41 protein-coding genes are annotated in these 41,102 nt (G+C 68.9%); 25 read left to right on the top strand and 16 right to left on the bottom strand.

Features of this window, described 5'->3' with window-relative positions; all coding sequences use genetic code 11:
• Positions 1-42: 42 nt before the first annotated feature.
• From ACFTZB_RS10990 to ACFTZB_RS11000, 3 genes are read left to right on the top strand one after another with little or no spacing between them, the layout of a single operon-like run.
• Complete coding sequence (locus ACFTZB_RS10990) at positions 43-453, top strand: DUF1707 domain-containing protein (protein WP_378431569.1); 411 nt, start codon at positions 43-45, stop codon at positions 451-453.
• Position 454: 1 nt separating this feature from the next.
• On the top strand, positions 455-793 hold the full coding sequence (locus tag ACFTZB_RS10995; RefSeq protein WP_378431570.1) for a hypothetical protein: 339 nt from the start codon (positions 455-457) through the stop codon (positions 791-793).
• Between the two features lie 2 nt (positions 794-795).
• A complete protein-coding gene (locus ACFTZB_RS11000; protein ID WP_378431619.1) occupies positions 796-1,128 on the top strand; it encodes a VanZ family protein in 333 nt (110 codons plus the stop codon).
• Here ACFTZB_RS11000 and ACFTZB_RS11005 read toward each other — a convergent pair.
• The 3 genes from ACFTZB_RS11005 to ACFTZB_RS11015 all read right to left on the bottom strand — a co-directional run bounded on the left by ACFTZB_RS11005 (position 1,092) and on the right by ACFTZB_RS11015 (position 3,750).
• Complete coding sequence (locus ACFTZB_RS11005) at positions 1,092-1,880, bottom strand: tyrosine-protein phosphatase (protein WP_378431571.1); 789 nt, start codon at positions 1,878-1,880, stop codon at positions 1,092-1,094. The genes ACFTZB_RS11000 and ACFTZB_RS11005 overlap by 37 nt on opposite strands.
• Positions 1,877-3,220, bottom strand: coding sequence for an L-lysine 6-transaminase (gene lat / locus ACFTZB_RS11010; protein ID WP_378431572.1), 1,344 nt, complete (start codon positions 3,218-3,220; stop codon positions 1,877-1,879). Before lat ends, ACFTZB_RS11005 begins: the two co-directional genes overlap by 4 nt.
• 65 nt (positions 3,221-3,285) lie before the next feature.
• Entirely contained in the window at positions 3,286-3,750 is a 465-nt protein-coding gene (locus tag ACFTZB_RS11015; RefSeq protein ID WP_072949047.1) for an Lrp/AsnC family transcriptional regulator, read from the bottom strand.
• A gap of 30 nt (positions 3,751-3,780) precedes the next feature.
• Between ACFTZB_RS11015 and ACFTZB_RS11020 the strand changes: the two genes are divergently transcribed.
• The 5 genes from ACFTZB_RS11020 to ACFTZB_RS11040 all read left to right on the top strand — a co-directional run bounded on the left by ACFTZB_RS11020 (position 3,781) and on the right by ACFTZB_RS11040 (position 8,192).
• Positions 3,781-4,920: a 2-oxoadipate dioxygenase/decarboxylase family protein gene (locus tag ACFTZB_RS11020; RefSeq protein ID WP_378431573.1), complete on the top strand. Its 1,140-nt coding sequence runs from the start codon at positions 3,781-3,783 to the stop codon at positions 4,918-4,920.
• The gene (locus tag ACFTZB_RS11025; RefSeq protein WP_378431575.1) at positions 4,917-6,434 is read left to right on the top strand and encodes an aldehyde dehydrogenase family protein; all 1,518 of its coding nucleotides are present in this window, start codon (positions 4,917-4,919) and stop codon (positions 6,432-6,434) included. The genes ACFTZB_RS11020 and ACFTZB_RS11025 overlap by 4 nt, the downstream gene beginning before the upstream one ends.
• A 30-nt stretch (positions 6,435-6,464) precedes the next feature.
• A complete protein-coding gene (locus ACFTZB_RS11030) occupies positions 6,465-7,469 on the top strand; it encodes an acyl-CoA dehydrogenase family protein (protein WP_378431577.1) in 1,005 nt (334 codons plus the stop codon).
• A 52-nt stretch (positions 7,470-7,521) separates the two neighbouring features.
• On the top strand, positions 7,522-7,902 hold the full coding sequence (locus ACFTZB_RS11035; RefSeq protein ID WP_378431578.1) for a VOC family protein: 381 nt from the start codon (positions 7,522-7,524) through the stop codon (positions 7,900-7,902).
• Between the two features lie 149 nt (positions 7,903-8,051).
• Positions 8,052-8,192: a hypothetical protein gene (locus ACFTZB_RS11040; RefSeq protein ID WP_378431580.1), complete on the top strand. Its 141-nt coding sequence runs from the start codon at positions 8,052-8,054 to the stop codon at positions 8,190-8,192.
• A 13-nt stretch (positions 8,193-8,205) separates the two neighbouring features.
• Here ACFTZB_RS11040 and ACFTZB_RS11045 read toward each other — a convergent pair whose 3' ends face one another.
• Positions 8,206-9,669 (bottom strand): DUF222 domain-containing protein, encoded by a 1,464-nt coding sequence (locus tag ACFTZB_RS11045; protein WP_378431582.1) that lies wholly within the window; start codon positions 9,667-9,669, stop codon positions 8,206-8,208.
• A 365-nt stretch (positions 9,670-10,034) separates the two neighbouring features.
• Between ACFTZB_RS11045 and ACFTZB_RS11050 the strand changes: the two genes are divergently transcribed.
• Both ACFTZB_RS11050 and ACFTZB_RS11055 read left to right on the top strand, forming a co-directional pair.
• Entirely contained in the window at positions 10,035-14,543 is a 4,509-nt protein-coding gene (locus ACFTZB_RS11050) for an ATP-dependent helicase (protein WP_378431584.1), read from the top strand.
• A gap of 1 nt (position 14,544) precedes the next feature.
• A complete protein-coding gene (locus ACFTZB_RS11055) occupies positions 14,545-15,294 on the top strand; it encodes a DNA-formamidopyrimidine glycosylase family protein (protein ID WP_378431586.1) in 750 nt (249 codons plus the stop codon).
• Here ACFTZB_RS11055 and ACFTZB_RS11060 read toward each other — a convergent pair.
• Both ACFTZB_RS11060 and ACFTZB_RS11065 read right to left on the bottom strand, forming a co-directional pair.
• Positions 15,291-16,022, bottom strand: coding sequence for a DUF1353 domain-containing protein (locus ACFTZB_RS11060; RefSeq protein ID WP_378431587.1), 732 nt, complete (start codon positions 16,020-16,022; stop codon positions 15,291-15,293). The two genes, ACFTZB_RS11055 and ACFTZB_RS11060, sit on opposite strands and share 4 nt — an antisense overlap.
• 7 nt (positions 16,023-16,029) lie before the next feature.
• Complete coding sequence (locus ACFTZB_RS11065; protein ID WP_378431589.1) at positions 16,030-16,608, bottom strand: TetR/AcrR family transcriptional regulator; 579 nt, start codon at positions 16,606-16,608, stop codon at positions 16,030-16,032.
• Between the two features lie 53 nt (positions 16,609-16,661).
• Here ACFTZB_RS11065 and ACFTZB_RS11070 point away from each other — a divergent pair, with 53 nt between their 5' ends.
• On the top strand, positions 16,662-17,621 hold the full coding sequence (locus ACFTZB_RS11070) for an oxygenase MpaB family protein (RefSeq protein ID WP_378431591.1): 960 nt from the start codon (positions 16,662-16,664) through the stop codon (positions 17,619-17,621).
• Between the two features lie 184 nt (positions 17,622-17,805).
• Positions 17,806-18,342: a hypothetical protein gene (locus tag ACFTZB_RS11075; protein WP_378431593.1), complete on the top strand. Its 537-nt coding sequence runs from the start codon at positions 17,806-17,808 to the stop codon at positions 18,340-18,342.
• On the opposite strand, the gene glpD is transcribed toward ACFTZB_RS11075, so the two are convergent.
• Positions 18,320-20,062, bottom strand: coding sequence for a glycerol-3-phosphate dehydrogenase (glpD, locus tag ACFTZB_RS11080; RefSeq protein ID WP_378431595.1), 1,743 nt, complete (start codon positions 20,060-20,062; stop codon positions 18,320-18,322). The genes ACFTZB_RS11075 and glpD overlap by 23 nt on opposite strands.
• A gap of 50 nt (positions 20,063-20,112) precedes the next feature.
• Between glpD and glpK the strand changes: the two genes are divergently transcribed.
• Positions 20,113-21,606: a glycerol kinase GlpK gene (glpK, locus tag ACFTZB_RS11085; protein WP_378431597.1), complete on the top strand. Its 1,494-nt coding sequence runs from the start codon at positions 20,113-20,115 to the stop codon at positions 21,604-21,606.
• On the opposite strand, the gene ACFTZB_RS11090 is transcribed toward glpK, so the two are convergent.
• Both ACFTZB_RS11090 and ACFTZB_RS11095 read right to left on the bottom strand, forming a co-directional pair.
• Positions 21,591-22,775 carry a PLP-dependent aminotransferase family protein gene (locus tag ACFTZB_RS11090; RefSeq protein ID WP_378431598.1) on the bottom strand — a complete coding sequence of 395 codons (1,185 nt, stop codon included), beginning with the start codon at positions 22,773-22,775 and terminating at the stop codon, positions 21,591-21,593. The two genes, glpK and ACFTZB_RS11090, sit on opposite strands and share 16 nt — an antisense overlap.
• 169 nt (positions 22,776-22,944) lie before the next feature.
• The gene (locus tag ACFTZB_RS11095) at positions 22,945-24,348 is read right to left on the bottom strand and encodes an NAD(P)H-quinone dehydrogenase (RefSeq protein ID WP_378431600.1); all 1,404 of its coding nucleotides are present in this window, start codon (positions 24,346-24,348) and stop codon (positions 22,945-22,947) included.
• Positions 24,349-24,464: 116 nt separating this feature from the next.
• Here ACFTZB_RS11095 and ACFTZB_RS11100 point away from each other — a divergent pair, with 116 nt between their 5' ends.
• A complete protein-coding gene (locus tag ACFTZB_RS11100) occupies positions 24,465-24,926 on the top strand; it encodes a gamma-glutamylcyclotransferase (protein ID WP_015890025.1) in 462 nt (153 codons plus the stop codon).
• A 19-nt stretch (positions 24,927-24,945) separates the two neighbouring features.
• Here the strand turns inward: ACFTZB_RS11100 and ACFTZB_RS11105 are convergent, their stop codons facing one another.
• From ACFTZB_RS11105 to ACFTZB_RS11115, 3 genes are read right to left on the bottom strand one after another with little or no spacing between them, the layout of a single operon-like run.
• Positions 24,946-26,097: a M20 family metallopeptidase gene (locus ACFTZB_RS11105; protein WP_378431601.1), complete on the bottom strand. Its 1,152-nt coding sequence runs from the start codon at positions 26,095-26,097 to the stop codon at positions 24,946-24,948.
• Entirely contained in the window at positions 26,094-27,254 is a 1,161-nt protein-coding gene (locus ACFTZB_RS11110; RefSeq protein WP_378431603.1) for a M20 family metallopeptidase, read from the bottom strand. The genes ACFTZB_RS11105 and ACFTZB_RS11110 overlap by 4 nt, the downstream gene beginning before the upstream one ends.
• Positions 27,255-27,266: 12 nt before the next feature.
• On the bottom strand, positions 27,267-27,965 hold the full coding sequence (locus tag ACFTZB_RS11115; RefSeq protein ID WP_378431604.1) for an enoyl-CoA hydratase/isomerase family protein: 699 nt from the start codon (positions 27,963-27,965) through the stop codon (positions 27,267-27,269).
• A 20-nt stretch (positions 27,966-27,985) separates the two neighbouring features.
• Between ACFTZB_RS11115 and ACFTZB_RS11120 the strand changes: the two genes are divergently transcribed.
• Together ACFTZB_RS11120 and ACFTZB_RS11125 are read left to right on the top strand one after the other, a co-directional pair.
• Complete coding sequence (locus ACFTZB_RS11120; RefSeq protein ID WP_378431606.1) at positions 27,986-28,768, top strand: purine-nucleoside phosphorylase; 783 nt, start codon at positions 27,986-27,988, stop codon at positions 28,766-28,768.
• Entirely contained in the window at positions 28,765-30,354 is a 1,590-nt protein-coding gene (locus ACFTZB_RS11125) for a phospho-sugar mutase (RefSeq protein WP_378431608.1), read from the top strand. The genes ACFTZB_RS11120 and ACFTZB_RS11125 overlap by 4 nt, the downstream gene beginning before the upstream one ends.
• 8 nt (positions 30,355-30,362) lie before the next feature.
• On the opposite strand, the gene upp is transcribed toward ACFTZB_RS11125, so the two are convergent.
• Positions 30,363-30,986: a uracil phosphoribosyltransferase gene (upp, locus tag ACFTZB_RS11130; protein ID WP_378431610.1), complete on the bottom strand. Its 624-nt coding sequence runs from the start codon at positions 30,984-30,986 to the stop codon at positions 30,363-30,365.
• Between the two features lie 134 nt (positions 30,987-31,120).
• On the opposite strand from upp, the gene ACFTZB_RS11135 reads away from it, so the two are divergent.
• The 5 genes from ACFTZB_RS11135 to ACFTZB_RS11155 all read left to right on the top strand — a co-directional run bounded on the left by ACFTZB_RS11135 (position 31,121) and on the right by ACFTZB_RS11155 (position 34,617).
• Positions 31,121-31,444, top strand: coding sequence for a type VII secretion target (locus ACFTZB_RS11135; RefSeq protein WP_015890018.1), 324 nt, complete (start codon positions 31,121-31,123; stop codon positions 31,442-31,444).
• 2 nt (positions 31,445-31,446) lie between these two features.
• Positions 31,447-32,637, top strand: coding sequence for a C40 family peptidase (locus ACFTZB_RS11140; protein ID WP_378431611.1), 1,191 nt, complete (start codon positions 31,447-31,449; stop codon positions 32,635-32,637).
• Positions 32,638-32,645: 8 nt separating this feature from the next.
• Positions 32,646-32,990, top strand: coding sequence for a hypothetical protein (locus ACFTZB_RS11145; protein WP_378431620.1), 345 nt, complete (start codon positions 32,646-32,648; stop codon positions 32,988-32,990).
• Complete coding sequence (locus ACFTZB_RS11150) at positions 32,987-33,292, top strand: YbaB/EbfC family nucleoid-associated protein (protein WP_378431612.1); 306 nt, start codon at positions 32,987-32,989, stop codon at positions 33,290-33,292. Before ACFTZB_RS11145 ends, ACFTZB_RS11150 begins: the two co-directional genes overlap by 4 nt.
• Positions 33,293-33,372: 80 nt before the next feature.
• On the top strand, positions 33,373-34,617 hold the full coding sequence (locus ACFTZB_RS11155; RefSeq protein WP_378431613.1) for a primosomal protein: 1,245 nt from the start codon (positions 33,373-33,375) through the stop codon (positions 34,615-34,617).
• A gap of 19 nt (positions 34,618-34,636) precedes the next feature.
• Here the strand turns inward: ACFTZB_RS11155 and ACFTZB_RS11160 are convergent, their stop codons facing one another.
• The 3 genes from ACFTZB_RS11160 to ACFTZB_RS11170 are packed head-to-tail and all read right to left on the bottom strand — an operon-like array spanning position 34,637 to position 37,424.
• Positions 34,637-35,722 carry an adenosine deaminase gene (locus ACFTZB_RS11160; RefSeq protein ID WP_378431614.1) on the bottom strand — a complete coding sequence of 362 codons (1,086 nt, stop codon included), beginning with the start codon at positions 35,720-35,722 and terminating at the stop codon, positions 34,637-34,639.
• 9 nt (positions 35,723-35,731) lie between these two features.
• Positions 35,732-37,027, bottom strand: a complete 1,296-nt coding sequence (locus ACFTZB_RS11165) for a thymidine phosphorylase (protein WP_378431616.1) — start codon at positions 37,025-37,027, stop codon at positions 35,732-35,734.
• Positions 37,020-37,424 carry a cytidine deaminase gene (locus ACFTZB_RS11170; RefSeq protein WP_124394652.1) on the bottom strand — a complete coding sequence of 135 codons (405 nt, stop codon included), beginning with the start codon at positions 37,422-37,424 and terminating at the stop codon, positions 37,020-37,022. Before ACFTZB_RS11170 ends, ACFTZB_RS11165 begins: the two co-directional genes overlap by 8 nt.
• 255 nt (positions 37,425-37,679) lie before the next feature.
• Here ACFTZB_RS11170 and sdhC point away from each other — a divergent pair, with 255 nt between their 5' ends.
• Genes sdhC through ACFTZB_RS11190 form a run of 4 tightly spaced genes read left to right on the top strand, consistent with a single transcriptional unit; the run spans position 37,680 to position 41,075 of the window.
• Entirely contained in the window at positions 37,680-38,084 is a 405-nt protein-coding gene (gene sdhC / locus ACFTZB_RS11175) for a succinate dehydrogenase, cytochrome b556 subunit (RefSeq protein ID WP_005239889.1), read from the top strand.
• 1 nt (position 38,085) lies between these two features.
• Entirely contained in the window at positions 38,086-38,529 is a 444-nt protein-coding gene (locus ACFTZB_RS11180; RefSeq protein ID WP_005239887.1) for a succinate dehydrogenase hydrophobic membrane anchor subunit, read from the top strand.
• A 15-nt stretch (positions 38,530-38,544) separates the two neighbouring features.
• Positions 38,545-40,296 carry a succinate dehydrogenase flavoprotein subunit gene (gene sdhA / locus ACFTZB_RS11185; protein WP_095860879.1) on the top strand — a complete coding sequence of 584 codons (1,752 nt, stop codon included), beginning with the start codon at positions 38,545-38,547 and terminating at the stop codon, positions 40,294-40,296.
• Positions 40,296-41,075, top strand: coding sequence for a succinate dehydrogenase iron-sulfur subunit (locus tag ACFTZB_RS11190; protein WP_378431618.1), 780 nt, complete (start codon positions 40,296-40,298; stop codon positions 41,073-41,075). The genes sdhA and ACFTZB_RS11190 overlap by 1 nt, the downstream gene beginning before the upstream one ends.
• Positions 41,076-41,102 lie beyond the last annotated feature (27 nt).

The raw sequence follows: 41,102 nt of genomic DNA on the forward strand, positions 1-41,102 counted from the left end.
CGGTTAACAAGTACTCACGGGTGGCCGTGCCACACTGTACGCATGTCTGACGTTCCCGAGATCCGTATCGGCACAGCCGAACGCGAGCAGGCCCTGAACTCGTTGAGCGAACACTTCGCCGCGGGCCGGCTGACGGTCCCCGAGTTCGACGAGCGCAGTCTCGCGGTCACGAATGCCACCACCCGCGGCGAACTCGATCGAGTGTTCACCGACCTCCCCGCGACCACCGCGGCCGCGCCCGCCAAGGCCGTGGCAGCGGACACCGACCACGACCAGAACTGGCGCCGGATCGTGATGTCGGTGATCCCGCTCGTCGCCCTCGTGCTGTTCTTCGTCGTCCCCGTCGACAACAGCTGGCTGTTCTTCCTGATGATCCCTGCCGCCGGCGCCATCCTGTTCGGCACCCGCGACGACCGTCACGGTCGAGATCGTCGCCGCGACCGGGGCCGCTGACGTGGAACCGGTCGAGGTCAACGCAGGCGGCTGGTACCTGCGCGCGCTGCGCCAGGACGAGCGGGTCGACGACCGTCCGGCGCTCGCGGACGGTGGAATCACCGAACCCGGCTACATCGCCCGCCGCGCGGCGCAGTGGCTGAGCGACGAGCACTATTCCTGGGCGATCTGCCAGCCCAACACGGGCGAGCTGCTCGCCGAGGTGGGGCTCACTCCGTCCGGTGAATCCGCGACCCTCACCGGGTGGGCCCGCGCCGGTCACGAGGACGCGCTCGCGAGCGGATCGGATGCGGTGCAGCGGTTTGCGGAGGGCGCACTGGGGTTCACGGTTCAGCGGTGAGTATGCGATCCGTTCCGGTGACGGCGCTCACCGTGCTGGCGCTGGTCATGTTGCTGTCCCCCGCGTCCGCGACGCCGTCGGGTCCCGAACATGCCGACAAGGTGGTGCACGCGCTGCTGTTCGCAGCGCTGGCGGTTGCGTCCCGGTATGCCCTTCTGATGCCACGGATCACGGTGCTTTGGCTCGCGGCGTTCGCGGTGATCACCGAGATACTGCAGGGCGTACTGCCGATCGGCAGGCACGGTTCGGTCTGGGATCTCTGCGCGGACATGGTGGGTGTGGCGATCGGGCTGTCCGCTCAGTCCGCGATCATGCGCTCCCGCAGCAGAGTCTGAACTGCCGCGTCGAGGCCGAGTCCGTCCGAGAAGTACCGCTCGACCGTCCCGTACTGCTCGCGCATGGCGGCGAGTGACACCTGCAGATACTGCTCGCGGACCCCGAGGACGGGCTCGAGCAGCGCCGGATCTCCACCCGCGTCGACGAATTTCTCGAACACGCCCGCGAACGCCGGCAGCAGGAACTCGTTGGTCAGCAGGTAGTCGTGGAACACGTCGTCCTCGCCGACGCCGAGGAGCAACAGCAGCGCCGCCGTGGCCCACCCCGTCCGATCCTTCCCCGTGGTGCAGTGTACGAGGGCCGGCGTGTTGCCGTTCGACGCCAGACCGCCGAACAGTTCCCGGTACGAGGACACCGCACTGGGCATCGCGACGAAATCGCGGTAGCTGCCCTCGAAATACTCGATGGCGCGTCCACCGCCGAGTTCGCGTTCGGCGATCATCGGGTCGGCGATCACCTGCAGCATCTGCGCGGGGATCGAGCGGATCCCCTTGTCGGCGAGCACGTCCAACGCGACTGCGCGGGCCCCGTTCGGGAGTATGTCGGGGGCCGAGTCACGCTCGTCGGCGGTCCGCAGATCGTACACCGTCCGGATCCCGAGGCCGTCGAGCAGCGGCATGTCCGCGTCCGCGACCCGGCTGAGATCGGTCGAACGGTAGAACACACCGGTGCGCACCTTCGCGCCGTCCCCGGTTCGGTATCCGCCGACGTCTCGCAGATTGGGCACGGACGTGAGCGGAATCGGCGTCATGCGTCGACGGTACCGCCCAGCACCCGTGCCAGTGCATCCACGGCGGCGTCGAGTTCCGCGGTCGTCACCGTCAGCGGTGGACGGAACCTGATCCCGCACTTGCCGGTGGGCAGGATCAGCACCCGCTCCCGGTCCCTCAGGTCCGCGACGACCCGGTCCCGCCGCTGCGGGGTGGGAAGCGTGATCGCGCACATCAGGCCCCGCCCCCGCGGCTCGGTCACGTCGGCGTTCGCCCGCGCGAGTTCCCGGAGCCGTCCGAGAAGGTGCGCCCCCGTCATCCGGGCCCGGTCGACGAGCCTGTCCTCCTCGACGATCTCGAGGATCCGGCGGGACCGCACCATGTCGGTAAGGTTGCCGCCCCAGGTCGAGTTGATCCGCGAGCTGACGGCGAACACGTTGTCGGGGATCTCGTCCACCCTGCCGCCGGCCATGATTCCGCAGACCTGGGTCTTCTTGCCGAACGCGACGACGTCGGGGTGCACCCCCAGTTGCTGGTACGCCCAGGCGGTTCCGGTGAGACCGCAGCCGGTCTGCACCTCGTCGAAGACGAAGAGGGCGTCGTTCTCGCGGCAGAGTGCCTCCATCGCCTGGAAGAATTCCGGGCGGAAGTGGTGGTCTCCACCCTCACCCTGGATCGGCTCGGCGATGAAACAGGCCACGTCCGAGGGGTTCTCGGCGAACGCGCGACGCGCCTGATCCAGTGCGTGCCGTTCGGCTTCCTCGACGTCCCGCCCGTCCGCGAGGTACGGGGAGTCGATACGCGGCCAGTCGAACTTCGGGTACCGCGCCACCTTGCCGGGCTCGGTGTTGGTGAGCGACATGGTGTATCCGCTGCGCCCGTGGAAGGCCTCGGTCAGATGGAGCACCTTCGTGCCGAGTGCCGGGTCGAGGCCCCGGCTCTCGTTGAGCCTGCTCTTCCAGTCGAACGCCGCCTTCAGCGCGTTCTCGACGGCGAGCGCGCCACCGTCGATGAAGAAGAGGTGCGGTAGTGCGGGATCGCCCAGCACCCGGGCGAACGTCTCGACGAACCGTGCCATCGGGACGGTGTAGATGTCGGAGTTGCTCGGTTTGTTGATCGCCGCCGCCGCCAGTTCCCGGCGAAACGCGTCGTCGTCCGCCAGTGCGGGGTGGTTCATCCCGAGGGCCGACGACGCGAAGAATCCGAACATGTCCAGATAGCTGGTGCCGTCCCGCAGGTCGACGAGATGCGTGCCGCGTGAGCGGTCCAGGTCGAGCACCAGGTCGAACCCGTCGACCAGAATGCGCTCGCGCAGCACGCCGTGCACCTGGCTCGCCGGCAGCTCGCCCCCATCTCCGGTAAAACGAATCGCTGTGCTCATACCGAGAGATTACGTCAAAATTCCTGTCTGCCGGCGACGATTCGGCAACATATCCGGTGCGGGGCTCACTTGTCGTAAAATGTTTGCAAGATGATGGTGCTGCGCGTATGCACGTTGGCGGTGGCGCGGATCTCCTGCAGCAGGTGTTCCAGCTCCCGCGGCGAGGCGACGCGCACCAGCAGCACGTAGCTCTCCTCCCCCGCGACCGAGTGGCACGCCTCGATCGCGGGGAGGTTCCGCAATCGGGCGGGCGCGTCGTCGGGCTGCGACGGATCGAGAGGGGTGATCGCGACGAATGCGGACAGACCGTGCCCGAGCGCATCCGGATCGATCTTCGCGGTGTACCCGCGGATCACTTTGCGGGCCTCGAGCCTGCGTACCCTCGACTGCACCGCGGAGATCGACAGCCCGGCCTTCTCGGCGAGTGTCGCCAGGGTCGCCCGGCCGTCGGCCACCAGCTCCTGCATCAGTACCCGATCGATGTCGTCGAGAGGAGTATGGGGTGCGTCGCTACGGAAAGATTCCACCACCAGCGCAGGCTAGCCCAGCGGAGGTGCATCATGGTTGAAACGTGGGAGCTCCGCGCCCGCTTCGCCCGCGCACTGGGCGCGGCGTACAGCCGGACGGTGCCCGCCTACGACACGCTGGCCGAGGTGGCCGACGAGGTCAACGCGGACTTCTCGGCAAGAAACCCGGCCGACGCCGAACGCCGGGGTGGCCTCGCCCGGATCACCGTGGAGCGCCACGGCGCGATCCGCCTCGGTGGGCCGACGGAGCTTCGTCAGGCCGCCATCCTGTTCTCGGGTTTCGGGATGCACCCCGTCGGCTGCTACGACCGGCGCGGTGCACCCGAGCCGGAGCCCGTCGTCTCGACGGTCTTTCGTCCCGTCGACCCGATCGAACTGGCCCGCAACCCGTTCGGGATGTTCACCTCGATGCTCACTACCGCGGATCGCCGGTTCTTCGACGGCGAACTGCAGCACCGCCTCGAGAATGTCCTCGCCGCCCGCACCGTGTTTCCCACCGAACTGCTGCACCTGGCCGCGCTCGCGACCGAGGAGGGCGGGCTGACCGCACCGACGGCGGAACGGTTCGTCGCGCTCGCGGCCGCGGCGTTCGCGCCGTCGGACACCGCGGCCGACCGATCCTGGCTCTCCGCGCTCGAACGCGTCGCACCCGTCGCCGCCGACGTCGGCGGGCGCACGGGCGTGCGGGTCGTGCACCTCGCACCGCGAGTCTTCGACATCGACGAGCTGTGCCGTCGGTCGGCGCGGCACGGCCTGCGGAGGATCGACGGCACCGACCGTCCGCACGCCCCGGGTGGCCCGGACGTCCTCGTGCGGCGGGTGTCGTTCGGCGCCGCCGGCACACCCGGCGGCGTCCTCGTGGCGGAATCACGGGGCATCGCACTGACACCCGAGGGACAGGAACTGTACGACGACCCTTCCCGCGGCGAGGGCGAGTTCCCACTGACGGAAGCGGAACTGGAGGCCCGTGGGCTGGCGTACTTCACCCACCGCCGCACCGGTGACGGCGACGTCGCGGAGCCGATCCTCTACGAGGACTTCCCGCCGATGCCGGTCGACTCCGGCCCCGACCCCCTACCGTGGCTCTCCGAGACACTCGGCCGGGCCGTGCACGACCCGTTCACGCTCTACCGACAGCAGCAGGACCATTCCCGAGAGAGGACAGCATCGTGAACCTTCCCGCCCCCGAGGAATTGTGCCGACGCGCCGAGGACGCACTGATCAGATGCGGCGCCGAGATCACCGACGGCGGGGGACCGCTCGTCGCGCGCACACCGATCACCGGGACCGAACTGCGCACGGTGACGGCGAGCACCCCGGAGGACGTGGACCGGGCGATCGCTGCGGCCCACGAGACCTTCCTCGAATGGCGTTCCGTCCCCGCCCCCCAGCGCGGCGCCGTGGTGCGCCGTCTGGGTCAGCTCCTGACCGAACACAAGACCGATCTGGCGGAACTGGTCACCCTCGAGGCAGGCAAGATTCCGTCCGAGGCGCAGGGCGAAGTGCAGGAGATGATCGACATCTGCGAATTCGCGGTCGGTCTGTCCCGCCAGTTGCACGGCAAGACAATGGCGTCGGAACGTCCGGGACATCGGCTGATGGAGACATGGCATCCGCTGGGAGTCGTCGGGGTGATCTCGGCGTTCAACTTCCCGGTGGCCGTGTGGTCGTGGAACACCGCGGTCGCGCTGGTCTGCGGTGACACGGTGGTGTGGAAGCCGTCGGACCGGACGCCGCTGACGGCGATCGCCTGCGACGCCCTGCTGGCGCGCGCCGCCCGGGACGTCGGTGCACCCGCCGGGATCCACGCGCTGATCCAGGGCGCGGGGGACGTCGGCGAACGGCTCGTCGACGACGCACGTGTCGCGTTGGTCAGCGCCACCGGTTCGGTGCGGATGGGTCGCGCCGTGGGGCCGCGCGTCGCCGCGCGCTTCGGCAAGTGCCTGCTCGAACTGGGCGGCAACAATGCGGCGGTGGTGGCACCGTCCGCCGATCTCGATCTGACCGTGCGGGGCGTCGTGTTCTCCGCCGCGGGCACCGCGGGACAACGCTGCACGTCGCTGCGACGGCTGATCGTGCACTCGTCCGTCGCCGACGAACTGGTGGAGCGCATCTCTTCGGCGTACGGCCAGCTGAAGGTCGGGAACCCGTTCGACGACGGCGTCCTCGTCGGCCCGCTGGTGAACCGCTCCGCGTTCGACGCCATGCAGACCGCATTGGACAAGGCCCGCGCCGACGGCGGGACCGTCGTCTGCGGTGGCGAACGCAGCGGTGGCAGCGACTCCGCCTACTACGTCTCGCCCGCCCTCGTACGGATGCCCGCGCAGACGTCGGTGGTGCAGGAGGAGACGTTCGCACCGATCCTCTACGTGCTCACCTACGAAGACTTCGACCAGGCGATCGCATTGCACAACGAAGTGCCCCAGGGACTCTCGTCGTCGATCTTCACCACTGATCAGCGCGAGGCCGAGAGGTTCCTGGCGGCAGACGGTTCCGACTGCGGCATCGCGAACGTCAACATCGGCACTTCGGGGGCGGAGATCGGCGGGGCGTTCGGCGGCGAGAAGGAGACGGGTGGCGGACGCGAGTCCGGATCCGACGCGTGGAAGGCCTACATGCGCCGTGCGACGAACACCGTCAACTACTCCGATCGACTCCCGCTCGCGCAGGGGGTGGAGTTCACCTGACGGGCGGTGTCGACCGGCTACTCTCGGGGCGTGAGCAACTGGACCGAGATGGCGCGTGAGATCGCCGAGGACGTGCTGTTCCCGGTGGCCGACAGCGTCGATGCCGACGGCGAGATTCCCGACAGTCACTTCGAGACCCTCGCCGCCGACGGCTTCTACGGACTCGCGGCACCCGGCGAAGAGGGAGTGACGCCGTCGGTGCTGGTCGACGTGATGGAGACGTTGTGCGGCGGTTGCCTCGCGACGGCGTTCACGTGGATGCAGCATCACGGCGTCGTCGCCGGTCTCGCCGGTTCACCGAACACGACCCTGCAGGATCGGTACCTCGACGGACTCGTCGACGGCACGGTGCGGGCCGGCGTCGCTCTGGCCGGAGCGATTCCCGTCCCGCCCACCTTGTGGGCGCGCAGCGTCGACGACGGCTACGTGCTCGACGGGGTGTCGCCGTTCGTCACCGGCTGGGGCATCGTCGATCTGCTCCAGGTATCGGCTCGCGACGAATTCGACGACTCCATCGTGCACGTCATCATTCCCGCACAACCGCTGCGCGGACTCACCGCCGAGGAACTCCCGCTGATCGCGGCACGGGGGTCGAACACGGTCCGGCTGAAATTCGACGGGCTCGCCGTACCGCGGGATCTGGTGAGCGCCGTCGTCTCCCCCGAAGACTTCGCGAAGAGCCAACTGTTCGGGTCGTGGATCAACGGGTGCATGGCGATGGGAATCACCCGGCGGGCGATCAGCGAACTGCACGCCTTCGGCGTCGACACGGACCCGTTCGAGGAGCAGGCCGCCCGGGCACGTCTCGACCTGAACGCGGCACTCGAAGGCCGGGCGGAGATCGCCGAAGCGCGCGCCCGCGCTTCGGAACTCGCCATCCGTACCGCCACCGCCCTCGTCACCGCGAAGGGTAGTTCCGCCCTGCTCGCGGGAAACACGGCGGAACGACTGATGCGTGAAGCCACCTTCACACTCGTCGCAGCGGGACGTCCGGCGATCAAGTCCGCGTTGCTGCAGCGCCTCGGCCGCGACTAGCGCGTCGCTCGCTACACCCTGACAGTTCCGACGCCGAGAGTAGGTTTCGTCCATGGCATGCCGTATCAGTGAACTCGTGCTCGGTTGCCGCGACCCCGAGGTGCTGGCCCGATTCTGGTGCGAGGTCCTGGACTTCGTGGTGCTCGACCGCGAGGGCGACGGAAGCATCGAGATCGGGCCACGCGAAGGGTTCGGCGGCCCACAGCCGACGATCATCCTCAGCCGCCGAGACGTCCCGGAGCCCGGGAAACCCCGGCTGCACATCGACGTCAACGCCACCGACCGCGATCAGGACGCCGAACTCGAACGCCTGCTGGAACTCGGAGCACGCCCCGCCGACATCGGCCAGACCGGCGAAGAGCCCTGGCACGTCCTCGCCGATCCCGAAGGCAACGAATTCTGCCTGCTCCGGGCCCGCCTCGCTCCCCTCTGACATTCCTGGCCGGTGCGGGATCGTGCACCGGCGTCGAGTTCGTGGCCGCCGGAGTTTGGCGTGCGTATCTGTCGGTGCCGTCGTCTACTGTCTGACGGCTCCACTTGTGGCGCACCGCCCTTCGACCGAAGCGAGACAACGTGCTCAGGATGATCCGCGCAGTTGCGCTGGCGCTACTCGCTGTCGGCGCGTACGTGGTGTTCTCCGAGCACGAGCCGTCGACCGTCGAGGCGCCATTGCCGTCGTTCGCGCCGGCAGCAGTACCCGCCGCGGATCTCGCGACGGTGTGAGCACAGGCCTGGGCTAGGGCACTCGGTCCTCGGCGCGCACCCGGTCACGGATCCTCCGGCGAGCACGATCGATCAGCTCACCGGCGTGGTGCCGGTGATTGATTCGCGGTTTCCTCTCCGGGTCGATGTGCGGTGGCGGTATCCATTCGGTGCGTCCCGCGTACACGTCGCCGGGTGGCGCGCTGGTGGTCGCCCAGCCGGCAGGCCCGTCGTTGACCCGCGCATGGCAGGCGTCGCACACGAGCGTCAGCGAGTCGATGTCGGTGCGCCCGCCATTGCGCCACTCCTGCACGTGGTGGACGGCGCAGATACTGGCCGGTGCTGCGCAGCCCGCTCGTGTGCATCCACCTTCGGCGGCGATGAGAGCGAGCCGTTGGTCCGCGCTCGCCACGCGTCGAAGCCGTCCGAGATGCAGGGGCCTGCCGTCGTGGTCGAACAGGACGAGGACCGGGTGGGCGTTCTCCGCGAGTTTCAATGCGTCGTCGAGAGGAAGGAGACCGCCGGTCGCCGTGGTCGCCACACCGCCCGCCGCTTTCTCGAGTTGATCGAGCGTCATGGTGATGATCGCCGTGACGGGCAGACCCCGGTGCCGACCCAGGACCTGAGATTCGAGCACGACCCTGAATATCGCACCGAGGGCGTCGTGGTTGCGTTGCGCCGCGGTGCGCGTGTCCCGCGCCGCCGCCGCGACCAACGCTTCACGATCGATCGACGGATCCTCGGCGTCGCCGCGGGGAGACGCCGGGTCGTCCGGATTGTTCATGCCGGGGCGGGCCCATTTCGCGAGAATCGGGTCGAGGAGGGCGCGCGCGGTGGGGTCGAGTTCACCGGAGATCTTCGACATCAGTTCGGTGTCCTGACGACCGAGTGAGATGCCGCGCCGGCGAGCCCGATCACGATCGTCCGCGAGGCGCCCGTCGGGATCGAGGTAGGCGAGCAGTCGGTGACCGGCACTCTCGACGTCCTCCGGGGTGCCACCACGCGCGCACTCGGCCAGGATCGCTTCGGCTGCGGCGACGTCCGCATTCGACACGGCGTGTGGGATCTTGCGCATGATCTTCGAGACCGCCCGGGCGTGATCGGGGCCGATGACACCCTCGCGTTGCGCGGCGGCCGTTTCCGGCAGTGCAGCCGGCAGGTCGTCGCCCGATAGCGTGTGCCAGGCGCCGAGATTGCGGGCAGCCGACACCCGGGCCGACGCATCCGTCGCCGACACGCGCAGCACCTCGACCAGCAGTTTGTTCGGTGAGTTGTAGCCGAGCGTCGCGGGCAGCGAGCGTTCGACACTCTCGACGATCAGCCGATGCGAGACCGCGCCTGCGCGGCGGAGGGACTTCTCGAGTTGCTGCATCGTCAGCGTCACATCGGAATCCGACACATCCGTGAGGTCCGCGTCGAGCAGGCCCGTGACGGCAGCAGCCAGCGCAGTCAGGTGTTCCGTCACCTGATCCGCCGCCAACCCCCCGGTCGAACCCATGTTCGAATCATACTGCGACCCACCGACAAGTTCGCAGATCGATGCACACACGGCGGATCGAACGTTCGACCATCCGCCTACGCGGAGGTCTGCGATCACCTGCTCGCATTCGGGTACGGCGACTCCCACCTACTGGCGGAGTTCCTGGCATCCGAATTCGGTATCCGAATTCGTCCTTCGACAGCACGGACACGTCGACGAGCACGGCTGTGTTGCCGGGCGAACAGTTCCCCCGCGTGATACCTCACCAGCGAGCGTCCAGGTGGGAGCTCGACTCCGGTTCCGATCGCCCCCGGACGGAAGAATTCCGGAGACCACACATCATGTGCCCGCCGCCTGTCGGACCCCCGGTGCAGTATGGAACGGTGACCGACGTCCTGGGCAGGTTCTCCGCTGCCACCCGCGAGTGGTTCGGCGGCGCGTTTCCCGCGCCGACGGCCGCGCAGCTCGGTGCGTGGGAGGCGATCGCCAGCCGAGCGCACACGCTGGTCGTCGCCCCGACCGGTTCAGGCAAGACGCTGTCCGCGTTCCTGTGGTCCCTCGACCAACTCGCCGCAACGGACGGGAAGGACCGCAAGACCAAGGTTCTCTACATCTCCCCACTCAAGGCGCTCGGGGTCGACGTCGAACGCAACCTGCGGGCCCCGCTCGTCGGGATCACGCAGACGGCCAAGCGGCTCGGACTCACGCCGCCGGAGATCTCGGTGGGTGTCCGCTCCGGCGACACACCGGCCGGCGACCGGCGCGCGTTGATCAAGAATCCGCCCGACATCCTCATCACCACCCCCGAGTCGCTGTTCCTCATGCTCACGTCCGCCGCGCGCGAGACGCTGACGCAGGTCGACACGATCATCGTCGACGAGGTCCACGCGGTGGCGGGCACGAAGCGCGGCGCGCACCTGGCGTTGTCGCTCGAACGCCTCGACCGGCTCCTCGACACTCCGGCGCAGCGCATCGGACTGTCGGCGACGGTGCGGCCCCACGAGGAGGTGGGCCGCTTCCTGTCCGGTTCGGCGCCGATCCGGATCGTGGCACCGCCGTCACCGAAGACGTTCGACCTCACCGTGCAGGTCCCGGTGGAGGACATGACCGAACTCGGTCTCGCCGAACCCGCCGAAGGCTCGGCCTCGGCGACCCCGCAGGCGGGGTCGATCTGGCCGCACGTCGAGGAGCAGATCGTCGATCTCGTCCTGGCGCATCGATCGTCCATCGTGTTCGCGAACTCGCGGCGGCTCGCCGAGCGCCTGACCGCACGACTCAACGAGATCTACGCCGAACGCGCCGGGACCGCGGTCGACAAGAACCCGAAACCGGCCTCGCAGATCGGCACCCCGTCCGAGGTCAACTTCGGTGCGGACCCGCTGCTCGCCCGCGCCCACCACGGGTCGGTCAGCAAGGACCAGCGGGCTTTGATCGAGGACGACCTGAAGTCGGGGCGGCTGCGGTGCGTGGTCGCGACGAGCAGCCTCGAACTCGGAATCGACATGGGTGCCGTCGATCTGGTGATCCAGGTGGAGGCGCCCCCGTCCGTGGCGAACGGTCTGCAGCGCGTCGGCCGTGCCGGACACCAGGTCGGGGAGATCTCCCGGGGTGTGGTGTTCCCGAAGCACCGCACCGATCTCGTGCACTGCGCCGTCACCGTCGAGCGGATGGTCACCGGCAAGATCGAGGCACTCGCCGTACCCGCCAACCCGCTCGACATCCTCGCCCAGCACACGGTGGCGGCCACCGCCCTCGAACCGCTCGACGTGGACGACTGGTTCGAGACCGTCCGGCGCAGTGGCTCGTTCGCGACGCTGCCGCGCTCGGCGTACGAATCCACCCTCGACCTTCTCGCGGGCCTCTACCCCTCCGACGAGTTCGCCGAACTCCGGCCCCGCCTCGTCTGGGACCGCGAGGCCAACACGCTCACCGGACGCCCCGGCGCGCAGCGGCTGGCCGTCACGTCGGGCGGCGCCATCCCCGACCGCGGTCTGTTCACGGTCTACATGGTTGGTGAGAAGGCGTCCCGCGTCGGCGAACTCGACGAGGAGATGGTGTACGAGTCGCGGGTCGGCGACGTATTCGCGCTCGGCGCCACCAGCTGGCGGATCGAGGAGATCACCTTCGACCGGGTGCTGGTCAGCCCCGCCTACGGACAGCCGGGGCGGTTGCCGTTCTGGCACGGCGACGGTCTGGGCAGGCCTGCGGAGCTGGGCGAGGCGCTGGGCCAGTTCCTGCGGGAGATCTCGCTCGGGCACGAGACCGAGGTGCAGGAGCGCTGCCGGACCGGTGGGCTCGACGAGAACGCCGCGAACAATCTCGTGCAACTCGTCACCGAGCAGAAGGCAGCCACCGGGCAGGTCCCCACCGACCGCACCCTGGTGGTCGAACGGTTCCGCGACGAACTCGGCGACTGGCGCCTCATCCTGCACTCGCCGTACGGCCAGCGCGTTCACGCGCCGTGGGCGCTGGCGGTCAGTGCCCGGTTGAGCGAGCGTCACGGCCTCGACTCGAACGCCACGGCATCCGACGACGGCATCATCGTGCGCCTCCCCGACACCGAGGACACCCCTCCCGGAGCCGACCTCTTCGTCTTCGACACCGACGAGATCGAGGACATCGTCACCGAACAGGTCGGCGGGTCGGCGCTGTTCGCGTCCCGGTTCCGTGAGTGTGCGGCCCGGGCGCTGCTGCTGCCCCGACGAACCCCGGGAAAGCGCGCACCGCTGTGGCAGCAGCGGCAGCGGTCCGCCCAGTTGCTCGACGTGGCCCGCCGGTATCCGACGTTCCCGGTCCTGCTCGAGACCGTCCGCGAGTGTCTGCAGGACGTGTACGACCTGCCGGCGCTGAAAGACCTGCTGCGCAGGCTCGCACGACGGCAGATCCGGATCGTCGAGGTGGAGACGCAGTCGCCGTCACCGTTCGCCGGCGCCCTGCTGTTCAACTACGTCGGCGAATTCATGTACGAGGGCGACAGCCCGCTCGCCGAACGCCGGGCCGCTGCCCTGTCCCTGGATTCGACGCTGCTGGCGGAACTGCTCGGCCGGGTGGAACTGCGGGAACTGCTCGACGCCGACGTCATCGCCCGCGCCGAACTCGAACTCCAGCGACTGCTCCCCGACCGCAAAGCGAAGGACCTCGAGGGCGTCGCCGACCTCCTGCGCTTGCTGGGGCCGCTGACCTCCGACGAGGTCGCCGCACGGGCGACCGCCGATCCGGCCCCCTGGCTCGACGAACTCGTGCGTGCGAAGCGGGCGCTCGGCGTGTCGTTCGCCGGTCGCGAATGGTGGACGGCCATCGAGGATGCGGCACGCCTGCGTGACGGGCTCGGGGTGCCGCTGCCCATCGGTGTTCCCGCCGCGTTCATCGAACCCGTCGACGATCCGCTGGCCGACCTGATCAGCCGGTACGCCCGCACCCACGGCCCGTTCACGATCACCGACGCCGCGGCCCGTTTCGGTCTCGGTTCGGCGGTGGCCCGCGACGTCCTGCAGCGGCTCGCGCAGGCCAAGCGGGTGGTCGAGGGCGAGTTCCGCCCCGGCGCGACGGGCAGCGAATGGTGCGATGCCGAGGTCCTGCGCCGTCTGCGCAGGCGCTCGCTGGCCGCGGCGCGTCAGGAGGTCGAGCCGGTCAGCACGGCGACGCTCGGCCGCTTTCTCCCGGCCTGGCAGCACGTCGGGGGCACACTGCGCGGTATCGACGGTGTCGCGACCGTCGTGGAACAGCTTGCGGGCGTTCCGGTTCCCGCGTCGGCACTCGAATCACTGATCCTGCCGTCCCGGGTGGCCGGCTACTCCCCCGCCATGCTCGACGAACTGACGTCCACCGGTGAGGTGTTGTGGTCGGGCGCGGGCAGCATCTCCGGCAAGGACGGGTGGGTGTGCCTGCACCCCGCCGATACCGCACCGCTCACGCTGACCACGCCCACCGAATCGGACCTGACCGACGTGCAGGGCCGGGTACTCGACACGCTGTCCGGCGGCGGCGCGTACTTCTTCCGGCAACTCGCGGACACCCTCGAGATGTCCGACGACACCGCGCTGGCCACCGCTCTGTGGGATCTGGTGTGGCTGGGCCACATCGGCAACGACACCCTCGCCCCGGTGCGCGCCCTGCTGTCGGACACGTCCAGGACCACCACGAGCCACCGGTCGCCGCGGCGTCCCCCGCGCGCCCGGGCGTACCGCAGCCTGACGGTGCCGGTGCGCACCGCACCGCCGACGGTCGGGGGACGATGGTCGATTCTGCCCGCCGCCGAATCCGATGCCACGCTGCGGGCCAGCGCGACCGCCGAATTGTTGCTGGAGCGGTACGGGGTGGTGACCCGCGGGTCCGTGATGACCGAGAACGTCCCGGGCGGTTTCGCGCTGATGTACAAGGTGCTGGGCACGTTCGAGGACAACGGCCGCTGCCGGCGGGGACACTTCGTCGAGTCGCTCGGCGGTGCGCAGTTCTCCACTCCCCCCGTGGTGGACCGGCTCCGGAGCTACGGCGATTCACTCGAGGGCAGGCACACCACGCTGCCTGCCGTGACGCTCGCCGCCAGCGATCCCGCCAACCCGTACGGTGCGGCCCTGCCGTGGCCGCGGCGCGGCGACGACGCGCCCGCGCACCGGCCGGGACGCAAGGCCGGTGGACTGGTGGTGCTGGTGGAGGGTGAGCTGATCCTGTTCGTCGAACGCGGCGGGCGCACCGTCCTCACGTTCACCGACGACCCCGGTGTGCTCCGCACCGCGGCCGTCACGCTCGCCGGGGTCGTCAAGCGCGGTGGGATCGACAGGATCGTGGTCGAGAAGGTGGACGGCGACACCATCCACGGCAGCGACTTCGCGCCGATCCTGACCGAGGCGGGGTTCTCGCCCACTCCACGCGGTTTCCGGTTGCGAGCCTGACATGCCCGAAGGCGACACCGTCTGGCGCACCGCCAACTCGCTGCGCGACGCCCTCGAAGGCAAGGTCCTGACCCGGTGCGACGTGCGGGTGCCCCGCTACGCCACCGTCGACCTGTCCGGGCAGGTCGTCGACGAGGTGGTCAGCCGGGGGAAGCACCTCCTCATCCGGGTCGGCGACCACTCCATCCACACGCACCTGAAAATGGAGGGCGCGTGGCACATCTACGCGCCCGACTCGAGGTGGCGGCGTCCCGCGCACCAGGCGCGCATCGTGCTGGCCACCGAAGACCGGGTGGCGGTCGGATTCTCGCTGGGCATCACCGAGATACTCCAGCGGGACGACGAAGAGTCCGCGGTCGGCCACCTCGGCCCCGATCTGCTGGGGCCGGACTGGGATGCCGGCACGGCGGTCCGCAATCTGCGGGCGGCCGGCGAGCAGCCCATCGGTCTCGCCCTCACCGATCAACGCAATCTGGCCGGTCTCGGCAACGTGTACCGCAACGAAGTCTGCTTTCTCCGCGGCGTCCACCCGTACACTCCGGCGGGCGAGGTGACCGACCTGCCCGCAATGGTCACGCTCGCGCACCGCATGATCCACGCCGACAAGAACAACTCGATCCGTCACCGGCCGTGGGTGTACGGGCGGGCCGGACAACGGTGCCGCCGCTGCGGGACGGTGATCGAAGGCCACGACCTCGGCCGCCAGGAGATCTTCTTCTGCACGTACTGCCAACCGCCGAGGGTGGATTAGCGCAGGACCGTCGTCGGTGGCCCGAGCGGCGGAGGTCGGCGCGTTCGCCTGCGGCCGAGCAACCAGGCGGCACCGTCCGGCACCCACAGCACCGCTGCGGTGCCGATCGTCAGCAGATATGTGGGCGCGATCAGGGGCAGCAGGATGCACCCGAGCAGTGCGACGGGAAAATCTCTGCGCCACAGCAGCGACAGCAGCACCGGCAGCGCGAGCAGGAGGGCGGCCAGGCCGAAGTGCGAGGTCGCCACGGCCCACGGCACGCCCACCACCCAGCACAGCATCCCGAGCACCTGGTGGGTGATCAGCAGGAACCGGGCGACGTCGGTGAACGTCCAGAACCGGCCGACCTCGACGCCGACCCAGAAGATGCGGCTGCGGAACGGTCCGACGCCCTCGTCGAGCAGGGCGAGCCGGAACAGCTCGTCCGCGCGGCGTCGCAGCGTGTTTCCCTCCTGCCCCTGCGCGCTCGCACGTTTGCAGAGGTCGTCGTGCATGATCGCGGGCAGCAGTTGCCGGCCGTACGGGGTGAGCAGGCCCTGCAGCGGCGCGGGAATCGATGCGAGATCCGTGCGGAGCAGGCACGGCATCGGGGCGCAGCCGGGCACCGTCACCACCGTGTCGCCGTGGACGTAGACGAACTCGCCGACGAGTTGGAAGAACTTGCGGTCGAGTACCCGGAGCTCGGGTTGCGGGCGAGTCGGATCGTCCACGGACACCTGGAACGGCATGCGCACCTCACTCGTGGCCGGCCTTGTTTGCCTCCACCACCAGAGTGACGCAATGCGCGACGAATTGCTCGCGCGACGCGGCCACAGTTCCGTCGAGATATCCGATGAACAGGATCGTGAGGGCGCCCACCACTCCGACGGCGACGAGTTGTTTCTCCACCTCGTCGTCGACGGCGGAGAGCTGGTCGTGCACGAGTGCGACGAAGCCGGGCATCAGGTCGATGCCCCGCCTGCTCAGCGCGGGTTCGGACAACGGCGCGAGCAGCAGCACCCGCCCCATGTCGGGATCGTCGACCATCAGTTTCACGAACGCGTCCACGGCCGCCTCGGCGCGCTCGCGTGCGGTCTCGGTGGACGCCACGGCCGCCACGAGGGCGGCCTGCGCCTCGTCCCCGACCGCGGTGTAGACGGCGCGCACGAATTCGTCCCGGTCCCGGAACGACTCGTAGAAGTACCGTTCGGTCAACGATGCCGCGCGGCACACCGCGCGCACGTTCACGGCGGGCCCGTCCGCCGCACCGAGCAGCGCGACGCCCGCCCGCAGCAGCGCATTCCGCCGTGCTTCCCGCCGGTCCTCCAGCGTCACTCTTCTCGCCCCAATCCTTGACTACGCGTGTTGTCAGATCCTAGTCTGACAACGTGCGTAGTCACCTGAACGCGGACGGTACGCCCGTCCCGGCCTCCGCCCCCGTCCCCCTCGGCCCCGATTCGCTGACCTGGAAGTATTTCGGCGACTGGCGCGGAATGCTGCAGGGCGTGTGGGCCGGGTCGATGCAGAACATGCATCCCGGTCTCGGCGCCGGCGTCGAGGAACACTCCCGCTTCTTCGACGAGCGGCGGGAGCGGCTCTACCGGTCGCTGTACCCGATCGGCGGCGTCGTCTTCGACGGCGACCGCGCCCAGCAGACCGCGGAGCAGGTCCGGGGATACCACGACACGATCAAGGGAATCGACAAACACGGCCGCAGGTACCACGCCCTCGACCCCGACACGTTCTACTGGGCGCACGCCACGTTCTTCATGGGCACCATCCTCACCGGCAACAATTTCATGGGTGGCCTCACCGAGGACCAGAAGCGCCGCCTCTTCACCGAACACATCCAGTGGTACCGCCTGTACGGGATGAGCATGCGCCCCGTCCCGGAAACCTGGGAGGCGTTCTGTGAGTACTGGGATCACATGTGCCGCAACGTACTCGAGGACAACAAGGCCACCCGCGACGTCCTCGACCTGTCCGGCCTCGGCGCTCCCCCGTTCCTGTCGTGGCTGCCCGCCCCGATCTGGACGATCCTCCGCTTCCCGGTGGCGAGGGGTTTCGTGTGGCTGACGGTCGGCATGTACGACCCGCCGGTCCGCGACCTCCTCGGCTACCGCTGGACCAGCCGCGACGAGCGCCTGCACACACTCGTCGGCCGCGCCGTGAACGCGGTCTTCCGTCTCGTCCCCCGGCGGTACCGCTATCACCCGCGTGCCCGCGCCGGCTGGGACCGCGAGACCGGGCGCGCCCCCGCGCACGCCCCGCTCGTGCACACGCCGCGACGGAACCTTCCCCCGGTCGACCGGCGCGACGACCCCCAGCACTACAGCCCGAAAGTCTGAGTTCCCAGGGAGCTCACAGGCAACGCCCACACTGCTCACGGGTTCCGGGACGACGCTGAATCACATGGAATTCATCGCTGTTACAGCCCTCGTCGTCATGGCGCTCTCCGGGGTCGTCGCCGCACACGCACCGAAATCGCTCGTCCACACTCGCTGACCGCGTGCGCGTGGAATGCTCGGGGCCATGGAGTGGGACCTTCCGAAACTCTTCAACCGCCCCGCGCAACTGGCCGACGCCCCGATCGACACCGAGCGCGCCGCCCGGCGCATCAGCGCCTACATCTACGGCAACATCCTCGTCCTCGCCGCGCTGATCCCCGTCACCAAGGCCCAGGAAACCCTCGGCATCGCGATCGTCGTCGGAGCCGCGCTGTCCACCTTCCTCGCGCATCTGTTCGCCGAGTCCGTCGGCCAGACACTGCGTCTCGACCGCACCCTCACCCGGGCCGAACGCAGCGGCGAACTCCGTGACGGCCTGCCCATCCTCACGTCGGCCGTCGTCCCCAGCGTCATCCTGTGCACCGCGCTGATCGGCTGGCTGGAACCGCGGACGGCGCAGTTGATCGCCGAGGTGGTGATGATCACCCGGATCGCGTCGATCAGTTACGTGATCAGCCGACTCCGCCGCGAGAAGGTCACATCCGGCACCCACTGGGCGGCGATCGGCCTCGCCGCCATCGCAGCGGCCATCGTGGTGATCAAGGTATTTCTGACACACTGACAGGCGGTTCGAGCAGTTCGATCCGCGATTCCGGTGCCGCCGCCCGCAACGCGTCGGCGGACAGGTCGTCCGGCTGCGCCTGCGACTGCACCTCCGCCTCCACCCGCGCCTGGTACGTCTTCACCTCGCGGTCGACGTCGTCGGCGTCCCAGCCGAGGACCGGCGCCACCAGTTGCGCCACCTGCTCGGCGCAGTTCACACCCCGATGCGAGTACTCGATCGCGATGCGGGTGCGCCGGGCGAGGATGTCGTCGAGATGCAACGCGCCCTCCGCCGCCGCCGCGTACACGACCTCGACCTGCAGATAGGCCGGCGCGTCGGTGAGGGGCTGGAGAAGTTCCGGTTTGTCGGCCGCCAGGTCGAGCACCTCGCCGATCAGCGAGCCGTACCGGTCCAGCAGGTGCTTCACCCGGTACGGGTGCAGACCGTACAGCTGGCCGAGGTGCACGGTCTGGTTGACCAGCGCGAAATAGCCGTCCGCCCCGACGAGCGGCACCTTCTCGGTGATGGACGGCGCCATCCGCGCCGGAATGTCCTCGGCCGCGAGATCCACGGCATCCTCGGCCATCACGCGGTAGGTGGTGTACTTGCCGCCCGCGATGGCGACGAGGCCCGGCGCCACGCGCGCGACGGCGTGCTCGCGTGACAGCTTCGACGTCTCGTCGCTCTCCCCGGCGAGCAGCGGACGCAGACCGGCGTAGACACCGTCGATGTCCTCGTGGGTCAGCGACGTCACCAGCACCTTGTTGACGTGACCGAGGATGTAGTCGATGTCGGCCTTGGTGGCCGCCGGATGCGCGAGATCGAGGTTCCAGTCCGTGTCGGTGGTGCCGATGATCCAGTGGCTGCCCCACGGGATGACGAACAGCACCGACTTCTCGGTGCGGAGAATGATCGCGGCGTCGCTGACGATGCGGTCACGGGGCACCACGATGTGAACACCCTTGGACGCGCGGACCCGGAATCGGCCGCGTTGCCGCGACAGCGCCTGGATCTCGTCGGTCCACACCCCGGTCGCGTTGATGACGACGTGCGCCTTCACGTCGGCGGTCCGCCCGTCCTCGCAGTCCCGGATGCGTACCCCGGACACCCGGTCCGCCTCCCGCAGGAAACCGACCACCTGCGTCGACGTCCGCACGACCGCACCGTAGTGGGCGGCGGTGCGGGCGACGGTCATGGTGTGCCGGGCGTCGTCGACGACGGTGTCGTAGTATCGGATGCCGCCGGTCAGCGAGTTGCGCTTGAGCCCCGGCGCCATCCGCAGCGCACCCGCGCGGGTCAGATGCTTCTGCGGCGGAACCGATTTGGCGCCGCCCATCCGGTCGTAGAGGAAGATTCCTGCCGCCATGTAGGGCCGCTCCCACAGCCGGTGGGTGATCGGGAACAGGAACTCGAGCGGCTTGACCAGGTGCGGCGCGAGGGTGGTCAGCGACAGCTCACGCTCCCGGAGCGCCTCCCGCACCAGTCCGAACTCGAGCTGCTCGAGGTAGCGCAGCCCGCCGTGGAACATCTTCGACGAGCGGCTCGACGTTCCGGACGCGTAGTCGCGCGCCTCCACCAACGCCACCTTCAGCCCGCGGGTGGCCGCGTCCAGGGCCGCACCGGCCCCGACCACACCACCGCCGATCACGACGACGTCGAACTGTTCGGTCTGCAGCTCGTCCCAGGCGGCATCGCGCTGCCGGGGACCGAGGAACTGCACACCAGGCTGACTACTCAACTCGGGCTCCTGTGAGATGACGACGGATTCATGCCCAGGCTAGTAGCTTCATGCGTGTGATTCAGTACATCGCCGCGATAGACCAGGGCACCACCTCCAGCCGCTGCATGATCTTCGATCACGACGGCGCCGTGGTGAGCGTCGCCCAGAAGGAGCACGAGCAGTTCTTTCCGCGCGCAGGCTGGGTGGAGCACGACGCGAAGCAGCTGTGGATCAACACCCGTGAAGTGGTGGCGTCCGCGCTCGCGAAGGCCGACCTCACCAAACGCGACATCGCCGCGATCGGCATCACCAATCAGCGCGAGACGGCGGTCGTGTGGGACCGGAACACCGGAGAACCGGTGTACAACGCCATCGTCTGGCAGGACACGCGCACCGACGAGCTGTGCACGCAGTTCGGCGGCGACGAGGGCCCGGGCCGCTACCAGAAGCGCACCGGACTGCCGCTGTCCACGTATTTCTCGGGGCCGAAGGTCCGCTGGATTCTCGACAACGTCGACGGTGCCCGCGAGAGGGCGGAGGCGGGCGAACTCTGCTTCGGCACGATCGACAGCTGGATTCTGTGGCACATCACGGAGGGCACCCACGTGACCGATGTCACCAACGCGTCCCGCACGCTGTTGATGAATCTCGAGACCCTCGACTGGGATCCGGAGATCTGCGCCGATTTCGGCATCCCGATGTCGATGCTGCCAGGGATCCGCAGCTCGTCGGAGATCTACGGCGTCGGACGCGAACGGGGCACGCTGCCGGGTGTGCCCGTCGCGGGAATCCTCGGCGATCAGCAGGCCGCGACGTTCGGGCAGGCCTGCCTGTCCGAAGGCGAAGCGAAGAACACGTACGGGACGGGGAACTTCCTGCTGCTCAACACGGGGACCACTCCCGTGCACAGCAAGCACGGCCTCCTCACCACCGTCTGCTACAAGATCGGCGACGCACCTGCCGTCTACGCGCTCGAGGGGTCCGTGGCCGTCACCGGTTCGCTGGTGCAGTGGCTGCGCGACAACCTGGGAATCATCGGTTCGGCCAAGGACATCGAGGATCTGGCGAAGTCCGTCGACGACAACGGCGGCGCCTACTTCGTGCCCGCGTTCTCCGGGTTGTTCGCCCCCCGCTGGCGACCGGACGCCCGCGGCGCGATCGTCGGGCTCACCCGGTTCGTGAACAAGGGCCACCTCGCCAGGGCCGCCCTCGAGGCCACCGCGTATCAGACCCGTGAGGTGATCGAGGCCATGCGCGCCGATTCGGGCGTCGAACTGGCCTCCCTCAAGGTGGACGGCGGCATGGTCGTCAACGAGACGCTCATGCAGTTCCAGTCCGACATCCTCGCGGTGCCGGTCATCCGGCCCGTCGTCAACGAGACGACGGCGTTGGGCGCCGCGTACGCCGCAGGCCTGGCCGTCGGGTTCTGGGACAGCGAGGACGACATCCGCGCGAACTGGGCCGTCGACAAGACCTGGGAGCCGGGGATGGACGAGGCCGAGTCCACCCGGCTGTACGCCGAGTGGAACAAGGCCGTCGAGCGGACCTACGACTGGGCGTGATCGGCGTACGCGTCGCCGAGCCTCGCCGCCGCACCCGTCAGCACATCTTCCGAACAGGTCGCGAAGCACAGCCGCAGAGCGCTGCGGTGCTCAGCGGCGACGCCGAACGCCGATCCCGGGACGAAGGCCACGCCGTGCCCGACGGCGGTCTGCAGCAGCGCGGCTGTGTCCAGGCCCGAGTCGGCAAACTCGGTCCAGCAGAACATTCCGCCCACGGCCGAGGACACGTCGGCGCGGTCGCCGAACGTCGAGGCGACGCCGTCGGCGAGCGCCCGGGCCCGGGACCCGTAGCGGGCACGCAGCATCTCCAGGTGCAGGTCCAGCCACGGCTCGTCCGACAGCAGCCCGGCGGCGATCCGGTGGGTGAGTGACGAACCGCAGAGGTCCGAGCCCTGTTTGAGCAGTTCGACGGCCTCGCACACCCGACGGTCGCCGTGCAGCCACCCGACCCGCAGCGCCGGTGCCAGGATCTTCGAGGCGCTGGACAATCGGATCACCCGGTCCGACAGCGCCGCGACGGGCGCGGGCGGCGGCCCGTCGAAGAAGAGTTCGCCGTACGGGTCGTCCTCGATCACCCAGAAGCCGTAGCGATCGGCCAGCGCGGCGAGGTGTTCCCGGCGGCCGGCCGTCAGGACGACGCCGCGCGGGTTGTGGAAATTGCTCACCGTGTGGACGACGGCGGGCCGCAGTCCGGACTCGAGCATGCCCTGCAGGGCGGCGGTGTCCATGCCGTCGGCGTCCAGCGGGACGGACCGGACGTCGGCCTCCGCGGCACGGAACACCTGCAGCGCTCCGGTGTATGCGGGTTCCTCGACGATCACGACGTCGCCGGGGTCGAGCAGCACCTGTGCGAGCAGACTCAGCGCCTGCTGCGAGCCGTGCGTGACGACGACGTCCGCGGCGCCCAGCGGCCGGCCGATCTTCGCGCCCTCGCGGGCGGCGAGCACGTCGCGGAGCTTGCGCAACCCGGTGGTCTCGCCGTACTGGACGGACGCCGGATCCGCGAGCGCCAGTTCGGCTTCCTTCCGGATCCGTTCCCGCGGAATGAATTCGGGGTCCGGCAGCCCGCCCGCGAGGCTGACCACGTCGGGCCGGGCGGTGAGGGTGAGAAGGTCACGGATGGCGGAGCTGTGCAGCCCCTCCATGCGGCGGGCAAGTGATTGCGGCATGTCGACTCCCAGGAGGCACGTCAAAGCGGGGATCAGGTGAGGAACACCCTGTCCGTCCTGGGTCTGCGGGGCGGGAGAGCGCCGAGGCACGGCCGATGATTTCGGACCGTTCCCCGACTATCTCACCGCAGGAGCCACTATGTGAAATGCGATTCTCACATTTCGGGATTCAGTCCAGGTCGTCGTGCCGCATCAGCTGGCGAGCCGCCTCGGTGATCGACCCCGTCAGCGACGGGTACACCGAGAACGTCGCGGCGAGATCGTTGACGGTGAGGTTGTTCTGCACGGCGATGGCGATGGGCAGGATCAGCTCCGACCCGTTGGGGGCCACCACCACGCCGCCGATCACCACACCGGTGGCCGGACGGCAGAAGATCTTCACGAAACCACGGCGCAGTCCGGACATCTTCGCGCGCGGGTTGGTGTTGAGCGGGAGCATGACGGTGCGGGCAGGCACCTCGCCGTCGTCGATCGCGGCCTGACTGACGCCGACGGTCGCGATCTCGGGGCGGGTGAACACGGCCGACGCCACGGTCTTCAGCTTGATGGGGCTGACGCCCTCGCCGAGCGCGTGGTACATCGCGATGCGGCCCTGCATCGCGGCGACCGACGCCAGCGGCAGCAGACCGGTGCAGTCGCCCGCCGCGTAGATCCCCGACACCGGCGTGCGCGACACCCGGTCCACCCGCAGGTAGCCACCCTTGTCGAGTTCGATGCCGACCTTCTCCAGCCCGAGACCCTGCGTGTTGGGAACCGAACCGACGGTCATCAGGGCGTGGCTGCCCTCGACGGTGCGGCCGTCCGCGAGGACGACGACGATGCCGTCCTCGGTGCGCTTCACGGCGTCGGCCCTGGCGTGCTTGACGAGGGTGACACCGCGTTCGGCGAGGACGTCCTCGAGGACGAGGGCGGCGTCGGCGTCCTCACCGGGCAGGACGCGGTCGCGGCTGGACACCAGGGTGACCTTGACACCCATCTCGGTGTAGGCGGACACGAACTCGGCGCCGGTCACACCGGAACCGACGACGACGAGATGCGTGGGCAGCTCGTCGAGGTCGTAGAGGTCGCGCCACGTCAGGATCCGCTCGCCGTCCGGCTCCGCCCCGGGGATCACCCGGGGGCTCGCACCGGTCGCGATGAGGACGACGTCGGCGTCGAGCGTCTTCTTCTCGCCGTTCTCGAGAGTCGCACACACCTGATGCGACGCCATGCCGAGCCGGGAGTCGGTGAGCTCGGCGGTGCCCGACAGCAGTTCGACACCCACCGTCTGCAGCCGCGTGCGGATGTCGGAGGACTGCGCCTGCGCGAGGCTCTTCACCCGGGCGTGGATCTTCGGCAGCGCGACCGTGGCCTGCTCGGGATCGAGCGCAATCCCCAGGTCGGTGGCGCGCCGCATGTCGGTGCGCACTCCGGTGGAGGCGATGAAGGTCTTGGACGGCACGCAGTCGAACAGAACGCAGGCGCCGCCCACCCCGTCCGAATCGATCAAGGAGACGGAGGCGCCGTGCTGTGCGGCCACCAACGCTGCCTCGTATCCGGCAGGCCCGCCACCAATGATCACGATTCGGGTCATCTGTCCTCCAATTCACCTGTCGACCGGGGTCTCCGGCCGGCTTTTCCTACGATCGCAGCGCGGCGTGTCGTGCACTGCATGCAACAGATTACTAGGCACCGTTTAGGCTTGCCGCCGTGTCGATCTATGCCGCCTACGGGTCCAACATGCATCCCGAGCAGATGTTGCAGCGCTGCCCTCATTCGCCGATGGCGGGGACGGGCTGGCTGCACGGCTGGCGACTGACGTTCAGTGGCGGGGACATCGGCTGGGAGGGCGCACTCGCCACCGTGGTCGAGGATCCCGATTCCAAGGTGTTCGTCGTGCTGTACGACGTCCCCGAGGAGGACGAGGTCAGCCTCGACCGATGGGAGGGCTCCGAACTCGGCATTCACCGCAAGATCCGCGTCCGCGTGGACACCGTCGGCGAACCGGAACTCGCCTGGTTGTACGTGCTCGACGCGTACGAGGGCGGCCTGCCGTCGGCCCGCTACCTCGGGGTGATGGCCGACGCCGCGGAGATCGCCGGGGCCCCCGCCGACTACGTGCGCGACCTGCGCACCCGCAACAGCCGCAACGTCGGTCCGGGCACCGAATAGCACCGCCTAACGCTGCGCCTCAGCCCAGCACCAGGCTCGACAGCACCCGCACGCCGACTCCGAGCGCCCGCTCGTCCAGATCGAACGTGGGCTGGTGGATGTCGAGTTGCTCGCCGACGCCCGACCAGACGCCGAGCCGGGCCATGGCGCCGGGAACCTCTTCGAGATACCAGGAGAAGTCCTCGCCGCCGCCCGACTGCGGCGTGTCGGCGAGGGCGTCCGGGCCGACGGAGCGGATCGCGTCCTCGAACATGCGTGTCGACACCTCGTCGTTGACGACGGGAGGGACGCCGCGGCGGTAGTTCAGCTGATATCGCACTCCGGTGGGCGCGAGGAGCCCGTGGACGATCTCCCGGACCAGCGGCTCGAGCATCTCCCACGTCTCGTGATCGCCGGTCCGCACGGTGCCGGTCATCATGCCGGTCTGCGGGATGGCGTTGGGGGCCCGGCCGGCGCTCACGGCGCCCCACACCATGACGGTGCCGGTGCGCGGGTCGATCCGCCTGCTGAGCATGCCCGGCAGTCCGGTGACGACGGTTCCCAGCGCGAACACGAGGTCGGTGGTCAGGTGCGGACGCGACGTGTGGCCGCCCGGCGAGTCGAGCACGACCTCGATCGTGTCGGCCGCGGACGTGATCGCGCCGAGTCGCACCCCGACGCGCCCGGCCGCGAGCCGCGGATCGCAGTGGAGAGCGAAGATCCGTGACACGCCCTCGAGCCGTCCGGCCGCGACGACCTCCAGCGCACCGCCCGGCATGACCTCCTCGGCCGGCTGGAAGATGAGCCGGACACCCACCGGCAGGTCGGGGATCTCGCTGAGGGCGAGACCGGTTCCGAGCAGGATGGTGGTGTGCGCGTCGTGCCCGCATGCGTGCGACACGCCCGGCACCGTCGACGAGTACGTGGCACCGGTGAGTTCCTGGAGCGGGAGCGCGTCCATGTCCGCGCGCAACGCGATGCGCGGGCCGTCCGACGGCCCGAGATCGCACGTGAGCCCCGTTCCCCCGGGCAGCAGTTCGGGTGACAGTCCCGCCGCGGCCAGGCGGGTCGCCACGAATTCCGTCGTCGCGTACTCGTGTCGCGCGAGTTCGGGATTGGCGTGGATGTGCCGCCGCCACTGGGAGAGTTCGTCGGTGTGAGCGAGAATCCACTTGTCGACTGCCGCGTTCACCGGCGATCAACTCCTTCCAACAGCCGCACCCGCTGTTCGTCGTCCGTCGCAGCGCGAACTGCCGTGCGAGCCAGGGCAATCGCCCCGTCGATCACGGCCAGGTCGGCGGATTCGGTGATGCACGCCGCCGCGAACTGCGGCTGATGCGTCACCGCACCTCCCGAGTCGAGGCCGATGATCGGGTGTATTCCGGGCAGGACGTTGGTGACGTTGCCCATGTCGGTGCTGCCCAGCGGGCGGACGCCTTCCCATTCGAGCGGCAACGGCGTCCGTCCCATGTCGAGGATCTGCTCCCGGTACGTCGCCACCAGCCAGGGGTCCGGTGTCAGTTCCGTGTACGTCGGCGACACCGTGCGGATCTCGTGGGTACACCCGGTGGCGAGTGCCCCGGCCGCGAAGCACGCTTCCGCGCGGGCCGTCAGCTCGGACAGCGCCCACGCCGTCTCGGCGCGCAGGTAGTACAGCATTTCGGAGCGGGCGGGAACGATGTTGGGCGCGGTGCCGCCGTCGGAGACGATGCCGTGGATCTGCTGTCCCGGCGAGAGATGTTGGCGCAGCAGGCCGATACCGACCTGCGCGACGGTCGCGGCGTCGGCGGCGTTGCGCCCGAACTCCGGCGCGGCCGACGCGTGCGCTTCGCGGCCGTTGAACGTGACCGCGATGTCGGCCAGCGCGAGCGACGTCGCTCCCGTGATGTCGATGGGTCCCGGATGCACCATCAGGGCGGCCGCGACGCCGTCGAAGACACCGTTCTCGAGCATGGCGATCTTCCCGCCACCGCTCTCCTCCGCGGGCGTCCCGATGACCCGCACCGTGATCCCGAGCCGTTCGGCCACGGTGGCGAGCGCGACGCCGGCGCCGACGGCGGACGCCGCGATGATGTTGTGCCCGCACGCGTGCCCGATCTCCGGCAGCGCGTCGTATTCCGCGCAGATGCCGATGACGAGGTCGCCGCTGCCGAATGTGGCGTCGAACGCCGTCGGCAGGTCCGCGATGCCCGTGCGCACGTCGAACCCGCTGCGTTTGAGCAGTTCGGTGATCTTCGCGACGCTCCGGAACTCTTCGAACGCGAGTTCCGGTTCGCTGTGGATCGAATGGGACAGCGCGATCAGATCGGTCTCGATTGACCTGACCGCCGCCTCGACATCCGCATTCACGTGCTCATTCTCTCACCCGAAGCTGAAGTTGCTCTTGTCCGTCGCCGTGGCGAGCGCGGCGAGGGCGTCGTGATGGATTCCGCGCTTGATCCCGGCCAGGTTGGCGCCGCGGGTCGCGGTGAGCGCGGCGGCCCGTGTCACGGCGGCGGAGAGGACGGCGTCCCCCTCCTCGATCTGGTCGACGATGCCCGCGGCGAGCGCGTCGGAACCGCCGTAGCGGCGACCGGTCGTCATCGCCTCGACCGCGGTCTGCCTGGGCAGGCGCGTGTTCAGGAGCGCCGACATCCCGACGGTGAACGGCATGTTCAGCGACACCTCGGGAAGGCAGTAGAAGCCGCGGTCGGCGCGCATCACCCGGAAGTCGTGGGACGTGGCGAGCATTGCGCCGGCACCGAAAGCATGCCCCTGGACGGCGGCGACGGTGGCCATCGGGAACGCGAGCAGGCGGCTGTAGATCGTGTGCACGCGGTCGAGGTACTCGGGGAGCTTGTCCGTGTTGGCGAAGATCCACGTGGTGTCCAGACCGTTCGTGAAGAATTTGCCCGTCGCGGTCGTCACCAGCGCTGCGGGCCCCTCGTGGGCTTCGACCTCGTCGAGCGCGGCGTGGGTGGCGTCGATCCACTCCGGGTGGAAGCGGTTCTCGTTGTCCGTCTCGCCCTCGGTGCCGAGGTACAGGATGAATACGTCGCCGTCGCGATCGAGATAGGGCATGAGTGGAAGACTATCGCCTCATGGGAACGCCAGACGCCGCGGCCGCCGCGCTCGCCGCGCACACGAACTGCGCCGAACACTCGATCGCCGTCGTCCTCGGATCGGGGTGGAATGCCGCCGCCGACCGGTTCGGCGAATCACTCTGCACCGTCCCGATGGCCGACCTCCCGGGGTTCACCCCGCCGTCCGCCGCGGGACACGCCGGAACGATCCGCTCCGTGGAGGTGGGCGGCAGGCGGATCCTCGTCCTGCTCGGCCGCACCCACGCCTACGAGGGCCATCCGCTGTCGTCCGTCGTCCACCCGGTGCGCACGGCTATCGCCGCCGGGGCGACGACCGTCATCCTGACGAACGCCGCGGGCGGGATCCGCGAGGACTTCACCGTCGGACAGCCGGTGCTGATCAGCGATCACCTCAACCTCACGGCCCGGTCACCCCTCGTGGGCGCCGAGTTCGTGGACCTCGTCGACGCGTACGACCCCGAACTGCGGGCCCTCGCACGCGACATCGACGGATCGCTCAGCGAAGGCGTCTACGCCGGTCTGCCGGGCCCGCACTACGAGACCCCGGCCGAGATCCGCATGCTGCGGACGATCGGCGCCGACCTCGTCGGCATGTCCACCGTCCACGAGACGATCGCAGCGCGGGCGCTCGGCGCCCGGGTCCTCGGGATCTCGATGGTGACGAACCTCGCGGCGGGCATCACCGGCGAGCACCTGAACCACGAGGAGGTCCTCGCCGCCGGCCGGGCGTCCGCCGACCGCATGGGCGGGCTCCTGCGAGAACTGGTGGAGCGCTTGTGAACGATCCGATCGCGGACTGGATCGACGCCGACCCCGACCCCGGCACCCGGGCGGAACTCGCGAACCTGTCCGCCGACGAGCTCGCCGACCGCTTCGCCGCGCCGCTGAGTTTCGGGACCGCGGGACTGCGCGGACCGGTGCGGGCGGGCCCGAACGGCATGAACCTCGCCGTCGTGATCCGCACGACCGCCGGGCTGGGCGCATGGCTGAAGGATCGGTGCCTGGGCGGCTCCACCGTCGTCGTCGGGCGCGACGCGCGGCACGGATCGGAGAAGTTCGCCGTCGCCGCCGCGGAAGTGCTGGCGGGCGCGGGATTCTCGGTCGTCCTCCTCCCCCGTCCCCTGCCCACCCCGATCGTCGCGTTCGCGGTCCGCCGCCTCCGGGCCGCGGCCGGTGTGCAGATCACCGCCTCCCACAATCCCGCCGCCGACAACGGGTACAAGGTCTACCTCGACGGCGGCGCCCAGTTGATCTCGCCGTCCGACCGGGAGATCGAGGCGGCGATCAGCAGGATCGGGCGGGCGGATCTCGTGCCCCGGATCCCGGTGACCCCGGCGTCCGAGGAACTCCTCGACCGTTACGTCGACCGGGTCGCGTCCCTGCCGAGGGGCGGGTCGCGATCCGTGCGGATCGCGCTCACCGCCATGCACGGCGTCGGCGGCGAGACCGCGCTCGCCGCACTGAAATCCGCCGGGTTCACCGACGTCCACACCGTCGCCGCGCAGTTCGACCCCGACCCGGACTTCCCGACCGTCGAGTTCCCCAATCCCGAGGAGCCGGGCGCCTCGGACGCCGTACTCGCGCTCGCCGCGGACGTCGACGCCGACCTCGCGCTGGCCCTCGACCCCGACGCGGACCGGTGCGCGGTCGGTGTGCGCGGGCCGGACGGCTGGCGGATGCTCCGCGGAGACGAGACGGGGGTCCTGCTCGGCGACCACGTCCTCGCATCCGCCCCGGCGGAGTCACTCGTCGCGACGACGATCGTCTCGTCCGCACTCCTCGGGAAGCTCGCCGCGGCCCGCGGCGCCCGCTTCGCCCGCACCCTCACCGGCTTCAAGTGGCTCGTCCGGGCGGGCGAGGGTCTCGTGTACGCGTACGAGGAGGCGATCGGTCACTGCGTCGACCCGGAGTCGGTGCGCGACAAGGACGGTATCTCCGCGGCGGTGGTGGCCGCCGACCTCGCGGCCACCCTGCGGGCGGACGGGGCGACACTCCTCGACCGGCTGGACGACTACGCGCTCGAATTCGGGTTGCACGCCGGAGACCAGGTGTCGCGCCGCGTCACCGACCTCGCCGACATCACCGCGATGATGCGACGACTGCGGGCGGACCTGCCGGCCGAACTGGCCGGTGAGCCCGTCGAGGTCACCGATCTGGCGGAACGGCGCGGGCAGTCCCGCACCGACGCCGTCGTCCTCGCCGGGTCGAGCGTCCGGGTGGTCGTGCGCCCCTCCGGGACCGAACCCAAGCTCAAGTGCTATCTGGAGGTGGTCGTCCCGGCGCCGGATCGGTCGGCGCTACCCGCGGCGCGGGAGACTGCCGCGACGCGGCTGAACCTGTTGCGCGAGTTCGCCGAAGCCCTGTAGCCGACGCGTCAGCGCGGCCCGAACTGCCGGTCGCCGGCGTCGCCGAGGCCGGGGACGATGAACGCGTCCCCGTTCAGTCCCTCGTCGACTGCCGCGGTGACGAGTCGCACGGGATGGCCGGACGCCGTGAGGGCGGCAACGCCTTCCGGCGCCGCGACGACGCACACGGCGGTGACATCCGTGGCGCCGCGGGCGACGAGCAGATCGATCGTGTGCACCATCGAACCGCCGGTGGCCAGCATCGGGTCGAGGACGTACACCGGGATGCCGGACAGGTCCGCGGGGAGCGACTCCAGATACGGCACCGGCAGATGCGTCTGCTCGTCGCGGGCCATGCCGACGAAACCGACTCGCGCCTGCGGGATCAGGCTGCTGGCCTGCTCGACCATGCCCAGTCCGGCGCGCAGGACCGGGACGAGCAGCGGCGGATGACTGAGCCGCACCCCGCCGGTGGTCGCGATGGGGGTGACCACGTCGAACGTGTCGACCGGAGCCTCGCGCATCGCCTCGTACACCAGCATGTGCGTCAGCCTTCGCAAGGCGGCACGAAATGTGGCATTGTCGCTGCGCGCATCGCGCATCGTGGTCAGGAGGACCGCTGCGAGCGGGTGGTCGACGACGTGCGTGTTCATGCTCGAAGAATAAGGGGGCGCGCGTCGAGATTTCGCGGGAGCGCGATTCTCGGCGAATCGGGGGGCGGAACCGATCGGGTGTCCCCCGCGTCCAATATGGTGACCGGTATCAAATCCGACTGGGGGGGATGACGATGAACGACTTGAGGGCGGATACCGCGAGTATCGCCGAGTTCGCTGCCACGGCCGCGACCATGTCCGTGGAAATGCAGGCCGCGGGTCTCGGGGCCGCGGCCGCGGGACCGCTGCTGCTCGGTCCGGTCTTCGGGGTGATCGGCGGCGATTTCGTCGCCGCCTTCGCGACGGCGCACGCCGCGCACCTGGCCTCCATCGAGAAGCTGTCCGGCGTGCTCGGCGGAATCAGCGCGACCGCGCTCGCGAATGCCGCCGCATACGAGGGCACCGAATTGGCCACCACGGCCGCGCTCGCCGCGGACGCGGTCGGGCTGGAGGCCTGACCGTGATCCCCATCGATCTCCTCACCCGCCCGATCCTCGATCTGCTCGGCGCATTCGGCAGCGGGGTCCTCCCCGCGGGCGGACCCGCCGACGCCCTGCGCGCGTCCTCGATCGCCATCGACGCGGTGCATGACACCGGACGCACCGGCATCAGCTCGATCTACGGCGACTGGCAGGGCAAGGGCGGCACCGGTGCGATCGTGAAGACCGAGGAGGCGCAGCGGGCGACGGTCGCGGTCTCCGATCGCGGCAACGACATGGCTGCCGTCGTCGCCGAGGCCTCCGAGATCGTCCGGGCCGGAATGCTGCAATTGCAAGAGATCCTGCAGTCGTTCATCTCCCTCGCGGTCGCGGCCGGACCCGCCCTCGCCACCCCGCCCGGTCAGGCGATGATCGTCGCGGCGGCACTCGACCACCTCGGCCGGGCCACCGCGGTCGTCGCGAAGGTGCGGGTCGAACTCGCGGAGCAGACCGGAAAGATGGTCACCCTCACACCGGCCGAGGACGTCCCGTCCGCGCCGGCCGCCACCGCACCCGCGAGCACGACCGCGACGAGTACGGCGCCCGCCTCCGCGGCCCCCGTCGCACCCGCAGGCTCCGACGCGGTCAGCCGTGCGGCGTCCGGGTTCGCGAGTTCCTCGGGATCGTCGCCGATGTCGGGCCTGACGAGCATCTCCGCCCCGGCCGCCCACTCGTCGGGCGGACGCGCGGCGCGCGGGTCGCGGGCGGACTCCCTCACCGGCAGGCCGGGAGGCACCGGTCACGGTCCGTCCACCTCGGACCCCGCCCACGGCGGCGAGGGCGTCGAGGTGGTCCTGCCCGACGGCAGCACCGCCGTCGCACCCAACAAGGAGGCGGCCGACGCCGTCCGCAACGCGCTGTCGCAGCAGGGTGTCCCGTACGTATGGGGCGGGACGTCGCCCGGCGAGGGCCTCGACTGCAGCGGGCTGACGCAGTGGGCGTACGGCGAAGCGGGCGTAGGTCTTCCGCGCCTGGCGCAGGAGCAGAACGTCGGCACCGCCGTCGACCCGGGAGACCTGATGCCCGGCGACCTCGCCGTGTGGGACGGCCACGTGGCGATGGTGATCGGCAACGGCCAGCTCGTCGAGGCCGGTGATCCCGTGCAGGTCGGTCCGATCCGAACCAGCAACAGCGGCATGGGCTTCTACGGCTTCTACCGACCCACGGAATGACAGGAATCATGTTTCCCCCCACCCCACCCCCGGCCGGCACCACGGCCGCAGTCAGCAATCGCTCCGGCACCGTCTCGGTGCGGACCACCGAGCAGGGTCTGCCGCTCGAACTCCGCATCGATCCACGCGAACTGCGGTACGGCGGCCAACGACTCGCGGACGAGATCCTGACGCTCTGCAGACGCTCGGCGATGGAGGCCGGCGCGCGTCGGCGCGACGAACTCGCCCGTGACGGCATGCCCGCCGAGATCCTCGACAAGCTCGGCCTGCCCACCCGCGCCGACGTCGCCGCCGTGCAGGCGATCGAAGACGAGGAAGAACCCACCCCGACGAGCTGGATGCGACCACTGTGAGCGAACACGACATGGATGCGATCGTCGGCCGGGCCACCGAACAGGTGAACCTGCTCGAGGAGGCCCTCGCCGGGCTGCAGTCGATCACGGCGCGGGCATCGAGCGAGTCCGATCAGGTGACGGCCGAGGTCGACGGGAACGGCACGTTGACCGGTCTGTGGATGGACGACTCCATCGCGAGCCTCGACGCCCGAACCCTCGCGGCGATGATCACGAACACCAGCCAGGAGGCGGCCCGGCTCGCCGCCGAACAGCGCACCCGGGTCATGACGGCGCTGCAGGACGGGTTCGGGAGGGTGTGACAGGGCGACGACGGGCTCCGGAAACGGTCCGCACACAGCCCGGGTATAACTTTGGCCGCGGGGTCGATAGGCTTCGCGCCATGGCTGGAGACATCGTCCCGATCGAACTCGGTCTCACCGACGGCGACCTCGTGACACTGTGGGCACCACGGTGGCGTGAGGGAGACGACGAGTGGGAAGCATTCCTGGGTCACGAGGAAGACCTCTACGGGTTCGAATCAGTGGCAGAACTCGCCGCCTTCATCCGCACGAATACCGACAACGACCTTGTCGAGCATCCCGCGTGGAGCGTGGTGTCCGGGCTCTCCGCCGCGGAGCTCGAGCCCGACGAGAACTTCTGCTTCGACCTGATCGGTGTCCCCGAACTGGCGGCGAGCGACCCCGACGCCGCCGTCGTGAGCGAGCTCGAAGACACGCTCAACATGGTGCGCAACATCGGTGAGGTCTGCGAACTCGACGCGGTCACCAAGTTCTTCAACGCGAACCCCATCCTCGGTGCGCTCCCGGCGGGCGCCAGCGCTTTCGAGGGACGCGAGGGCGAGGAACTGTGGGCGCAGATCGGGACCGCGATCGCGAAGGGCTGGGATGACGTCCTCGATGCCGTCGACAACATCGTCGCCACCCCCGAGGTGGACGCCGACGCGGTAGCCGTGGCCGAGGCCGAACTGGTGGCCGCCGACGAGAACACCGTCGACGTGGACGACGTCGCCGAGGAGGCCGAGGAAGACGAGGAGTTCGTCGCACTCGATCTGACCACCGAGGACGAGGAGGAAGACGACTCGTTCTGGGGTGCGGTGGGTGTCGACCCCGTCAAGATCATCACGTCCGGGGAGACCTACTTCACACTCCGCTGCTACCTCGACGACGACGCGATCTTCCTCGGTCGTGACGGTGCGATCTTCGTGTTCACGTCCGAGCGGGCACTGGCCCGGTACCTCGCCGACAACCACGAGCACGCCCTCGCGCAGGTCAGCACGTACGAGGAGATCCAGGTGGCGGCCGTCGACGGGTCGCTCGAGGTCGAGGTCACCGACGAGAACGTGTACGTCCTGCCCGGCCTGGCCGACGACCTGGCCGCGGGCCCGGAGTCCGTCGACGCGGATCAGCTGGATCTTGCCGTCGAATTGTTCACCGATGCAGCCGATTTCGCCGACGACGATTCGGTGGAAACCGCGCTCGTGTCGTCGGACCCGCTGGGCTGGTACGTCTCGTTCGTCCTCAACCCGGACCCGACGCGAATGGCTCCGAGCGCGCCCTTCGACGCCGAGGCCGAGGCGTGGCGGAAGCTCGAGCGGGAGTTCGAGGCCCGCCTGCGGAAGATCTGAGCGCCCGCCTGCGGGACGCTCATCCCACCAACACGGCGAATCCTGGCTTGATCACCTCGTCGATCAGCTGTAGCCGCTGATCGAACGGGATGAATGCCGACTTCATCGCGTTGATGGTGTAGCGCTCGAGATCGGTCCAGCCGTACCCGAACGTCTCGACGAGGCGGAGCATCTCCTGACTCATGCTGGTGTCGCTCATCAGCCGGTTGTCGGTGTTGACCGTGACGCGGAACCGCAACCGGGCGAGCAGGTCGAACGGATGGTTCTCGAGCGCGTCCACGGCCCCGGTCTGGACATTGGAGCTGGGACACAGTTCAAGGGGAATCCTCTTGTCCCGCACATAGTTCGCGAGCTTTCCGAGCACCGGGACACCGTCGGCGCCGATCGTGATGTCGTCGGTGATCCGGACCCCGTGACCGAGGCGGTCCGTGCCGCAGAACGCGATGGCCTCGTGAATGGACGGCAGGCCGAACGCCTCACCCGCGTGAATGGTGAAGTGCGCATTGCTGCCCCGCATGTACTCGAAGGCGTCGAGGTGGCGGCTCGGCGGATTGCCCGCCTCGGCGCCTGCGATGTCGAACCCGACGACGCCACGGTCCCGGAACCGGATCGCCAGTTCCGCGATCTCCCGGGACCGCGCCGCGTGCCGCATCGCGGTGAGCAGGACTCCGATCCGGATGTTCTGGCCGCGCACCTCCGCCGCGGACTCCCCCGCCTCGAATCCGAGCAGGACCTGTTCCACCACCTCGTCGAGGGTCAGCCCCTCTTCGAGGTGCTGCTCCGGGGCGAACCGGACCTCGGCGTAGACCACGCCGTCGGCGGCGAGGTCCTCGGCGCATTCACGGGCGACGCGTTCGAGTCCGACGGGGGTCTGCATGACGGCGACGGTGTGGGCGAACGTCTCGAGGTACCGCTCGAGCGAACCGCTGTCCGCGGCCTCCCGGAACCACTTCGCGAGCGCGGGCGCGGTGTCGGCGGGCAGCGCGTCGTAGCCGCAGTCGCGGGCGAGTTCGAGAACCGTCTCGGGCCGGAGACCTCCGTCGAGATGGTCGTGCAGCAACACCTTCGGCGCTCGGCGCAGGGCCGACAGATCCAGTGCGGTCATGGGACGACGTTAGCGTGAGGGATCCTCTATCCGCTCGATGACGAGCGGTGTCGTCACCGGCGGCGCGTCGGCCACGACGGTCCAGGCTTCGGAAAGGACGGCTTTCGCCGCGGCGAACCGTTCGGGCGTGTCGGTGTGCAGCGTGACGAGCGGAGTGCCCACCGACACCGTCTCCCCCGGCTTCGCGTGCAGTTCGATGCCGGCCCCCGCCTGCACCGGCTCGCCCTGCCGTGCGCGGCCCGCGCCGAGTCGCCACGCCGCGAGCCCGACGGCCATGGCGTCGAGACCGCACACCACACCGTCGGACTCGGAGAGCAGCACCTCGGTGTGCCGGGCCATCGGAAGCGGGGCGTAGGGGTCGCCGCCCTGGGCGGCGATCATGCTCCGCCAGCGGTCCATGGCGGAGCCGTCCCGCAGCTTGTCGGCCGGGTCGACGCCGTCGATTCCGGCTGCCTTCAACATCTCCCGGGCCAGCTCGAGGGTCAGTTCCACGACGTCGGACGGGCCGCCCCCGGCGAGCACCTCCAGCGATTCCCGCACCTCCAGCGCGTTACCCGCGGTGTGACCGAGGGGTGCATCCATCGCCGTCAGCAACGCCATCGTCCGCACCCCGGCGTCGTTCCCGAGGTCGACCATCGTCTGGGCGAGCTCGCGTGCGTCGTCGAGCTTCTTCATGAACGCGCCCGAACCGACCTTCACGTCGAGGACCAGCGCTCCGGTGCCCTCCGCGATCTTCTTGCTCATGATCGAGCTGGCGATCAGGGGAATCGACTCGACGGTCCCGGTGACGTCCCGCAGTGCGTACAACCGCCGGTCCGCCGGCGCCAGGTCCGCGCTCGCGGCGCACACGACGGCGCCGACGTCGGGGTCGGACAGGATCTCGGCCATCTCCGACGTGTCGAGGTCGGCGCGCCAGCCCGGGATCGACTCGAGCTTGTCCAGGGTTCCGCCGGTGTGGCCGAGCCCGCGCCCCGACAGCTGCGGCACGGCGGCGCCGCACGCGGCGACGAGCGGCGCGAGCGGGAGCGTGATCTTGTCGCCCACACCACCGGTCGAGTGTTTGTCCACGGTGGGGCGGCCGAGGTGGGTGAAGTCGAGGCGGTGACCGGACGAGATCATCGCCGTGGTCCAGCGGCTCACCTCCTCGCGCGTCATCCCGCGGAAGAAGATGGCCATCGCCAGAGCCGACATCTGCTCGTCGGCCACGACACCCCGGGTGAATGCCTCCACCACCCAGTCGATCTCTGCACCGGACAGTTCTCGGCCGTCGCGTTTGGCGGCGATGATCGACGAGGCGTCATGCATGGCTGATTCTCCCCTTCTCCTCCGGACCGAAAGCGTCCGGCAGCAGCTGTTCCAATGGGCGCACGCCGGCCCGGTGGTCGACGAGCAGTCCGGGGCCGCCGTGCTCGAAGAGAATCTGCCGGCAGCGTCCGCACGGCATGAGTATGTCGCCACTCGCGTCACAGCAGGTGAAGGCGATTAATCGCCCGCCGCCGCCCGCAAACAAGTTACCGACCAGTACACACTCGGCGCAGAGCCCCAACCCGTATGAGACATTTTCCACATTGCATCCGACGACGATTCGCCCATCGTCCACCAGCGCCGCCGACCCCACGGCGAACCCGGAGTAGGGCGCGTAGGCCCGTCCCATCACCTCATGCGCGTTGGCGCGCAACAGTTTCCAATCGATCTCGACCATGGTTACCCATCCAATCACGTGGCCTGAATGGATGCAGAGAATCGCTCGGGACGGCACGATCCGCATTGGAGAGGCAAACCTAAGTTCATTTGCAGGGGCGGTACGAACCCCGACTCGAATTAGTTCCCCCGTTTCCGTTGGGTTTAGAGTTCAGAGAAGTCGGTTCAGGATCACGTCGGGTCCCCAGTTGTGGTATGTCCGCAACGCTGCGCAGACTCGACACGTCCACCAATGACGTTGGAGGCACAGCACTCGATGAGTACTACGACTGAAGCCGCTCCGGCCAAGGAGCGCACACGGTCGCTTTACCGGGGCGACCCCGGAATGTGGTCCTGGGTTTTGCACCGGATCACAGGCGTAATGACGTTCTTCTTCCTATTCGTGCACGTGCTGGACACCGCGCTCGTGCGGGTGAATCCCGACACGTACGACAGTGTCATCGAGACCTACAAGAACCCGATCGTCGGGCTCATGGAGCTCGCGCTCGTCGCCGCGGTGCTGTACCACGCACTGAACGGTGTCCGGGTGATGCTGGTGGACTTCTGGTCCAAGGGACCGCAGTACCAGCGCCTGATGCTCTGGGTAATCCTCGCGATCTGGTTCCTGGTGATGATCCCGGGCGCAGGACGCATCTTCTACAACATGTTTGCGGGGCACTGACATGACGACAGAAGCCAAGAGTCTCGGCAAGACCTACGACCGTCCCGCCAGCCTGGACAACCCGCGCTCTCCGCGCCGGACCTCGAAGAACAACTTCGAGCTGTACGCCTGGCTGTTCATGCGGTTCTCCGGTCTGGCACTGATCTTCCTCGTGCTCGGCCACCTCTTCATCATGCTGATGCTCGACGACGGTGTGCACCGCATCAACTTCGCGTTCGTCGCAGGCCGCTGGTCCAGCCCGTTCTGGCAGTTCTGGGACCTCACGATGCTGTGGCTTGCCCAGCTGCACGGCGGAAACGGACTCCGCACGGTCATCGCGGACTACTCCCGCAAGGACTCCACGCGCTTCTGGCTGACCACGATCCTCGTTCTCTCGATGATCCTGATCATGGGCCTCGGCACGTACGTCATCTTCACCTTCGACCCCAATATCTCGGCGAGCTAGGGGAGCACAGACTTCATGCAGGAACACCGTTATGACGTGGTCATCGTCGGTGCCGGCGGCGCCGGCATGCGCGCAGCGATCGAGGCCGGTCCCCGCGCCCGCACCGCGGTACTGACCAAGCTCTACCCCACCCGCAGCCACACCGGCGCGGCCCAGGGCGGCATGTGTGCCGCGCTGGCGAACGTGGAGGAAGACAACTGGGAGTGGCACACCTTCGACACGGTCAAGGGCGGCGACTACCTCGCCGACCAGGACGCCGTCGAGATCATGGCCAAGGAGGCCATCGACGCGGTGCTCGACCTCGAGAAGATGGGTCTGCCGTTCAACCGCACGCCCGAGGGCAAGATCGACCAGCGTCGTTTCGGTGGTCACACCCGCGATCACGGTAAGGCCCCCGTGCGCCGCGCATGTTACGCCGCGGACCGCACCGGTCACATGATCCTGCAGACGCTCTACCAGAACTGCGTCAAGCACGACGTGGAGTTCTTCAACGAGTTCTACGCCCTCGACATCGCGATCACCGAGACCGAGAACGGTCCGGTCGCCACCGGCGTCATCGCCTACGAGCTGGCCACCGGCGAGATCCACGTCTTCCACGCGAAGTCCATCGTGTTCGCCACCGGCGGCTCGGGACGCATGTACAAGACGACGTCCAACGCCCACACCCTCACCGGTGACGGCATGGGCATCATCTTCCGCAAGGGCCTCCCGCTGGAGGACATGGAGTTCCACCAGTTCCATCCGACAGGCCTGGCCGGGCTCGGCATCCTCATCTCCGAGGCCGTGCGCGGTGAGGGCGGCATCCTCCGCAACGCCGACGGCGAGCGGTTCATGGAGCGCTACGCCCCCACCATCAAGGACCTCGCACCCCGTGACATCGTCGCGCGGTCGATGGTTCTCGAGGTCCTCGAGGGACGCGGCGCGGGACCGAACAAGGATTACGTCTACATCGATGTGACCCACATTCCCGAGGAAGTCCTCGACGAGAAGCTCCCCGACATCATGGAGTTCTCCCGCACCTACCTCGGTGTGGATCCGGTCAAGGAACCCGTGCCGGTGTACCCCACCTGCCACTACGTCATGGGCGGCATCCCCACCCGGATCAACGGCGAGGTCCTCCGCAACAACGACGAGATCGTCCAGGGCCTGTACGCCGCCGGCGAGTGCGCCTGCGTCTCCGTCCACGGCGCGAACCGTCTCGGCACCAACTCGCTGCTCGACATCAACGTCTTCGGACGCCGCGCCGGCATCGCCGCCGCCGAGCACGCCAACAACAGCGAGTTCGTCGCCCTGCCGGAGACGCCCGAGAAGATGGTCGACGAGTGGATGGCCACCATCCTGTCGGACCACGGTCACGAGCGGGTCGCGGACATCCGCACCGAGCTGCAGCAGTCGATGGACAACAACGCCTCGGTGTTCCGCACGGAGGAGCGCCTCACCCAGGCACTCAAGGACGTGCGCGCACTGAAGGAGCGCTACAACCACATCACGGTGCAGGACAAGGGCAAGCGCTACAACAGCGACCTGCTCGAGGCCGTCGAGCTCGGCTTCCTCCTCGAAATGGCGGAGGTCACCGTCGTCGGTGCGCTGAACCGCAAGGAATCGCGCGGCGGCCACGCCCGCGAGGACTTCCCGGACCGCAACGACGCCGAGTACATGAAGCACACGATGGCATACAAGGAGGGCGACGGCCTGCTCTCCGACATCCGTCTCGACTACAAGCCGGTAGTCCAGACCCGTTACGAGCCGATGGAGCGTAAGTACTGATGAGCGCACCTGCAGTCGACAAGAGCGAGAACAAGTCGGATCTCCCTCCCGTTCCCGAGGGCGCCGTCATGGTCACCCTCAAGATCGCGCGGATGAACCCGGAGTCCGGCGAGGGTCAGCACTGGGACAACTTCCAGGTTCCGGCGCTGCCGACGGACCGGATGCTGAACCTGCTCCTGTACGTGAAGGGCTACCTCGACGGCACCCTGACGTTCCGCCGCAGCTGCGCGCACGGCGTGTGCGGTTCGGACGCGATGCGGATCAACGGCGTCAACCGTCTGGCCTGCAAGCTCCTGATGAAGGACATGCTGCCCAAGGACGGCAAGCCGGTCACGATCACCGTCGAGCCCATCAAGGGCCTGCCGGTGGAGAAGGACCTCGTCGTCGACATGGAGCCGTTCTTCGACGCGTTCCGCGCCGTGAAGCCGTTCCTCATCACGTCCGGCAACGAGCCCACCCGTGAGCGCATCCAGTCGCAGCACGACCGGGCCCGTTTCGACGACACCACCAAGTGCATCCTGTGTGCCTGCTGCACCACGTCGTGCCCGGTGTACTGGAGCGACGGCAGCTACTTCGGTCCCGCCGCCATCGTCAACGCGCACCGCTTCATCTTCGACAGCCGTGACGAGGGTGCGTCGGAGCGTCTCGACATCCTCAACGACAAGGACGGCGTCTGGCGGTGCCGGACCACGTTCAACTGCACCGACGCATGCCCCCGCGGCATCCAGGTGACGAAGGCGATCCAGGAAGTCAAGCGCGCGCTGCTCTTCGCACGCTGACCCCGGTCACCGAGCACGTTCCAGGGC

Source organism: Rhodococcus sp. NPDC057014 (genome assembly GCF_042673295.1).
Lineage (GTDB): Bacteria > Actinomycetota > Actinomycetes > Mycobacteriales > Mycobacteriaceae > Rhodococcus_F.

Bases quoted from the DNA above. Each gene is read 5' to 3' on its own strand.
- ACFTZB_RS11160 (WP_378431614.1), bottom strand. From the start codon at position 35,722: ATGACCGCACTGGATCTGTCGGCCCTGCGCCGAGCGCCGAAGGTGTTG.
- ACFTZB_RS11115 (WP_378431604.1), bottom strand. From the start codon at position 27,965: ATGCCCTATCTCGATCGCGACGGCGACGTATTCATCCTGTACCTCGGC.
- ACFTZB_RS11005 (WP_378431571.1), bottom strand. From the start codon at position 1,880: ATGACGCCGATTCCGCTCACGTCCGTGCCCAATCTGCGAGACGTCGGC.
- ACFTZB_RS11165 (WP_378431616.1), bottom strand. From the start codon at position 37,027: ATGCATGACGCCTCGTCGATCATCGCCGCCAAACGCGACGGCCGAGAA.
- ACFTZB_RS11090 (WP_378431598.1), bottom strand. From the start codon at position 22,775: ATGCCGCAATCACTTGCCCGCCGCATGGAGGGGCTGCACAGCTCCGCC.
- ACFTZB_RS11075 (WP_378431593.1), top strand. From the start codon at position 17,806: ATGGAGTGGGACCTTCCGAAACTCTTCAACCGCCCCGCGCAACTGGCC.
- ACFTZB_RS11020 (WP_378431573.1), top strand. From the start codon at position 3,781: ATGGTTGAAACGTGGGAGCTCCGCGCCCGCTTCGCCCGCGCACTGGGC.
- ACFTZB_RS11170 (WP_124394652.1), bottom strand. From the start codon at position 37,424: ATGGTCGAGATCGATTGGAAACTGTTGCGCGCCAACGCGCATGAGGTG.
- ACFTZB_RS11135 (WP_015890018.1), top strand. From the start codon at position 31,121: ATGAACGACTTGAGGGCGGATACCGCGAGTATCGCCGAGTTCGCTGCC.
- ACFTZB_RS11055 (WP_378431586.1), top strand. From the start codon at position 14,545: ATGCCCGAAGGCGACACCGTCTGGCGCACCGCCAACTCGCTGCGCGAC.
- ACFTZB_RS11060 (WP_378431587.1), bottom strand. From the start codon at position 16,022: ATGCCGTTCCAGGTGTCCGTGGACGATCCGACTCGCCCGCAACCCGAG.
- ACFTZB_RS11190 (WP_378431618.1), top strand. From the start codon at position 40,296: ATGAGCGCACCTGCAGTCGACAAGAGCGAGAACAAGTCGGATCTCCCT.
- ACFTZB_RS10990 (WP_378431569.1), top strand. From the start codon at position 43: ATGTCTGACGTTCCCGAGATCCGTATCGGCACAGCCGAACGCGAGCAG.
- ACFTZB_RS11155 (WP_378431613.1), top strand. From the start codon at position 33,373: ATGGCTGGAGACATCGTCCCGATCGAACTCGGTCTCACCGACGGCGAC.
- ACFTZB_RS11095 (WP_378431600.1), bottom strand. From the start codon at position 24,348: ATGACCCGAATCGTGATCATTGGTGGCGGGCCTGCCGGATACGAGGCA.
- ACFTZB_RS11000 (WP_378431619.1), top strand. From the start codon at position 796: ATGCGATCCGTTCCGGTGACGGCGCTCACCGTGCTGGCGCTGGTCATG.
- glpK (WP_378431597.1), top strand. From the start codon at position 20,113: ATGCGTGTGATTCAGTACATCGCCGCGATAGACCAGGGCACCACCTCC.
- sdhC (WP_005239889.1), top strand. From the start codon at position 37,680: ATGAGTACTACGACTGAAGCCGCTCCGGCCAAGGAGCGCACACGGTCG.
- upp (WP_378431610.1), bottom strand. From the start codon at position 30,986: ATGAACACGCACGTCGTCGACCACCCGCTCGCAGCGGTCCTCCTGACC.
- ACFTZB_RS11120 (WP_378431606.1), top strand. From the start codon at position 27,986: ATGGGAACGCCAGACGCCGCGGCCGCCGCGCTCGCCGCGCACACGAAC.
- sdhA (WP_095860879.1), top strand. From the start codon at position 38,545: ATGCAGGAACACCGTTATGACGTGGTCATCGTCGGTGCCGGCGGCGCC.
- ACFTZB_RS11145 (WP_378431620.1), top strand. From the start codon at position 32,646: ATGTTTCCCCCCACCCCACCCCCGGCCGGCACCACGGCCGCAGTCAGC.
- lat (WP_378431572.1), bottom strand. From the start codon at position 3,220: ATGAGCACAGCGATTCGTTTTACCGGAGATGGGGGCGAGCTGCCGGCG.
- ACFTZB_RS11045 (WP_378431582.1), bottom strand. From the start codon at position 9,669: ATGGGTTCGACCGGGGGGTTGGCGGCGGATCAGGTGACGGAACACCTG.
- ACFTZB_RS11035 (WP_378431578.1), top strand. From the start codon at position 7,522: ATGGCATGCCGTATCAGTGAACTCGTGCTCGGTTGCCGCGACCCCGAG.
- ACFTZB_RS11180 (WP_005239887.1), top strand. From the start codon at position 38,086: ATGACGACAGAAGCCAAGAGTCTCGGCAAGACCTACGACCGTCCCGCC.
- ACFTZB_RS11040 (WP_378431580.1), top strand. From the start codon at position 8,052: ATGATCCGCGCAGTTGCGCTGGCGCTACTCGCTGTCGGCGCGTACGTG.